44 protein-coding genes and 1 other annotated feature (1 of these 45 running past the window's edge) are annotated in these 57,671 nt (G+C 37.6%); of the genes, 36 read left to right on the top strand and 8 right to left on the bottom strand.

Annotation, left to right across the window (positions count from 1 at the left end; genetic code table 11):
* From RRB46_RS06885 to RRB46_RS06820, 14 genes are all read left to right on the top strand, one after another.
* Positions 1 to 646 carry the 3' end of an ABC transporter permease gene (locus RRB46_RS06885; RefSeq protein ID WP_311537974.1) on the top strand. The gene continues 722 nt to the left of window position 1, outside the view, so the window shows 646 of its 1,368 coding nt (coding positions 723–1,368); the start codon falls outside the window, past its left edge; its stop codon occupies positions 644 to 646.
* Positions 647 to 708: 62 nt separating this feature from the next.
* Positions 709 to 1,944: a peptidase T gene (gene pepT / locus RRB46_RS06880; protein ID WP_311537973.1), complete on the top strand. Its 1,236-nt coding sequence runs from the start codon at positions 709 to 711 to the stop codon at positions 1,942 to 1,944.
* Between the two features lie 150 nt (positions 1,945 to 2,094).
* Complete coding sequence (locus RRB46_RS06875; RefSeq protein WP_311537972.1) at positions 2,095 to 3,474, top strand: sialidase family protein; 1,380 nt, start codon at positions 2,095 to 2,097, stop codon at positions 3,472 to 3,474.
* Between the two features lie 202 nt (positions 3,475 to 3,676).
* Positions 3,677 to 5,356 carry an ABC transporter substrate-binding protein gene (locus RRB46_RS06870; protein WP_311537971.1) on the top strand — a complete coding sequence of 560 codons (1,680 nt, stop codon included), beginning with the start codon at positions 3,677 to 3,679 and terminating at the stop codon, positions 5,354 to 5,356.
* Between the two features lie 68 nt (positions 5,357 to 5,424).
* A complete protein-coding gene (locus RRB46_RS06865) occupies positions 5,425 to 6,390 on the top strand; it encodes an ABC transporter permease (RefSeq protein WP_311537970.1) in 966 nt (321 codons plus the stop codon).
* Positions 6,391 to 6,398: 8 nt separating this feature from the next.
* The gene (locus RRB46_RS06860; protein ID WP_265212228.1) at positions 6,399 to 7,277 is read left to right on the top strand and encodes an ABC transporter permease; all 879 of its coding nucleotides are present in this window, start codon (positions 6,399 to 6,401) and stop codon (positions 7,275 to 7,277) included.
* Between the two features lie 7 nt (positions 7,278 to 7,284).
* Entirely contained in the window at positions 7,285 to 8,301 is a 1,017-nt protein-coding gene (locus RRB46_RS06855) for an ABC transporter ATP-binding protein (protein WP_311537969.1), read from the top strand.
* Positions 8,302 to 8,344: 43 nt separating this feature from the next.
* Entirely contained in the window at positions 8,345 to 9,340 is a 996-nt protein-coding gene (locus RRB46_RS06850; RefSeq protein ID WP_399530058.1) for an ABC transporter ATP-binding protein, read from the top strand.
* 11 nt (positions 9,341 to 9,351) lie between these two features.
* Positions 9,352 to 10,293 (top strand): dihydrodipicolinate synthase family protein, encoded by a 942-nt coding sequence (locus tag RRB46_RS06845; RefSeq protein ID WP_296127822.1) that lies wholly within the window; start codon positions 9,352 to 9,354, stop codon positions 10,291 to 10,293.
* Position 10,294: 1 nt separating this feature from the next.
* Positions 10,295 to 11,170, top strand: coding sequence for an ROK family protein (locus tag RRB46_RS06840; RefSeq protein ID WP_311537967.1), 876 nt, complete (start codon positions 10,295 to 10,297; stop codon positions 11,168 to 11,170).
* On the top strand, positions 11,163 to 11,996 hold the full coding sequence (locus tag RRB46_RS06835; RefSeq protein WP_311537966.1) for a MurR/RpiR family transcriptional regulator: 834 nt from the start codon (positions 11,163 to 11,165) through the stop codon (positions 11,994 to 11,996). Before RRB46_RS06840 ends, RRB46_RS06835 begins: the two co-directional genes overlap by 8 nt.
* On the top strand, positions 11,986 to 12,684 hold the full coding sequence (locus RRB46_RS06830) for an N-acetylmannosamine-6-phosphate 2-epimerase (protein WP_311537965.1): 699 nt from the start codon (positions 11,986 to 11,988) through the stop codon (positions 12,682 to 12,684). The genes RRB46_RS06835 and RRB46_RS06830 overlap by 11 nt, the downstream gene beginning before the upstream one ends.
* 543 nt (positions 12,685 to 13,227) lie before the next feature.
* Positions 13,228 to 28,320 (top strand): SpaA isopeptide-forming pilin-related protein, encoded by a 15,093-nt coding sequence (locus tag RRB46_RS06825; RefSeq protein ID WP_311537964.1) that lies wholly within the window; start codon positions 13,228 to 13,230, stop codon positions 28,318 to 28,320.
* Between the two features lie 749 nt (positions 28,321 to 29,069).
* Positions 29,070 to 29,354, top strand: coding sequence for a GIY-YIG nuclease family protein (locus tag RRB46_RS06820; protein WP_311537963.1), 285 nt, complete (start codon positions 29,070 to 29,072; stop codon positions 29,352 to 29,354).
* 545 nt (positions 29,355 to 29,899) lie between these two features.
* Here the strand turns inward: RRB46_RS06820 and murJ are convergent.
* The 3 genes from murJ to RRB46_RS06805 form a co-directional block, all read right to left on the bottom strand.
* Complete coding sequence (gene murJ, locus RRB46_RS06815) at positions 29,900 to 31,405, bottom strand: murein biosynthesis integral membrane protein MurJ (protein ID WP_311537962.1); 1,506 nt, start codon at positions 31,403 to 31,405, stop codon at positions 29,900 to 29,902.
* A gap of 79 nt (positions 31,406 to 31,484) precedes the next feature.
* Positions 31,485 to 32,219 (bottom strand): amino acid ABC transporter ATP-binding protein, encoded by a 735-nt coding sequence (locus RRB46_RS06810; RefSeq protein WP_311537961.1) that lies wholly within the window; start codon positions 32,217 to 32,219, stop codon positions 31,485 to 31,487.
* Positions 32,197 to 33,771, bottom strand: a complete 1,575-nt coding sequence (locus RRB46_RS06805; RefSeq protein ID WP_311537983.1) for an ABC transporter substrate-binding protein/permease — start codon at positions 33,769 to 33,771, stop codon at positions 32,197 to 32,199. The genes RRB46_RS06810 and RRB46_RS06805 overlap by 23 nt, the downstream gene beginning before the upstream one ends.
* Positions 33,772 to 33,833: 62 nt before the next feature.
* Positions 33,834 to 34,061: a binding site (T-box leader), on the bottom strand.
* Positions 34,062 to 34,303: 242 nt separating this feature from the next.
* Between RRB46_RS06805 and RRB46_RS06800 the strand changes: the two genes are divergently transcribed.
* The 8 genes from RRB46_RS06800 to RRB46_RS06765 all read left to right on the top strand — a co-directional run bounded on the left by RRB46_RS06800 (position 34,304) and on the right by RRB46_RS06765 (position 40,601).
* Positions 34,304 to 35,194, top strand: coding sequence for a helix-turn-helix transcriptional regulator (locus tag RRB46_RS06800; protein ID WP_311537960.1), 891 nt, complete (start codon positions 34,304 to 34,306; stop codon positions 35,192 to 35,194).
* A gap of 146 nt (positions 35,195 to 35,340) precedes the next feature.
* Positions 35,341 to 35,979, top strand: a complete 639-nt coding sequence (locus tag RRB46_RS06795; protein WP_311537959.1) for a hypothetical protein — start codon at positions 35,341 to 35,343, stop codon at positions 35,977 to 35,979.
* A gap of 9 nt (positions 35,980 to 35,988) precedes the next feature.
* Entirely contained in the window at positions 35,989 to 36,186 is a 198-nt protein-coding gene (locus RRB46_RS06790) for a hypothetical protein (protein ID WP_311537958.1), read from the top strand.
* A gap of 244 nt (positions 36,187 to 36,430) precedes the next feature.
* Positions 36,431 to 36,931, top strand: coding sequence for a transcription repressor NadR (locus RRB46_RS06785; protein ID WP_311537957.1), 501 nt, complete (start codon positions 36,431 to 36,433; stop codon positions 36,929 to 36,931).
* A 74-nt stretch (positions 36,932 to 37,005) separates the two neighbouring features.
* A complete protein-coding gene (locus tag RRB46_RS06780; protein WP_311537956.1) occupies positions 37,006 to 38,022 on the top strand; it encodes a PTS sugar transporter subunit IIC in 1,017 nt (338 codons plus the stop codon).
* 127 nt (positions 38,023 to 38,149) lie between these two features.
* Positions 38,150 to 38,938: an Mrp/NBP35 family ATP-binding protein gene (locus RRB46_RS06775; protein WP_311537955.1), complete on the top strand. Its 789-nt coding sequence runs from the start codon at positions 38,150 to 38,152 to the stop codon at positions 38,936 to 38,938.
* A 2-nt stretch (positions 38,939 to 38,940) separates the two neighbouring features.
* A complete protein-coding gene (locus RRB46_RS06770) occupies positions 38,941 to 39,942 on the top strand; it encodes a DUF1002 domain-containing protein (RefSeq protein WP_311537954.1) in 1,002 nt (333 codons plus the stop codon).
* Positions 39,943 to 40,055: 113 nt separating this feature from the next.
* A complete protein-coding gene (locus tag RRB46_RS06765) occupies positions 40,056 to 40,601 on the top strand; it encodes a hypothetical protein (protein ID WP_311537953.1) in 546 nt (181 codons plus the stop codon).
* Between the two features lie 43 nt (positions 40,602 to 40,644).
* Here RRB46_RS06765 and RRB46_RS06760 read toward each other — a convergent pair whose 3' ends face one another.
* Positions 40,645 to 41,811 carry a C40 family peptidase gene (locus tag RRB46_RS06760; protein WP_311537952.1) on the bottom strand — a complete coding sequence of 389 codons (1,167 nt, stop codon included), beginning with the start codon at positions 41,809 to 41,811 and terminating at the stop codon, positions 40,645 to 40,647.
* Between the two features lie 47 nt (positions 41,812 to 41,858).
* On the bottom strand, positions 41,859 to 42,458 hold the full coding sequence (locus tag RRB46_RS06755; protein WP_311537951.1) for a hypothetical protein: 600 nt from the start codon (positions 42,456 to 42,458) through the stop codon (positions 41,859 to 41,861).
* A gap of 149 nt (positions 42,459 to 42,607) precedes the next feature.
* On the opposite strand from RRB46_RS06755, the gene glsA reads away from it, so the two are divergent.
* From glsA to RRB46_RS06740, 3 genes are all read left to right on the top strand, one after another.
* Entirely contained in the window at positions 42,608 to 43,540 is a 933-nt protein-coding gene (gene glsA, locus RRB46_RS06750) for a glutaminase A (protein WP_296129621.1), read from the top strand.
* Positions 43,541 to 43,549: 9 nt separating this feature from the next.
* The gene (locus tag RRB46_RS06745) at positions 43,550 to 43,891 is read left to right on the top strand and encodes a hypothetical protein (protein ID WP_311537950.1); all 342 of its coding nucleotides are present in this window, start codon (positions 43,550 to 43,552) and stop codon (positions 43,889 to 43,891) included.
* Between the two features lie 100 nt (positions 43,892 to 43,991).
* A complete protein-coding gene (locus RRB46_RS06740; protein WP_311537949.1) occupies positions 43,992 to 44,879 on the top strand; it encodes a helix-turn-helix domain-containing protein in 888 nt (295 codons plus the stop codon).
* Here RRB46_RS06740 and RRB46_RS06735 read toward each other — a convergent pair.
* A complete protein-coding gene (locus tag RRB46_RS06735) occupies positions 44,871 to 44,996 on the bottom strand; it encodes a hypothetical protein (RefSeq protein ID WP_311537948.1) in 126 nt (41 codons plus the stop codon). The genes RRB46_RS06740 and RRB46_RS06735 overlap by 9 nt on opposite strands.
* A 402-nt stretch (positions 44,997 to 45,398) precedes the next feature.
* Between RRB46_RS06735 and RRB46_RS06730 the strand changes: the two genes are divergently transcribed.
* Positions 45,399 to 45,689 (top strand): hypothetical protein, encoded by a 291-nt coding sequence (locus RRB46_RS06730; protein ID WP_311537947.1) that lies wholly within the window; start codon positions 45,399 to 45,401, stop codon positions 45,687 to 45,689.
* 134 nt (positions 45,690 to 45,823) lie between these two features.
* Here RRB46_RS06730 and RRB46_RS06725 read toward each other — a convergent pair whose 3' ends face one another.
* Positions 45,824 to 46,978 (bottom strand): MFS transporter, encoded by a 1,155-nt coding sequence (locus RRB46_RS06725; protein ID WP_311537946.1) that lies wholly within the window; start codon positions 46,976 to 46,978, stop codon positions 45,824 to 45,826.
* A gap of 104 nt (positions 46,979 to 47,082) precedes the next feature.
* Entirely contained in the window at positions 47,083 to 47,367 is a 285-nt protein-coding gene (locus RRB46_RS06720; RefSeq protein WP_311537944.1) for a GNAT family N-acetyltransferase, read from the bottom strand.
* 108 nt (positions 47,368 to 47,475) lie between these two features.
* On the opposite strand from RRB46_RS06720, the gene RRB46_RS06715 reads away from it, so the two are divergent.
* The 10 genes from RRB46_RS06715 (at position 47,476) to rpsI (ending at position 57,427) form a co-directional block, all read left to right on the top strand.
* Positions 47,476 to 48,213, top strand: coding sequence for a hypothetical protein (locus RRB46_RS06715; protein WP_311537943.1), 738 nt, complete (start codon positions 47,476 to 47,478; stop codon positions 48,211 to 48,213).
* A 245-nt stretch (positions 48,214 to 48,458) separates the two neighbouring features.
* Positions 48,459 to 49,571, top strand: coding sequence for an ABC transporter ATP-binding protein (locus tag RRB46_RS06710; protein ID WP_311537942.1), 1,113 nt, complete (start codon positions 48,459 to 48,461; stop codon positions 49,569 to 49,571).
* The gene (locus tag RRB46_RS06705) at positions 49,564 to 50,361 is read left to right on the top strand and encodes an ABC transporter permease (RefSeq protein WP_311537941.1); all 798 of its coding nucleotides are present in this window, start codon (positions 49,564 to 49,566) and stop codon (positions 50,359 to 50,361) included. Before RRB46_RS06710 ends, RRB46_RS06705 begins: the two co-directional genes overlap by 8 nt.
* Positions 50,351 to 51,151, top strand: a complete 801-nt coding sequence (locus RRB46_RS06700; RefSeq protein WP_296128636.1) for an ABC transporter permease — start codon at positions 50,351 to 50,353, stop codon at positions 51,149 to 51,151. Before RRB46_RS06705 ends, RRB46_RS06700 begins: the two co-directional genes overlap by 11 nt.
* Positions 51,144 to 52,223 carry a spermidine/putrescine ABC transporter substrate-binding protein gene (locus RRB46_RS06695; RefSeq protein ID WP_311537940.1) on the top strand — a complete coding sequence of 360 codons (1,080 nt, stop codon included), beginning with the start codon at positions 51,144 to 51,146 and terminating at the stop codon, positions 52,221 to 52,223. Before RRB46_RS06700 ends, RRB46_RS06695 begins: the two co-directional genes overlap by 8 nt.
* Before the next feature lie 77 nt (positions 52,224 to 52,300).
* Entirely contained in the window at positions 52,301 to 53,494 is a 1,194-nt protein-coding gene (locus RRB46_RS06690) for an amidohydrolase (RefSeq protein ID WP_311537939.1), read from the top strand.
* A gap of 81 nt (positions 53,495 to 53,575) precedes the next feature.
* Positions 53,576 to 54,949 carry a Trk system potassium transporter TrkA gene (gene trkA, locus RRB46_RS06685; RefSeq protein ID WP_311537938.1) on the top strand — a complete coding sequence of 458 codons (1,374 nt, stop codon included), beginning with the start codon at positions 53,576 to 53,578 and terminating at the stop codon, positions 54,947 to 54,949.
* On the top strand, positions 54,946 to 56,406 hold the full coding sequence (locus RRB46_RS06680; protein ID WP_311537937.1) for a TrkH family potassium uptake protein: 1,461 nt from the start codon (positions 54,946 to 54,948) through the stop codon (positions 56,404 to 56,406). Before trkA ends, RRB46_RS06680 begins: the two co-directional genes overlap by 4 nt.
* Positions 56,407 to 56,583: 177 nt before the next feature.
* On the top strand, positions 56,584 to 57,024 hold the full coding sequence (gene rplM / locus RRB46_RS06675) for a 50S ribosomal protein L13 (RefSeq protein WP_106460836.1): 441 nt from the start codon (positions 56,584 to 56,586) through the stop codon (positions 57,022 to 57,024).
* A 10-nt stretch (positions 57,025 to 57,034) separates the two neighbouring features.
* Positions 57,035 to 57,427, top strand: coding sequence for a 30S ribosomal protein S9 (gene rpsI, locus RRB46_RS06670; RefSeq protein ID WP_106460835.1), 393 nt, complete (start codon positions 57,035 to 57,037; stop codon positions 57,425 to 57,427).
* Positions 57,428 to 57,671 lie beyond the last annotated feature (244 nt).

Genomic DNA, 57,671 nt, shown 5'->3' with positions numbered 1-57,671 from the left:
AAAGCTCAAAAAGGAAGATGCCAAGCTAGAATCCCCACAGATGGGATCATTTGACGAAAAAACCGGTCAAGTCATAATCGACAAGTCAGATAAGGTAACCTATGAAAAGCTAAGGGTAATTGTAGATGATGTAGATAATCTTGAAACAATCGAAAATGACATAAAAAAGGCAGGCTTTAAGACCCAATCAGAGGCAGGCTCTGCAGAAGAGATTAAAAAGCAAACCATGCAAGTCACCTTAATCCTTGGAGGAATCGGGTCTGTGGCCTTTATAGTATCAGCCATAGGCATCATAAATACCATGCTCATGTCAATCTATGAAAGACAAAAAGAAATCGGAGTCATGAAGGTAATCGGAGCATCAATAGCTGATATAAGGTCCATGTTTCTGATAGAATCAGGTTTTATAGGATTTTTTGGAGGAGTAATTGGCCTTATGATATCCTTTGGGGCAGGAGCTGTCATAAATAACCTCACCCAAGGCGGAGGATTTTTTGGAGGCGACGGGGGAGAAATCATCTCCATAAGCCCAGGCCTTGCCCTAGTGGGAGTAGGATTTTCCGCCCTAGTAGGGGTCATGGCAGGTTATATCCCAGCAAGGAGAGCAACAAAGCTATCAGCTATAGAAGCCCTAAGGAGCAATTAATATTTTAATGAAAGATCACAGCTAGGCTGTGGTTTTTTCTGTAGTTAAAGAAAAGAGAAAATATGAATGAAAAGATTATAAAAGATAAATTAGTAGAAAATTTCCTAAAATATCTGGCAATCCCTAGCCAGTCTGATGATAAAAAGAAAGAAGTCCCATCAAGCCCTGGTCAGTGGGAGATGGCCAAGGTCTTAGGAGCTGATTTAGAGGACTTGGGCCTAGTAGATATAAAGATAAATGAATATGGAGTCCTTCAAGCTAGGCTTCCTAAAAGAGGTGGAAAATCTAGAGCTATTGGCTGGGTTGCCCATCTTGATACGGTCGATGTGGGCCTTTCTGATAGGATTCATCCTCAAATCATAAAATCATATGACGGCAAGGATATAAAATTAAATGAAGAAATCACTTTTTCGATCAAAGACAATCCCGAAGTCCTAGCCTATATTGGCGATGACATAATATTTACCGATGGGACTTCAGTCCTAGGGGCAGACAATAAGGCAGCTATAGCCAATATCATGACAGCCCTATGGTTTTTAAAAGAAAATCCAGATATCGACCACGCAGACATTTTCATAGCCTTTATCCCAGATGAGGAAATTGGCCTTAGGGGAGCAAGAAAGATTGACTTTGATGAGTTTAAGGTCGACTATGCCTACACCATAGATTGCTGCGAACTTGGAGAACTTGTCTATGAAACCTTTAATGCAGCAAGCGGTACTTTAAAGGTAAGGGGAGTATCTGCCCATCCTATGTCAGCCAAGGGCAATCTAGTAAACCCAATTATGATAGCCCACGACTTTATAGCCATGCTTGATAGGGCAAAGATGCCAGAAAATACAGAAAATAGGGAAGGCTATATTTGGCTAACAGATATAAAGTCTGATGTCCTAAATCTAAGGCTTGACTTTAATATAAGAAACCACGATAGGGAAAAATTTGAGGCTAGTAAGGAATATCTCTATAAAATAACTGACCTTTTAAAGGAAAGGTACAAGAAAGCTCAGATAGAGATTGAAATATCAGATGTCTATGACAATATAAGAGATTCTATGAATGAGGAAAATAAGGTTGCTGTAGAAAGGCTAGCGGCAATTTTTAAAAAACTAGGGATAGAAGAAAAAATAATCCCAATGCGAGGAGGTACTGACGGGTCCTTCCTATCAAGAAAGGGAATCTTTACCCCAAATTATTTCACAGGAGCCCACAACTTCCACTCAAATAAGGAATTCTTGCCAATAGATAGCTTTTATAAGTCCTTCCTAGTGACCTTAAATTTAATGCAAGATGATTTTTAAAAACAAAAGCCCAAAGCGGGCTTTTTTCTTTGAGATTTTCCTCATAGCCTTTATAGAAAGCAAAAGTATTTTCAAAAACCCTTTAGTCATTGAAAATAAATTGCAAGAGTCTATAATTAAATTAGGAAAATGTTTTACCAAGGAGGTATTATGTATAAAAGCCAGACAATAGATTTATTTTATCCAGGCCTTGAGGAATCGCCATATTATAGGATACCAAGCCTTGCTCTCCTTAAAAATGGTGATCTCTTGGCAGCAGCTGACCAAAGATTAGAAAGTGAAAGCGACTGGGGTGGCCTAATAGAACCGGCTCTAAGGATCAAAAAGAAGGGGGAAGATGATTTTTCAGACCTCTTTAAGGCCTTTATGGAGCCAAGATTTAAAGATGCCAATCCCACCTATACCATAGACACCAACCTCACTCCAGCCTATTATGAACCAGGCAATAAGGTCTACATGGTAATTGATAAGTTTAGGTCAAGCGGCAACTACCTTACATCCAAAAAGGGCACAGGTTATGTAGAATTTGGCGGTGAAAAATATCCGATTTTATTCTATAACAGCGGAAATACCCTCCTTTTTGAAAAGGCCCAGGATAGGTTCTACATAAAAGATGGCAAAGTATATGGGATGGACCATTCTCCAAGCCCATACAGGGTTTGTATGGAAGATTCCTATCCATTTGATAAGCTGGGCAATATTTATGAGGGTGATAAGCTAGTAGGAAATATTTATTCAGAATCATCCTTCCTTAGAGTCCACCAAACATCCTACCTATGGTTTACCTACTCAGAAGATGGGGGCAAGACATGGGCAAGCCCTGTTGATATATCCCACTTTGTGGCAGATGATAGGATGATCTTTATGGGAGTCTGCCCGGGAAGGGGCCTGCAACTGGCAAGCGGCAGGATCCTAATCCCTCTTTATTACACCACAGAAAATAAGGATGATATCTATGACTTAAGGGAGCATGCCTGCCTGATTTATTCAGATGACTTTGGCAAGACCTGGTCAAGGTCAAAGTCTGTAAATGATGGGGAAGGATACTCTGCCCTAGCTGGTAAAACTCTCACAAATACAAGTGAAAGCCAGCTAGTAAGACTAAATGACGGGACCCTAATCCTATTTTCAAGGACAACATCGGATAGGATTCTCTATTCATATTCATACGATGATGGAGAGACTTTTGAAAAAGCCCTTTGCCAGACAGATTTTGATTCAGAATCCTTCTGCATGGTATCAGTCCTAAAATATGACAAGGATGGCAAGGAATATATCCTAGTAGCAAATCCCAAAGGCCCAGGCAGAAATAATGGTTATATCAGGGTCATGGAAGTAGGCGAGGGAAATAAACTAAGGACCATCAGACAAAAGCAAATCACAGACACAAACTTCACCTATTCCTGCCTAGAATATACAGGAAAAGACGATATCTTCGCCCTACTTTTTGAACAAAGACAAAAGGATGGGTCAGAAGAGAAAGAGTTTTTAAAATATATAGAATTTGACTTTGAATATCTGATGAATTAGAAGAATCTTTAGCAAAAAAGATAAAAAATAAGGGTGTGTTTAAAAGTACTTTCAAAATGGATAAAAAATTTGAAAATATTTTTAATATGCCCTATAATATAGATAGTTAGGAAAATGTTTTTTAGGTATATAAGCTTATAACTTCAACTTTACATATATACTTAAAAAACCTTATCACGAAATCGAATTTCAAGGAGGGAACATGAAAAAGAATTACGTTTTAGGCCTAGCCCTATCAGCTATCATGCTACTAACATCTTGTGGTGGCGCAAAGGCACCAGAAAACAAGGAAGCAGGAGATGCTAAGCAAGAAACAAAGGTAGAAGAGACAGCAAAGACAGACGAGTCTAGCGAAAAATCTCTAAGGATGCTATTTGACAAACAAGGTGAAGGAACAAACTTCGATACACCTTGGTGGAACCGTGGAGATATCTATAAGGTTATAACCTTCAGATCTCTATTTAAGGCAAATCCAGAACTAACAGAATTTAAAGAAGATCTGCTAGATTCTTACACAATGGCAGAAGATGGAATGAGCTATGAATTTAACATAAAAGATGGCCTAAAATGGTCAGATGGATCTGACCTAACAGCAGAAGATGTAAAATTCTCAATCGAAGGTGCCCTAAAGGCAGCTAAGGTTAACTCAATTTATAAATCAGCCTTCTCATCAATCAAGGGAGCAGAAGACTACAAAGAAGGCAAGGCAGACGAAGTTGCTGGTCTAAAGGTAGAAGGCAACAAGCTAACAATGGAAATGGACAAATCTGTTGGTAACATGATTCCAATCTTATCACAATTTGCAATCCTTCCAAAGGCAGGCTTTGAAGGCGTTGATATGACAGAATATCACACAGCAGACTTCTGGAAAAACCCAATCACAAATGGTATGTACAAGGTTAAAGAAGTTGCAACAGATTCTTACCTAGCCCTTGAGCCAAACGAAAATTACGAAGGTCAAGCACCAAAAATCAAATCAGTAGTGGTAAATATAGTACCATCTGATGCTAAATTAAATGCAGTATTAGGTGATCAAGCAGACGTATTTAACTCAAAAGTTCCTACAGAAATCCAAGCAGTTTCTGAAAAAGAAAACTGGGAAGGCCAAACTGTAGACACACTTTTCTACTACTACCTAGTATTTAACCAAACAGGCAATGACCAAAGACCAGCTAGCGAATGGATCAAAAATCCTAAGTTTAGACAAGCAATCTATTACGCTATAGATAGAGAAAACCTAACCAAGAGCCTCTTCCCAGGTCTTGCAGAAGTATCAACCTTTGGTGTACCAGCAAAAGATGCTGACAACAAAAACGAAGAAGCTGAAAAATACGCTTACAATCCAGAAAAAGCTAAAGAGCTTCTAAAAGAAATCGGCTACAAAGCAGATCAACCACTAGAATTTAGATACTACATGGCTGACCAATCATCAGTTGACCTATATAACTCTATAGCTCAAAACCTACAAGATGTTGGAATCCCAGTAAACGTACAAAAATTTGCAGGCGATGCTACTCAAGAACTTATGGAACTAAGAAACTACGACATAGCCCTCAAAGGCCTATCAGCATTTGGCTATGAAGAATGGTACGGAGAATATGTTCCAGCTAATAACAACCTAGTAAGAGTATTTGGCGAAGAAGTTGGTAAAAAATACGAAGGTCTATATTCTGACCTCCTTCAAGAAACTGACAAGACAAAGAGAGCAGAAATCCTAAAGGAACTTCAAAAAATCGAATCAGAAGACCTATCAAAAGAATTAGTCTTCATGCTTAAAAATGAAATACTAGTAAATACAGACAATGTAAATACTAACGGAGCTAAGTTTACAAATCCATGGTTTGCAGCAGACATCGGATTTGAAAATTGGGAGCTTAAATAGTTATTCAATTAGGGGCGACAACTGTTGCCCCTTAAATTTTGAAAAATTGCGCTTTAAGGAGAAAATAAATGAAAAATGGCAATATTTTTAAATACATACTAAAGAAATTAATACAAATGATACCAATGCTTGTAGTAATTTCTTTTCTAATATTTGTTGCCCTCCAGGCTATGCCAATAGACCCAATCAACTACCTCTTGCCACCAGGCTCAGCTAGAGATCCACAGATGATAGCAGAGCTAAGAGCAAGATATGGCCTAGATGATCCAATCCTAATCCAATATGGCAGGTGGATCGGCCAGGTAGTTAATGGGGACTTTGGCTATTCTATAATAAATGGACAACCAATAAAAGATATACTAGCCCAAAAACTACCAGCGACAGTAGAGCTTGCCCTAGCAGCCCTAATCATTTCGTCAATCCTAGGTATAGTTTTAGGAATCCTATCAGCAGTCAACCAAAATGGCCCAATTGACTATATAGCAAGGGTTATAGGTGTAATTGGACAATCCATACCAGAATTTTTATTTGGTATAGTTCTCATATCTGTATTTGCCCTTTCCCTTGGATGGTTCCCGGTAGGGGGAAGAAATATATTTGGTATGACAAGCTTTTGGGATAAGAGCAAAAACTTAGTCCTACCAGCCCTAGCCCTATCCATAGCCATGATTGCAACAGTATTAAGGTATACTAGAAACTCCATGCTTGGAGTAATGAACCAAGAATATATCAAAACAGCTAGGAGCAAGGGCATACCTGAATGGAAGGTTTACCTAAAACACGCTTTCAGAAACTCCATGGGACCAATCCTAGTCACAATCATGCTCAGGATTCCAGGCCTTATAGGAGGTTCTGTAGTAATAGAATCAGTATTTAACTGGCCAGGCATAGGCTCAACCCTCATGGGAGCTGTAACAAGCGGTGACTATCCGATAATAATGGTCACAACCCTACTCATAGCCACAGTTATGCTTGTAATCTCCTTCATGGTAGATGTTCTAAGTGCGATTCTTGACCCAAGAATAAGATTGTAGGTGAAATTATGACAGAAATAAATCTAGTAGAGAAAAAAGAAAAAAAGTCATCCTTGGCAAAGAGGTCTTTGCAAAAATTCTTATCAAATAAATTGGCAATAGTAGGGCTTGTGATAGTCTTGTTAATGATCTTATCAGCAATCTTTGCACCCCTACTTGCCAGCCATGACCCAAACCAAATAGATATGGGTAAGCTTAATCAAGCCCCAGGCAATGGCCACCTATTTGGGACAGATTCCACAGGCCGTGACCTATACTCAAGGCTCCTTTATGGTGGCAGGATTTCAATCCTAATCGGTATATCATCAGCCCTCACCACATCCATCATAGGCACAATCTTTGGCCTAATAGCTGGATATTTTGGCGGTCTAATCGATGTCATCCTCATAAGAATATCAGAAGTATTGCAATCATTTCCTATGATAATTCTTGTCATGGTCCTTGTAACTATTCTTGGCCCTTCAGTATCAAATATGATCCTAGTTTTCACCCTCATAGGCTGGATGACAGTCTTTAGGATAGTAAGAAATGAAGTTTTAAGGCTAAGAGAAGAAACCTATGTAGATGTCAACAAGGCCTTTGGTATATCAGACTTTGCTATTATGTTTAGGGATATCTTGCCAAACACCCTAAGCCCAATAATAGTAGCAACAACCATAAACATAGCCTATTTTATACTCCAAGAAACAGGCCTATCCTTCCTAGGACTAGGTGTTCCAACCAATGTACCAACTTGGGGAACAATAATAAATGCGGCCAAGTCAATAACAGTCATCCAAATGTATAAGTGGCAATGGATAATACCAGGCCTCTTTATATCCCTATTTGTAATGAGTATCAACTTTTTGGGCGATGGCCTAAGAGATGCTCTAGACCCAAGAAATTAGGTGAAATATGGACAATATAATCAAATTAAGAAACCTATCCACAGAATTTAAGGTAGGAAAGAGATACAACAGAATAGTAAAAAACGTAAGCCTAGATGTTAAAAAGGGTCAGATCTTATCAATAGTAGGTGAATCTGGCTGCGGCAAATCAGTCACAGTCAACTCCATGGTCAAACTCTTGCCAAAGACAGCAAGGATAAGCTCAGGAAGCTCAGAATTTTTTAAGGAAGATGGCAATACTGTCGACATCCTAAAGGAAAAAGCCTACGGCAAAAAGATGAGACAGCTTAGGGGTAAGGAAATCGGCATGATCTTCCAAGACCCAATGCAATCCCTAAACCCAGTCTACACGGTAGGTGACCAAATCCTAGAAAATATCCTAGAGCATAGGAAGATTTCCAAAAAAGAAGCCAGACAAATCGGCATAGAAATGCTCAAAAAGCTTGGCATACCTGAAGCAGAATCAAGATTTGACAATTACCCTCACCAATTTTCTGGTGGTATGAAACAAAGGGTAATGATTGCCATAGCCATGGTAAATAATCCAAATCTTTTGATAGCTGATGAGCCAACTACAGCCCTTGATGTTACAATCCAAGCCCAAATTATGGATCTTATGAAGGACTTAAGAGATAAGGAAGGCAAGTCAGTTATCCTTATAACCCACAACATGGGCCTTGTGGCAGAAGTTGCCAACCAAGTTGCAGTCATGTATATGGGAAGAGTCATAGAGTATGGGGAAGTGGCAGATGTCTTTAATAGCCCAACCCATCCTTACACCAAGCTTTTATTAAAATCTGTACCAGTACCAGGCATGGATAGGAATAAGAAGCTATCAACAATTCCAGGCGAAACCCCAGACCCAGCCAATTATGTAAAGGGCTGCGAGTTTGCAAATAGGTGTGCCTATGCCACAGAAGAATGCCTAAAAAGAGACATTCCGCTTTTCAGAGTAGAAGGCAACCACACAGCAAGATGTCTCCTATTAGAAGGAGAAAAGGAGGTCGTAGATGAAAGTAGATGAGAAAATTATAGAAAAAAATGACGACCTATTAGTAAGAAACGAGATAAAAGATACAATCGTCTTTGATGTCAAAAACCTAGAGACCCATTTTCCAATCTATGAAGGCACCTTTTTTAAAAAGCAAACAGGAGCTGTAAAAGCGGTTGACGGGGTATCATTTAAAGTCAGACGTGGAGAGACAGTCGGAGTTGTAGGTGAGTCTGGTTGTGGAAAGACAACCCTTGGCAAGTCTATAATGAGACTAGAAAACCCAACTGGGGGAGAAGTTTTATACAATCTTCACGGCAGGATGACAGATGTAACCAAATTTAATAAGGAAGAGCTCTTTGATTTTAGAAAAGAAGTGCAAATGGTCTTCCAAGACCCATATTCAGCCCTAAACCCAATGAAAAAAATCTATGATTCCTTCAAGGCTCCCCTTGTTGCCCACGGGGTCAACCAGAAAAAGGACATAGACATGGTCATAGAAGATAGGCTAAAGAGAGTAAACCTAAGACCTGATTATATGTACCGTTACCCACATGAGTTTTCAGGCGGTCAAAGGCAAAGGCTATGTATAGCCAGGGCCCTCTGCGTGTCCCCAGAAGTAGTAATCCTGGATGAGCCGGTATCAGCCCTAGACGTATCAATCCAGGCCCAGGTAATAAACCTACTCCAAGGCATCCAAAAAGAGCTTGACCTAACCTATATTTTCATAGCCCACGACCTTTCGGTAGTAGAATATATTTCTGATAGGATAATAGTAATGTATCTTGGAAATATCATGGAAATATCTACCAGCGAGAAGATTAACAAAAACCCAGCCCATCCTTATACCCAGGCCCTCCTATCAGCTGTCCCAATACCAGTAGTGGGAGCTGACTCAAAGAGGATTGTCCTAGAAGGGGATGTGCCAAGTCCAATCCATAAGCCAGCTGGCTGCCCATTCCACAATAGGTGCAGCAAGTGCATGGATATTTGTAAGAGTGAAGTCCCAGAAAGAGTCCTAATAGATGAAGACCACGAGGTAGCTTGCCACCTATATAGCAAGAAAAATTAGAGGAGAAAATTATGAGCGAATTTACACTAAAAGACTTTAGGGGAGTAATACCAGCTGCCCTATCAATATTTGATGAAAATGAAAACCTAGACCTAGAAGCTACAAAAGAATTTACAGAATTTCTTTTGAAATTTGACATCGGCGGCCTATATTTAACAGGATCAACTGGAGAAGGCTTCCTCATGAGTGCTGAAGAAAGGGAAAAATCATCTCAAGCTGTAATAGAAGTAGCAAAGGGAAAGGTGCCAGTTGTAGTTCATATAGGTGATATAGGAACTAAAAAATCAATAGACCTAGCAAAAGCAGCAGAAGTTGCAGGAGCAACAGCCATTTCATCAGTTCCACCATTTTATTGGAGATTTAATAGCGAGCAAATCTATAACTATTATAAGGATATAGCAGAAGCTGTTGATATTCCAATGGTAATCTACAATGTCCCACTAGCAGGCATGATGAGTGCAGATATGATAAAAGACCTATCCCAAATAGAAAATATCAAGGGTGTAAAATACACAAATTCAGATATCTATCAAATCCCAGCTATCAAGGAAGCTTGCGGAGAAGACTTCATGGTTTATGGTGGAGCAGATGAGCTAGCAAGCTCAAACCTACTTATAGGTGTAGATGGTATAGTAGGATCATTTTATAACCTAATCCCAGACTTGTTCATCCAAATAAATGAGGCTATAGCTAATAACGAAGTTAAAAAAGCCTACGACCTTCAGAAAAATGCCGTAAGGATAATAAACTACCTAGTAGCAGGCGGCAATATGGTAGCAGGTATCAAGGCAGTCTTAAGAGAAGCAGGTATAAATGCAGGTTATGCTAGAAGGCCATTTATCAATTTCTACGGTGATGACCAGGTAAAACTTGCCAAGGGTCTAGTAGAATTGGCTAACAAATACGAGATGAAAGATATCTATGTAATAGATAAGCTAAGAGAGAAATATTAAGATGCCAGTACTTTGCCTAGACATAGGGGGCACAGAGATCAAGGCCATGCTTAAGGGGGAAGATTTTGAAAAAGACCTTCCAAATTTCCCATCCAAGGCAGGTACAAATGCCCCTGATATCAAAGAAGATGTCCTAAAACTCATTAAAGACCTAAATCCAGAATACAAGGTAGAAGGAGTAGCCATTTCTACAGCAGGCATGGTTGACTACAAGACAGGAATCATAGCAGGCCACGGCCCAACCTTCAAAAATTACAAGGGTTTTGATTGGAAAAAGGAACTAAGAGATGCCCTAAACATCCCAGCTGTAGTAGAAAATGATGTAAAGTCTGCAGCTATGGGCGAACTTTCTTACGGAGCTGGCAAGGGCTATAATTCAGCCTTCGTCCTTACAGTAGGAACAGGCATAGGCGGAGCCCTAATCCTAGATGGGAAAATCCACAGGGGTGCAAGTGGTCATGCAGGAGAAATTGGCTACATGCCATTTGAAACTGACAAGTTCGAAGCCCTAGCCTCAACCAGCGCCCTAGTTAAAAAGGCCCAGACCCTCTACCTAGACAAAGGCCTAAATAATGGCAAGGAAATATTTGCTGCCATTGATAAGGCTGACCCTGATGCAATAAAATTAGTCGATGATATGACAAAAATCCTAGCCAGGGGTATAGCCAATATCATGCTCATAGTAAACCCAGAAGTGATCATAATTGGTGGAGGCATAAGCGAGCAAAAAGAGAAATTCCTCGACCCAATTATTGAAAAGATAAGGACCCTCGTGCCAGAAAATATCTTCGCTTCTACAGAAATAAAGGCCACAGCCCTAGGCAATAAGTCAGGACTTTACGGGGCCTACAGCCTATTTGAAAAATCAAATGAATGAAAATTATGAATCAATACTCCCTCTAATTGAATCAAAGTATGAAGAATTAACTGAAGTAGAAAAGATAATAGCAGAATATTTCCTAGAAACAGAAGACACAGACCTAACGAGCAAGACAGTCTCAAACAAGCTTTTTATCTCTGAGGCAGCCCTAACCCGATTTGCCAAAAAGCTCAACCTTTCTGGCTATAGGGAGTTTGTCTATAAGTACCAGTCATCTAGACAGAGCAATTTTAAGAGGAAAAAAGACATAGGTCTACCTGTATTTGATTCCTATAGGGAAATCCTACTTAAATCCTACAACCTCTACAATTACAAGGACTACGAAAAGCTAGCCGAAGCCATGCTAAAAGTCGGAAGAATCTATATCTACGGAGTAGGATCATCTGGATATCTGGCTACAGAATTTGCCCAAAGGCTCATAAGGCTGGGCCTAGATGCAGAAGCTATCACAGATACCCATATGCTTTTGTTAAACTCAGTAAGGCTAAAGGGAGACTCTCTAGTCATGGGCATCTCCTATTCAGGCAAGTCCATAGAGGTGATAGATGGCCTTAAAAAGGCGGGAGAGAAGGGATGCAAGACAGTGCTTTTTGTAGCAAATGATAGTGAGAAGTGGGACCAATATTTTGATTTTGTAATCCTAGTAGCCCACAAGCAAAACCTAGAATATTCAAACATCATCTCACCCCAATTTCCTACCATGATCATGCTAGATATCCTCTTTAAAAAACTCTACGAAAGACGTCTCACCTCAGGAGAGGTCTATATGCAATCAGTTAATGAAATGTTAAAACTAATAAAGGAGAAGGACGATGGAAATTAATGATAGATTAAAAAATGGTCTAATAGTATCCTGCCAGGCCCTAGAAGATGAACCCCTCCACTCTTCATTTATAATGGGCAGGATGGCCCTAGCTGCCAAAATGGCAGGAGCAAGCGGCATAAGGGCCAATACAGTAGAAGACATAGCAGAAATCAGAAAAAATGTCGACCTACCAATAATCGGTATAATCAAAAAAGACTATGACAATAGCGAAATCTATATCACACCAACCATGGATGAGATAGATAAGCTAGTAGCAGCGGATGTTGAAATCATAGCCACAGATGCAAGCAATGCCAAAAGGCCAAACCACGATGGCCTAGATGCTTTTTATAAGGAAATCAGAGCCAAATATCCAAACATAAGGCTAATGGCAGACTGCTCAACAATCGAAGAAGCAATCCATGCCGATAAGCTTGGCTTTGACTATATAGGCACAACTATGGTAGGCTATACCCCACAATCAAAGGGCCACAAGATAGAAGCAGATGACTTTAAGATCCTAAGGGAAATCATCAAGGCCTGTGACCATCCGGTAATAGCAGAAGGCAATATAGATACACCAGAAAAGGCCAAGAGAGTCCTAGAACTGGGCGCCCTCACAGTAGTAGTAGGCGGAGCTATCACTAGGCCACAAAATATAGCCAAGAAATTTGTCGACTGCATCGACACCCTAAAGGATAAATAAGATTTAAAAACGGTTTTCAAAAATGAAAGCCGTTTTTAAATTGTAAAATTTTGATAAAATATATTTATGTTTATTGGTTATTTGTAAAATTATAATAAAATCTATTTTGTTTTGGGCCTTAGTTATGATAAAATATAAGTGAAGAAATATTTAAAAAAATCATAAAGACAAGGATTTAAGCTCTAATTCTTCAAAAATTTTGGAGAAAATAGATGGATTTATGCCTAGGGATGTTCGTAAATCTGGTATTTGCGAGGGTCCCTAGCTTTGTCTTGCAAAAAACACTTAGGCAAAGGCTAATAAAAAAGCTATAAAATTTACTAGGATACCAAGCTAATGAGTCAGGCGGAAAATGTTGAAATAAACGCTTTTTGCTTGAATTTGCGACCCGAAAATTATATAATAAGTGTAAGAAAATATGATTTGAAATATAAATTTTTATATATAGAGGCAAAAGGAGTATTTTTGTGAAAAAGCTCAAAGAGAAATTTATTAGAAATTATTATTATAGACCAGAAGTCTTATCAAGGAAGGGAGGGTTTTATGAAAGGTAAACTTAGCATATTTGCTAGAAAAACCTTCGCCCTAGTCATAGCCATGTCCATGTCATTTCCGACAGGGGTCATAGCAGCAGGCGAAGAAACGAAGACCTATGACCAGGCCACATCCATAATGGGCCTGAATGAAAAACCAAAAGAAGACAGTCACCAAACAAGACAAGCTGATAACACAGACAAGCTAGAAACTGATGCCTACATAATGGAAGCAAGGGCAAGCTTAGATCAGGACCTAGAAAAGATATCCTACCAGGTCGCAATCTCAAACAAGCACAAAGAGACAAGTGATAAGGACCTAAGCCTAAAATTCACCCCAAATCCAAACTCAAACATCACAGACATCAAAATCAAATCGGCCAAGGCCAAGATAGAAAATAAGCTAGCTGATATTGACATCAAAGAAAGTCTAAACAAGACAGAAATCCCAAGCCTACTTGCAGAAACTAAGTCCTATGATGAAATAATCATGGAAGTGGAAGCAAATGTTAGAAAGGCAAAAGATGCCAGGACCTATGAGACCTTAATCGGCCTAGACGATGGAGAAAACAAGCTAGACTTAAACTACAGGCTCATCACAAACAAAGAGACTGTAAGGGAAGAAAATCAAGAAAAAGAAATCATAAGCCTAGATTTAAACAAAGACCCTAGCCAAAACCTCAGGGGAGAAATCAAATCTGGCGAATTCTTAAGCTTCTTGCAAAGCACAGATGCCCTAGTATGGACAGACTACCTAGTAAATACCAAGGCTGAATCTGAAAATATGACCTATGACCTAAAGCTAGATGACAAGCAAGATACTAAGGATAGCAAAATCACCCTAGACTACTTTGAAAACACCAAAGAAGGATTCATCTTAAAAAAGGAATTCTCACAGGCAATAGACTTTGCAGATAAGATAGAATTTGAAATCCCAGCAGGCTACATAGCCAAGCTAAGCCTAACAACAAGGGTAGATAAGAAAAATACAAAAACAAAATCCTATAGGCTAAATAATAGGGAAGTTAAAAACCCTATATATATAGAAGGAAATAAAGAATCTTCTGAAAGTGATGACGAAGAAGGTGGGGAAGATGACCACCACGCCGAAATCAAGCCTGAGGAAAATAAGCAAACTGAGGATAAGCTAAATAAAGAAGAACAAAAGCCAATAGAAAAAGAAAAACCAGCTGATAAGCCAACAGAGATAAAAGAAGAGCCAGCTGATAAGCCAGCAGAGAAAAAAGCAGAGAGCAAAGAAGAAAAACAAACAGACACACAAATAACAGCCAAAGACTCAACTGGCAAAGACATCCCAGTAATAGAAAAAGAAAGCAAAGAAGAAAATAAAGAACAAAAAGAAGAAGGCAAAGAAGAAGAAAAAGAAGAAATTTCAGCCCTAGCCCTAAATAAGGACAGCCTAATCACAAGATTGGCAGGAGAGGGCAAGTTAAGTGCAGACCTAGAAAAGGCCATAGAAGACTTAGCAGAAGATTTAGATGCCTACAACCAAGGCAAAATCTCAGATAGGGAGCTAAAAGACTTCACCAAGGCCCTAGGACATAGATATAATATCGAAAAATCTGACCTAAGGACCTACCTAGAGTCAATCCTATCTGGACTAAATAAAGAGAAAAATAAGGCAGCTAACCTAAACTACGATGAAATAATCGCCTATGCCTACCCAGAAAAGAAAGACAATACCCAGGCAGATGAAAATAAAAAGACTGAAGAAAAAGCAGAAGAAAAAACTGAAGAAAAAACAGAAGCAAAACTAGAAGAGAAAAAAGATCAAACAAAAACAGAGCCAAAAGCAAATCCTACAGAAGATAAAACTTCAGTCAAAAAAGAAGATACAAAGCCAGCAGAGGCTAGCAAAGCAGTAGAGGCCTACAAAGAAGACCTAGCCAAGCTAAAAGAAGCTGCAAAAAAAGAAGAAAAGAAGGGCGGCCTAATCGAAGGCATCAAGGGCCTATTCGGCCAAAGCGACCTAGCCAAGGCAGATAAGGAATTAAAGGCGGCACTCGCCAATGACAAAAACGGCATAGAAGAAATCCAAAATCTCCTAAATAGCTTTGAGAAAAAATACAAACTCTCAAAAGCCGACCAAGCAAGATTAATGGAAAATAACAACGCCGCCATAGAAGCCCTAGTAGAAAAAGATAGAAACAATAACTTCAGACCACATATCTTTAAAGATACAGACTCACCTAAACTTAACCTAGATGGCAAAAAATTCCATATTCTAACTAGATTTGATACATCAAATGCGACTGGACCAATCCAACCCGGACAATTCTTTAATATTATCTTAGACAAGGCGCTTACAGTAAAACCGGGAACTAAGCTTGAGCCTATCAAGTATAAGGGAGAGGTTATAGCAGAGCCAAAATACAACTCTAAAGACAATATCATTGAATACAAGATAGTTAAGGAAATTAAAGAAAATACCCAATTCCCACTAAATATACCTGTAGACTACAATCCAGCTAATGTAGAACTTGATAAAGATGGGACCTTTACAGTTATAAACAAGGTATCAGGTCTGGGACTAATTGATCCACCAAAAGACCTTCTTCCACAAAAGGTAGATGTAAATGGTAACCCAGCAGGATCAATCATAGAGCCAGGCAGGAAAGATGTAACCCAAATCATCGAAGCTGCTGACTCAAACTACAAGATGGACATGGATGCATTTGCAAACCCAGTTATCAAAGATGGAGAGCTTCAAGGTTACAACTGGACTGTAAAAATATCATCAGATACTGACCTAAGTGAATTAGGCTTTAATGCAAACTTCACAGCAGTAAAGGGATCTGGTCTTGGAGAAATCTCAAGCAGAGATTCTAAAGTAACTTTAACAGATAACCCAATTAAGGGTAAATTTGGTATCCACGATTCCAAACACCATGCTCCAGAAAAAGGAGCTAGAGAAATAACCTACAATCTCTACACACCAGTCCAAGGTATGCAAGAAAAGTACATGATGGATATATCTGTCGTTCTTACCAAGAAGAAAGACAAAGCCGGCAATATGAAAGTAGGTGCAAAAAGATTTGTAGTAGATGGTTGGCCACATGACAAGGTCAAAGAAGCCACACCAACAAGAGCAGGCATCAACAACAGAACAACAATACTCGGAAAGTTCGCCTCAGAAACTAGTGCAGAATGGACAGTAACAGATGGGGTATCAACTGGTGATGAAGGTACAGACGAAAATCCTACAAAACTTCCTTGGGAAACAAGAAAATTAAGTGGAAATCAAACTATAACTTCTGTAAAAAGAGCTGTTTACCATATTGGTACAGATGGAAAGATGGCCGTTGATCAGGAAGAGAAAGAATTAAATAAAAAAGAAATACCAGGAGCAGGAACAAACCCAAGTACTAATCAGGCAGTTGGTAATATAGCAGTCTATGAGATAAAAACATCTATTAACCAGCCAGAAGACAAAAACCCACAAACCCTAGCTGGAGTAGCAATCTCCAAATACCAAGATGTAAATGTAGAACAAAACTGGAACCTAGGCAAAGATCTAACAATGCCAGCCATGACTCTAAAGGCAGTAGATTCTAAGAACGAAGATGATGTTCTAGGTCAAACTACAACTACTGAGTCAAAGGCAAACCCAGACCCAGCTAGTAGACGAGTAACCATACCAAATGTAAAAGTATGGAATATTCAAGGTGAGGGTAAGTTTTCTAAAAATGACCTAAAAATCAAACAAGACTTCCCTACAACGAACACTGATGCTAGTGGCAACCCAATAAATTATTATGAAAATAATAATTTTTATGACTTTAACAAAAAGGGATACTACATCCACAACAAGGCAACAGTCCAAAAATTACCAAAATTTGCAAACTTCACCCTTATTAAAAAAGATGAAGAAGGAGGTCCTCTACAAGGAGCATCCTTTAAGCTTCTAGGTCAGGGTGAGGCACAAGTTGTTACAGATAAGGAAGGTAAGGCACAATTTTCAAACATAGCCCCTGGAACCTACACCCTTATGGAAACCAAGGCTCCAAAAGGCTACAAGCTAAACCAAGAAAGAACTACTGTAAGCGTAGATGATGATGGAAGAATATCTACAAGTGGTTCTAGTGCAAAATTATCAGTAGGAACCAATCCTACAGTAACAGTAGCAGATCCAAACTACCCTGACTACATGAATGCCATGCAATATGCTACAAAAGATGAAAAGGGCAATGTCACAACCTATATCTTCCTAAAAGCTAATGAAGCAAGATCTGGTGGATCTACAAATAAGGACACCAGAATCAGCCTAAGGGTAAATGGTGGACAAATAGAAAACCCAGATGACGTACAGGTCTATGACGTAAACCCTGACTATTATAGGGATTCTGTAAGAAAAGCCATGACTCAACAGACGGTTAATCAAGACCTTATAAATCTGCTTGGACCAAGTGTCCTAAACGCCCCTAATAACAATAGAGTAATCAGGGGCACCCCAAATCATCCAGATCCTTATACAAAACAACCTGGTTATGAAATAACCTTACCTAAGGAAAGATTTGCGAGAGATTGGGGATTCCTGGTTGTAGCAAAATCAAAACCTTTAAATGGCGGCACAAATACCCTAAGCTATGACTGGTTCACTAGTGAAAATACAGGAGGTGAAGCCAAACTTCAAAACCAAACTGTTAACCCAACATCAATAGCAGAGGCTTCAAAGGGGACAACTATAACAGTAACAAACGAAGCCTTTGAAACTCGTCCAGTAGAAATAAGAAAAATTGACAAAAACGAAAAACCTGTAGTCGGAGCAACCTTTGAAATAAGAGATGAAAACGACGAGGTGATTTCTACAGTAACGTCACAGCCAGCTGATGAGAAAGGCCAAAATGCTGGTCTTGCATCCTTCGGAAAACTTCCAGAAGGAAAATATACCATAGAAGAAATCGCAGCCCCAGAAGGCTATGTTAAATCAGATGTAATATTCGAGGTGACAGTAGATGATTCTAAGCAAGTAACCTACAAGCCTAAATTTAAAGATGGGCAAGGATCACCTGTAAATGGTGAGGACTACTTGATAACAGACGAAGAGCAAGCCCAAGAAGAAGCTACTGCTAAGATCAAAAATGTAAGTCAATCTTTAGTAATAAACGAAGGTGACTCAGGAGATATAGGTGTTAGACCACAAGTATGGGAAGCCTATAGGCTTGAATCATTGAAGTACAACGCTACTATAGACCTTGACCAATCTTCACCAGGCCAAAGATTTTCTATCCAATTTGATAGAAACCTAGACTTCACCCAATACTTTGGAGAATTTCCAAAGCTAAATATTGGTGGAGTAGATGTAGCAGATCCATACTTTGACTACACAACCAACAAATTGACTTATGTATTTAACGACAATTCAATAGGTGGAAATACACAGGCAAAAATAGAACTTAAGGGTATTATCCCATCCAAATACTTTGCCCAAAATGACGGGACTTATAATTTTACAGTTACAGTCGCACCGGGCCAAAAAGGAATTACTGGTCAACAAACCATTAATACTGATGTAGTAGCAGACTACGAGCAATACGACTACGATGGTAAAAACGTCCAAGTACCACAATCATACTACTTTAGAGATGTATACAAGGGCGAAGATGGCAAATGGTATGTAGCAGTACTCGCCTACTACAATCCGGTTCATGTTAGAACAACAGGCCAAAAAGAGCTTAAGTTCAACTGGTTATCAACCAACTACCAGGGAGCAACTAAAAACTTCTTTACTTGGGAGGGTAATGGTAACAAACCAGCTTTCTCCCTAAGAGATGTTAAGATTTATCGTACTTCACCAAATATGGGCTTGATACATGCAGGAAATTTTGATAAAAAAGTCAACTACAATATGCCCCTATCCTACGGTGTAAGGCCAAGCCAAGACCCTGCTAAGTACAACTTGGTATATTCAAAGGCAATTGACCCAAGATATCCTGTAAATAATGATAGACAAGGATCAATTACCCTTAACTACGACCCAGGTCAAATTCAAGACTTTGGTGTCATCACAAAAAATGCACCACTAAAAATTAAGATGCCAGCAATTGACAATAGGAGTAAGGACGGATATATCATAGAGCAGACCTTCAAGATTGATGACTTATATAGCTTCAACAACCTATGGAGAGTCTTCTGTATGACAAACAATGATTTTAAATCATCCTTCATCACCAGAGCCAACTACAACAAGGCAACAGGTGACCAGGCAGGCGGCGAGCTACCTAAATTCTTCAGCCAAAAGGTAGCCCTATTAAATAAAAAATATGTACCAGGCTCATTTAAGATCAAAAAACTTGATGAATCTGATAGGAGCAAAACTCTACAAGGAGCATCCTTTAGCCTAACAGATAAGGATAATAATGTTATTTATAGGACATCAGGTCAAGATGGTATAGCCCAATTTTCTAACCTAAAACCAGGTATCTATACTCTTAAGGAAGAAAAGGCTCCAGATGAGCATATTAAGTCAGACAAGACATGGAGAGTAAACGTCGGTATAGATGGTGTTGTAACTATAATTGAAATAGGTCTTGGAGCAACAGGGGAATCCCTAGTTGGAAAAGATACTATAGAACTTCCAGTTACAAACAAACCAGTCGCTACAGAATTTAAAGTTTATAAGAAAGACAATGAAAATGTCCCACTCCAAGGAGCTAAGTTTAAGATTACTACAACTGACGGAAAACAGGTTATTACCACAGGCGAATCTGATAAAAATGGTATAGTTTCATTTGATAAAAAGCTTGAAAACGGAACTTATCTATTAGAAGAAGAAGCTGCCCCAGCTGGTTTCAAAAAACTTGACAAGAAATGGGTAATAGAAATCTCTAACAATAAGGCTAGAGTCTATAACTATATAAAGGGTCCAGAAACAGGAACTGACCCTAAGGTAAACAAGTCCATCCTGGGAGTAGAAGGAACCAAGTGGGTAAATGTATCAAAAAGACCTACTGATGGCTGGAACCTAGGAGATAACAGACAGTCAGGTTACTACAACAACTATCCTATTCCATTCAAACTAGGTACAAGAATTGTAGGTAAAAATACCAAGGACCCTAACAATAAATATGTAATCCAAAGATATGTAATAAACCCAGAAGCTGATTCTCTAACCCTTAACAATGCATCAATCCACAGAGAAAAACCATGGTTTACCAACATGGATTGGTATGCTGGAAATGGGTCTTACAAGATTTTTGAACTTGATAAGGCAGTAGATGGAAATGTAGAAGATATCAGACTTGAAAACTACAGTTTGACAGATATCACAAGTCAAATTAAGACAGAGAGAAAACTCATATCAGGTGATAACAGACTATACCTAGACTTCAAAGACAGACAAATTACAAAACCTATAGTAATAGATGTCAAAATACCTTACACATCAGAAGACGGTGGAGTAGGTACAGGTATGGACCTTCAAACAAACAAGGGTCTATTCTGGAAGTCTGACTACTATAGAAGAGCCGACCGCATCGTGGAAGGAGACCCTGTAGTAACCAAAGGTGAAGGGGGAAATATCAAGGGAGCCTATATATCAGAAGGATCACTTGATGTTAACAACGAAAAAATCGTCCAAGAATTCTCCTTCAAAAAGGTAGACGACGGTGGCAACCAAACAGATGCTATATCAGGTGCAACCTTTAGCCTAAAGGGACCTAAGAAGTCTGACCAAGATCCAGGCAAGGAAGTTTGGAAGAAATCTGGCAAAGACGGTATGGTCAAATTCGACAACCTTACCCCAGGTATCTACCACCTAACAGAGTCTGGAGCCCCACAAGGTTACGAGAAATCCAACACCGATTGGACAGTAACAGTAACCAAAGATGGAAAAATCTATATCAAGGATAATCACCCAGGTTCTACAGTCCCAGACCAAGGAGCAACTTGGCAAAAGGTAAAAGCTGGTACAAGTGGAACTAAAAAAGGATGGTCAAAATTTGGAGACAATATTCCTTATACCAATAGACTTGATACAAGGATTACAGAAGTAAATAAGAAGGAAAATAAGTTTAGGCAAGTTTATATAATAAATAAAGGTCCTGAAAAACTTCTTAACCCTTACTTTGAAATCCACTCTCAAGAGGAAAATAGACCACTAAACTTATCTAACACAGAAATAATATCCTTAGTTAAAGTTGGAAGTGCATCAACACCTGAAAACTTGATAAATCAAGGTGAAAAAGTCGACTACGACACACAAGTCTATGTTAAAAAAAATAATCAAGAGAGAATCAAGATTACGCCTAAAGGACTTCCTGATTATGCAGAACAAACTCTAGCTCTTACAATAGAGTCAAGTCTTGGAAATTCTGGTAATATAGGTACAGGAATAGATTTTGTAAACTATAATGGTTCTAATCAATACTGGATGACTGAATTCTATGAAGACTTTAGTAAGATTCAATTAGAAGAAGCCACATCTAGGTCTGCTAATAAAAACACCAGAACCTATGTAGGCGATAGGGATGCTTCAGGAAGAGATACAGTAATGTATGCAAATCCTACATCAAAACCAGTCCTATATTCAAACTCTGGACTAATGGAAAGATTCCTTGGCCATAGCCTACTAAACTCACCAACCCCACCAACAGACCTAAACTCCACTATGAACTTTAGGGCAAGAAGTATAAACACCTTCGCAGATGGCCTTGGAATAGGTGATGAAATAGTAGGACCAGCTTTAAGAGCAGATGGCTGGGAAAAAGTAGATCCTAACAGATCTAGAAATAAAACTACAAGCTCTACTGGTTCTAATAACAAGACAAAGATAACTGAGATAAACAAGTCAGAAGGTAAATATAGACAGATTTTCTTAGTAAATGCGTCAGGTGAAGCTTCTTCAACTACTTCGAAGTTTGATTTCCACGCAGAGCCACTTAAGAGAAGTATTTATGCAAAACAATATTATAGTAATCCACCTAATATTAAAGTTTTAAGCATAAGGCCAGTAGAAAGCACATCTACCATAGACAATATTAAATATATTGGAACAGAAACCCTGGGCATTAAAGATGAAGGAATGACTGATGCTGGACAATATAAAAGATATAACTTCAGACTAGCTAAGAATGAAAGAAGACCTTTTGTAATAGAAGTAGAATACGACTATCCTAAGTCTGGCGAAATAGGATTAGGTCTGGATTACTTTACCAATGCTAGATTTGAAAGCACGAAAACTTGGGCAGCTGAAAAATATGGCAGTGTAAATGATATCAATTACAAAACAGTAGGTCCAAAGACAGAAGTTAAGGAAGAAGAAGTAAGAACAACCCTTCCAATTCCTAAAGATCCAGAACGTAGACCAAACGCCAATATGAAAAAAGGCGAAGAAAAAGAAGTTTTTGCGGGTCAAGAAGGTTATCAAATTGATATCTACAAGGTAACTTATATTGATGGAGTAAAACAACCAAATCCAGAATATGTAAGAACCAAAGAAAAAGTTGATCCTAAACCAAGAGTTATAGAATATGGTACAAAGGATACGACTTCTCAAACTTATTCAGTTTGGACAAATAGTACAAAATTAAGTGCTAGTCCAAATGAAAATGTATCAGCAGGTACACCAGTTACAGTTAAAGTAACCCCAGGGCCTAATGAAGAGTTAGATACCTTAACCTATAGTGATGGTAAAAAGACTGTAGACATAGATAAAGACACAAAAACATTTACAATGCCAGCATCAAATGTAACAGTAAATGCTACATTTAAGGCAAAACAAAAATACTGGATTGGTATCAATGGAGACACAAGATGGGATGTCACATTAGACCCTCCATATCAAGCTAGTAAACAAGCTAGCAAAGGAGACATAGTTACATTTACTGCTACACCTACACCAGGAAACAAAATAACGGAAGTAACTGTGAAAAAATCTCAAGGTGGAGACGTTCTATCTGGGGTTGAGTATGACCCTGTAACTGGTAAGGGTTCATTCATAATGCCAGATTATTCAGTTACTATAGCTGGTACAATTGTAACAATACCTCAAGGAGAAAGAACAGCGTCTGAAGACAGAACTGAAATTCTTAAAAAAGAAACTAAGGTTACAATCGATCCAAATCTTGCACCAGGCGAAAGAAAAGTAGACAAGCCAGGTTCTGATGGAGAGGTAAAAATAAGGTATACTGCAACTTATAATATTAAAAAAGCTGGTCTACAAGAAGCAACAGCTCCAGCAGACTGGCCACAAGATGTTGTTCTGGCTCTTCAAAATAAAAAGGAAAGTAACGAAATAATTACTGCCTATAACAAGGTAGAATTATCAAGAACTGAACCAGTTGCAGAAGAAGTTCGTGTAGGAAAATCTGATGACCCAATTGATAAGTTTGTCCCAACAGAAGAAGATAAGCTAATCAAAAATGGAGAAACTCAAGAACTTGTTAAGATTACCAATAAAAAAGCTGGTATTACTCTTAAGATTCTAAAGAGATTTCCAGGTGGTGAAATTCTTCCAGGTGCTAAATTCACACTTCATAAGATGACTGATAGTACCTATTCAAAAGAAGATACAGGATTTGGAGAACTAACAGCAAGTTCTAAAGAAAACGGTGATGTAATATTCACGGATCAAGGTGGAAATGAAGTTAAACTTCAAAAAGGTTACTACGTTCTAAGAGAAATAAAAGCTCCAACAGGTTATAAGAAAAGTACAGCTGATTGGAAGATTGAGGTCAAGGATAATGGCGGTAGGATGTATGCCGAATACCAAGGACCAGAAGCAAGTCCATCAAGCTTTATAAATGATAATACGAAGTCAAATGCAGGATATTCAGCTGATAATGCTGGTATCAAGTATAAGTCAAGGCTCACCTATATAGATCCAGAATCTAAGACCTATATCCAAAGAATCTATATAGATACAAGAGCCTACTCTGGAACGACTCCTCTAAACCTTCAAATCACACCGAAGTATAAGAGAGAAGAGATTGATACTCCAGGAGCTCCACCAAAAACTATTAAAGATGGTGTAAAGACTGCTTACTTCACAGCTTATAAATTATCAAATCCAGAAGATTTCAGTAATATGAATGACCCTAAACTTGATAAGATTATAAGAACTTACGACCTTGCAAATGATAATATGTCTATGATAAAGACAGCTAGGTGGAGACCATTTGACTGGGGCTTTGACGAAGATCAACTAAACCTAGACAAGGGTGTCTATATAGTAGACGTAGAAGGCTTCTATGATGATGTTATAATCACAGGCAAGTCTGACAAGGATGATAAGTATGATATCCCACAAAAAGACTTAGGTAAGATTGACCTTCACGTAGACTTCTACAGTGGAGAAAGACAATTTAAGCAATTAGTATTTGATAAAGAGCAAAATAAATTTGTTTATAAAGCCTTTAAGGGTGCATCCTACCAAGGCGGTGCCGAAGCTCTTAGACAAAGGTATGAAGATAAACTCGTCGCAGCTGGTTACTCAAAAGAAAATGCTAAGAAAATAGCAGATGAGTGGGCAGGCAAAAAAGATGAGGGAGCAAAATATGCTAATTTCGTTGGCAAAGAAGTTGAATTAAAAGGTAATAAGTACAAGACTGGTTATATAGATCCAGCAATCGGAAATCCAACTGTCCATGCCGACACATCTGTCAATCTTAACCCACTTTATAACTCAAAGAGCCACCAAGAAATACCAAGGGAAGGTCTTGAGTTTATAAATGAAGAAGAAACCTTCAATATTACCTTCTCAAAACACGGACGTAAGGATTCAAAAGACGACGTAAACAGCGAAAAGGTAACAAAGAACAGGCTAGAAGGTGCAGTCTTCAGACTAGAGGTACGTGGTCCAGGTGGTCAATATGAACCAATGCCAGGTACAACTGTAGCATCAGCCTTCAACGGTTACTTCGGATTTAGGGGACTAAAACCAGGCCGTTATAGACTAATGGAAGTAAAGGCTCCAGAAGGCTACAAGCCAATCAAAGACCCTGTACTTCACTTCACAGTTGCCTATGAAAAACCAAAAACGAATGTACAAACTGGTGAAATTACACCAGGAAGAGGTGTTGTAACCCTCGAGTATAACGAAGGTAATGGTATCTTTGAATACGCACCAGATAAAAAAGGTCCTGATGGAAAACCAATCACACCAGAAGATGGTAAGCTAGTTGACTATGTAACAAGTGCTACTGCCAAGAACATGGGTAAGATTATCAACGAAGTTCCAGGAAAAGGTAAGGTAACCCTTACTAAGTACGATGACGATAAACACCTACTTCCAGGCGCAGAGTTTAAGCTAACTAGAATTAGTAGACATATAACAGATGAAGATCAAAATAAAAATGACGGAGTTTATACAAAAACTGTAGGTCAAGATGGAAAAATCGTCTTTGACGAACTTCCAATCGGCCAATACGAACTAGAAGAGACCAAGGCTCCAAAAGGCTACCAAAACAAGGGTAAAAAATGGAGATTCACAGTCGGTGGTGTTGGACTAGACCCATACATCAATGACAGTGATGTCGGAGATAGAGATATTTCTAAGAGTATAGAAATGACATCAAAAATGTCAGTTCTAAGACCTGATGGAAATGATGGAACAGAAAATGAAGGAAATTCAAAGATTCACCCACACAAGGGTCATGCATTATCCTTCGATAATACTTTCAAGATAAAGGATGACACAGCAATAAAAGCTGGCGACTACTTTACAATTAAGTTAACAGACAACATCGACCTTGAAGGAATAATGAAAGAAAAATCTCAAAACCTAGACTTATTCGCAGATGGAGTCGGTACAATAGCCAAGGCTAAGTATGATAAGGAAGCGGGAACCCTAACCTATGTCTTCACATCATACGCCGACCAATACAACAAGACTGATTTTGCTAATACCATCACAGCCCATATCAACCTTTATAAGGTCAAAAATTCGACTAAAAACGTACAAGTTGGAATGGGAATAAGATCATATGATACAGAAAATAAAAATTATATTTCTGATATTAAATATAATAATATTGATGTAGACTATGACCTTAATATGGCAGAAATCTATGGCCTAAATATGACATCAAAGATAGTAAGCTTTGATAGGGAAAGCGGAGAATTTGTTCAATACTTCTATATCAATAGGGATATGAAAAGTTCATCTGACCCTGTAACATTTAGGTACAAGCCAAGTGAAGATGTCAAAAACCTAAGGGTAGATGTTATAAACCTAAAACAAAATGGTTATAACTATTATAATTACAACACTTTTAAGAGAGATACAATTCAAGATTTTGTAAATCAAGACATGCCAAAATCATTTGGTGTGGATGAATCAAGTAATAACCTCAACTGGCACAGCTGGTATGGTTATTACCAACCAAAGGCTGATGAAAATGTAGATATAACCCTAGGACCATATAGCGAGTATGACTCCTTTATCTTAAAGGTAACAGGCCAGGTAGATAAGAAGGATATCGCATCTTACGATACCTACGCAAAACTATTTAATAAAGTTTACACTTACGATTATTATGGCAATGTTAAAAATGTATATGAACAACCATATGTAGAAAGAACAAATGGAGTTCGTATCTTTGAAAACAAGACCTCAGCAAGTGCTAAGCTTGAAATAGATGCAATCAACCCTAAGAATGAAATAAACTTCAAGAAGATAGACCAAGATGGTAAGATTCTACAAGGAGCTAAGTTCAAACTCGAAAGGTATTACGAAAACACCCAAGATGGTAAAAACTGGGTAGTGGTCCAAGGTTCAGAAAAAACTTCTGACAAGGACGGCCTAGTTAAGTATGAAAAACTAGAAGCTGGTAAATATGCCCTAATAGAAACCGAAGCCCCAGAAGGATACGGAAAGATAGAAGGCCATATAGTAGAATTTACCGTTGGTGAAGATGGAGTAATTACAAGACAAGTTGTCAAGGAAAAACCAGTAGAAAAGCCACAATCATTAATAGCATCGATAGGAGCTATGCTAAGCTCGACAGGAGATGCGAATACTGAAACAGTAACAGAACCTGTAAGTGTAGAACCAATTGATGTTGTAAACTACAAGGAAATCGAGTTTGAAAAAGTCGATGCCAATGATAATTCTAAGAAGCTTGAGGGTGCTGAATTTGAAGTTCATTACAAAGAAAAGGATACTGATAAAGATTACTCACCTCTTAAAGTTAAGAAGACTGTAAAAGGCGAGGAACAAGAAGTTATCATGACAGTCAAATCTGGCAAAGATGGTAAGTTCAGACTTCCTATCTCCAAAGACGGCTACTACGCCCTTGTAGAAACCAAGGCGCCAGGTGGTTATACCAAGGTACCAGGCAAGATTAGAGAATTTAAGCTAGAAAATGGCAAGGTCCAAACTTATGAAAAAGACCCAATAAAGGCAAGTCATAAGTCAAGTGATAAGGGACAAATCTCAAGCGAGATTATTTCCTATGACAAGGATAAGAAGACATTCAGACAAAGGATAATTATTAACCCTAACCACAAAGAAATTACTATTCCATCTTATCAGTCATATATCCGTATCAAGGAAAATGACTGGAAGATTACACCTAAGTATGGTGCAACACATAAAGATGGTATTGGTGGATTAGTCAATGTAGCTATTCTTAAAAAGAATCCGGACGCTAATAAAGGCGAAAAGAAATCTATAGCTGAATTAGAAACAAAAGACTACAGGGAAGTTGACGCTGTTAGCTTTACAACTGCCGGTAATATCACAGGTTCAAGATATGGACTAAAGGATATGCTTGGTGAAACATCTACTACAGATGAGCCTCTTACAACAACAGATGCAATTGTAATGGAATTTTCTGGTAAGTTAGATGATAACAACAATACAGGTGCAGCAGACCAGCTATTTGAATTAATCTTTGATTCAGCAGTAGAGGATAATGTTAATGATAAGCTAAATGTCAAGGCTCTAGCAGAAAATAAACCAATCTATGCAGACCATGATACAAAAGCTCCAATCCAGGTAGAAAATAAAAAGGCAGAATACCCATTCACAAAGAGTGTGGGAACAGCAATATTTACAGCTATAGGATTGTTCTTCATGGTACTAGCCGGATATTACTACTCTAGGAAGAAAAACAAAAGATTAGAAATTGGAAACAATTGATAGTCTGAAATAAAAAAATATTTTTACTGACTCCAGTCTGGTTAAGGCCAGATGGGGTCATTTTTTTGTTGGGCTGATTAATTGGAAGATTTAAATTTATCTGGCCAGTATTTATAGGATTCCCCTCACTAGGCTCGTCTGAATGATGGGACTCTCCCACCCCGAACGAACTTTGTGAGGAGGGGTCTCATAGTTCTTTATAAATAGGGATGAGTACCTACATCGGGCCATGTAAGTACTTAATTTCAATAGACCAATCACCGATGTACTCACAGACCCCTCAATATAAAGAACCATGAGATTTCTCGCAAAGCTCGAAATGAGAGGGGTACTTTCGCCATATGTGATTTTAATTCCTTAAGTGTAATACAACACTCACAAAACTATTAGGAATTTAACAAACCACGGACCCAATACCCCTATGAATCAAACGAACTCCCACCCCGACAGAGCAACAGCGACGAGGGGTCTCATGGTTCATTATAAATAGCGATTAGTATCTACATCGGGCCATGTCCGTACTTAGTTTCTATAGACCAATCACCGATGTATTCACAGAACCCTAAATATACGAAACCATGAGATTTCTCGCAAAGCTCGAAATGGGAGCTGGTGCTGGTCACTTATTTTTTCTTGAAATAGAAACGGAATATTGTATTTATAATAATTTTAGGAATCATCAAAATTTGAAAATAAACTTCCCCTTATCATATAAATATAATATAATAAAAGAAAAGGAGTTTAATATCATGTACTACGTCTATATCCTAATAAACAAAGACAATTACAGAACCTATGTCGGTCATACCCACGACCTAGCAAAAAGAGTCTGGGAACATAAAAATCACGTGGATCCAAATTCATATACAGCAAAATATAATATTACAAAATTAGTATATTACGAATACGGAGAAGACTTCTATGCCACTAGGTCCAGGGAAGATCAGATAAAGGACTATAGGCGTGAGAAGAAATTTGCCCTTATAGAATCCCAGAACCCTTATTTTAGGGAATTATATTATGATTTGTTTTGAGTCTTAAAAGGGGAGGAGTCGCATGGATTTGCCAGTGCGTCGGGCCATGTAAGTACTTCATTAAGTATAAACAGATCACCTATGTAAGTACAGAGCCCTAGATAAAAAGAACCATGAGATTTCTCACATACGTTCGAAATGGGAGGGGTGCTGGCGCCACAGGTGATTTTAATTCCTTAAGTATAATACTACCCTCACAAAACTCTTAAGAATTTAACCTACCACGGACCCAATACCCCTACGGAAAATACACCACCCACCTCGACAAAGCGTAGCGCCGAGAGGTCTCATGGTTTATTTTATAGAGGGATTAGTATCTACATCGGGCCATGTAAGTACTTCATTTCTATAGACCAATCATCGATGTAAGCACAGAACCTATGATAAAAAGAACCAAGAGATTTCTCACATACGTTCGAAATGGGAGTTGATGCCTATTACTCAATCTTTCCCAGGAGATATATGAATACATTCAATTAAATAGGAATTATATTGCAAAAAAACCGCCAGGATCATTTCACGCTTCCTGGCGGCTTTTAAATTTCTTATTTATTTTTCTTTACTTTTTTCAAAAATTTTTCCTTTATCTCATCGGCCCCATCGATTTTTAGGGCGAGTATTAAGGCTAGGTAAATAGCTCCTGCTAGGGCTATAGTAACCATGAGCCAGAGATTGCCTGGTCTTAGCTTGTAGAAGTAATTAGCAAATATTCCGAGAGCCCCTCCTGCGATAGATATCTTGCCTATATTTTTCATTATATATTTCATATCAAGCTTGCCAAAGTATTTGACATACATGATACTAGCAAGTCCTACTAGGACGAATTGGCTGAAGGTTGTGGCCATTGCTAGTCCCATAAGACCATATCTCATTCCTAGGACATAATCTAGGATTACATTGCAGATTAGCTGGCAGAAGGAGATTATGGTTGGGATTTTGGTGTTTTGCATGGAGAAAAATGATAGGTACAAGAGGTCTGCTATGGCTGGTCCTATCAGATAAATCGTATAGGCAAAGAGGACATCGGCTGTTCTTATCATATCCTCATAGGAGAAGGCCCCCCTCATGTAGACGAAGGAGATTATTGGCCTAGATAAGACCATAAGGCCCACTAGGGATGGGATGAAAAGGATCATAATTTTGACCATGGTCTTTGATGTTATATCTTTCATGCCCTCTAGGTCCTTATTTGCAGCTAGCCTTCCTACTATAGGATAGGCCGTGATTTGGAAGGGTACGATGAAGGTCGATGAGACTATCCTTAGGATTTTTAAGGCGTAGTTTATAACTGACACGCCTCCGTCATTGGCTACGATTGATGCAAAGGACTGGTCTACTATGGTTGATATGTAGACAGCTGCCATGGAAAAAATCGTAGGTATGGATAGGACTATGAGCCTTTTTACATCTTCTGATATTTCAAATTTGACCCTGGTTCTTTTAAAGCCTACCGCCCTTATCCTTGCTGGAAAGATTATAAATTGGAGGAAGTAGGCTAAAAATATGCCCACTGCCATTATATAAATATTTCCCTTTGATAGAGCCACTGTGATGGCTAGGATCACATTGAGGATGAGGAGGGGAAGGGCTGGGGTTATGAAGTCTCCCTTGACTTGCAAGTATGAGGAGAAGATTGCAGCATATATATTTGGGTACATGGTAAGTATTACTGCCCTCATAAAAAGGCTTGCTATCTTTAATTTGTCTCCATCATAGCCTATGGCAAAGAGCTTTACTACATATGGTGCAAAGACTAGGCCAAGGATTGTGATGACTGTGCACAAAAATAGGGAGAAATTTAAAAGGTCATTGGTAAATTCATCTCCAGCTGCCTCTCCTCTTTCCTTGCTGACCCTAGAAAAGGTCGGGATATAGGTTTTGGATAGGGCGTAGGTTATGACTGAAAATATGAGGGTGGCGGCCGTTGTAGATGTGTTGAAGGCATCTGTTATGGCGCTTGTCCCATAAAAGAAGGAGAAGATCATTTCCCTGACGAAGGAAAATAGCTTGCCCACTAGGTTTAGGACCATTAAGATTAGCGTATTATTCATATTTCCCCCTTCTTTTTTTAGCAAAAGATAGATAAGCAAATCCCTGCTTATCTATCAATCTTTGTCTTATTTTTTTCATCTAATTATCTAAGAATCTCTTCAAGAATTCCTTTGTCCTTTCGTTTTTAGGATTTTCGAAGATTTCTTTTGCACTTGCTTCTTCTAGGATGATTCCCTTATCCATAAAGAGAACCCTGTCTGATACATCTCTTGCAAAATCCATCTCGTGAGTTACTACTACCATAGTCATACCACTTTTTGCAAGACTTGTCATTACATCTAATACTTCTCCTACAGTTTCTGGGTCAAGAGCACTGGTTGGCTCATCGAAAAGTAGGATTTCTGGGCTCATACAGAGGGCACGGGCTATGGCCACTCTTTGCTGCTGACCACCTGATATCTGGCTTGGTTTGGCATTTATATACTTATCCATGCCGACAGATGCTAGGTATTTCATGGCTGTTGCCTTTGCTTGGTCTTTGTCGATTTTTAGGACCTTTTCCTGGCCAATCATGCAATTTTCAAGGATGTTTTTGTTGGCAAAGAGGTTGAAATTTTGAAATACCATGCCCACCTGGCTCCTGTACTTTCTCCTGTCAAAGGAGTGGTCGAGGATGTTAGAACCTTCATAGATGATTTCACCGCTTGTAGGCTCTTCTAGGAGGTTTAAGCACCTTAGGAGGGTAGACTTACCAGATCCTGATGAGCCGATTATTGTTACAACCTCGCCCTTGTTGACTTCTAGGTTGATATCCTTTAGGACTAGGTTGTCACCAAATTTTTTCTCTAAATTATTTACTTGAATTATTGACATTTGTTGCTCCTGTTGATGATTCTAGGATAAAGTCCCTATCGTTAAATCTTCTTTCTATTAATAGAAGAATTCTTGTAATTGTAAAGGTTAGAACTAGGTAAATTACCGCTGTTATGAGATAGGTTGGGAAGTATTGGTAGGTTGATCCTGCTACTGACTTAGACATAAAGAATAATTCTGTCACTGAGATTACGTTTAGGACTGAAGTATCCTTGATGTTTATAACAAACTCATTACCAAGTGATGGCAAGATTGTCTTGATTGTCTGTGGCAAGATTATATGGATCATAGCCTGAGAATTGCTCATGCCTATTGCCTTGCAGGCTTCAAATTGGCCAGCATTTACCGCATTGATTCCACCACGGACTACCTCTGATAGGTAGGCACCTGTGTTGATTGACACTATGAGGATGGCTGCAAACATGGTTGATAGGTCTATATCAAAATATTGTTTTAGACCGTAGAAGATGATTACAGATTGGACCATCATTGGTGTGCCCCTAAAGACTTCTACATAGATTGAAAGTAGGGCATTGATGAATTTGTGGAAATAAAAGCCGATTGGATTGGTCTTTTTATTTACATCTATCCTTCTTATGACAGCCACTACTAGGCCTATGATAAAGCCAAGTATTGTTGAAATTATAGCGATTAATAGGGTATTTACAACACCTTTTAGGAAGAGGTCCTTATATTGGCCCCAAATATCCTTCACTTCCTCAAAGAAGGTCTTGTGGACTTCTTCTGCTGTGGTAATTTTTACCATTTCGGTCATGATTTCATCTTGGACCTTGTCTATGTCTAGATCTTTGAGGTAGGCATTGACTTCTTCTGTCATTGGAGAGCCTTTGGCAAGGCCTACTGCAATTGTTGAGTCATCATCTGATGTCTTGAAGTTTTTATCATCATCAAATTTGATATAGGTTAGCTTTGGATTGGATGAAATAGCTGATTGGGCACCGGCTTCTTCTGACACATAGCCATCGAGTGTGCCGGCATTGGTTGCAGCTATCATTGTAGGGAAGGAATCCATTGGTTCTTGCTTGTCTACTCCCTCCATTTGGTCGACCACATCGGCATGGAAGGTACCAAGCTGGCCTGTAATCTTAGCTCCCTTAAAGTCATTTATAGACTTAGCATCCTTGTATTTTGAATCTTTTGGCACTACGACTACCATCTTTGCCCTATAATAAGGGAGGGAGAAGTCGATTTGCTTGCGTCTTTCATCTGTTGGGCTCATACCAGCAAGAATTGCGTCAATTTTGCCGCTGGTTAGGGCAGGGATTAGGCCGTCCCATTCGATTTTGTAAATCTCAAGCTTCTTGCCTAAGTGTTCTGCAATTTTTTCTGCAAATCTCACATCGTAGCCGTTTGCGTATTCTCCAGGCGAATTTGCTACCGGATAGCCACCATTTTCGTCATTAGTTTCTGAAAAGTTGTATGGGGCATAGTTTACCTCCATGCCAACTCTTAGCACATCTTCGCTTGCCTTAGCATTTCCTACAGGTATAAGTAGGATGGCTGCTAGCAAGGATAAGAAAAATCTCTTCATAATAAATCCTTTCATAATAATTTTTTGTACCATCAAAAAAGCCCCTATTATCCATCTTGGATAATAAGGGCGAAAATCGCGTTACCACCTTAATTTATGTATTTTTCACAAAACACACCTCTGAAAGTACAAACATACTCCTTTGCTATAACGTGCAAAACTCGTTCTTGGATCACAATCCCCAAGAAGACTCCAAGTTTTTATTCATAAAAGCATCCGATACCCCTTCCCACCATACGGGGCTCTCTTAAATCTTCCTCTCTTACTACTCGTCTTTTCAAAGTCTTTAATTTATATTACAAGCAAAAGAATAAAAGTCAAGTATAACATGGTAAAATTTCTTGGTGATAAGCTGGCTTTGATAGCAAAAGAAGACTAAAAATCTATACTATAGAAAGTGAAATAATTAACAATAGACAGCACAAGAATAAATACTTTACAAGGCAGGTAAAGACAAGCTTGTTAAGTTTAGGACTGATTATTTGCAGTAGGATGAGTGGATTTATGATACAATATATAAAAGGAGATTTTCATGGATAGACAAAAATTTGGGAGACTTATAAAAGACATAAGAAAAACAAAAGGATTAAGCCAAGAGGATGTAGACTGGCTATCTAATATAAGCAAAAAAACCCTATCAAGGCTTGAAAGAGGCGACTTCAAGGAGGCATCAATTAGCTCACTTATTGAGCTTTCAAAACTCTATGGGGAAGACATCCTAAGCATTTATATTAAAAGTGCTTACCATCCCTTTTTTTTACACCAAGAGATTCTATCAAGTCTAGATATGACGTGTAAGTTTATGGATGATAAGGACCTAGGTCTTCTTAGTAAGAAACTAGATATTGTAGAGGAATCTAGAGAATTTAAAAATAAGGAAGAAGAAATTAAATTTCTAAGGCTATTTATTGATAGACTTATAAATCCGTCTATGAGTAAAAATATTTTTAAAGATAGGTATGAAGATATATCCTTAAAAAGGACTAATAATATTTTATCAAATAGTAATTCAATGGTGGAGGATAGGATAATAATGGCCATCCTAAATGATTTTGGAGAATATAGAGGAGAGCAAGATAAAAGAGTATTTACGTCTATTATTAAGAGTGATAAAAGACCTATATTAAAATCTTTGGCCTTTTATTCTAAAACAATAGAAGATATAAAAGTTGGTTGTATTAGGGAGTCTGATATTAAAAAAATAAAACAAGTGATAAACACTATTAAATTAGATAAAGAGTTTAATATTAATGAAAATCTAGCTTTGTTTTATTACTTATTAGCCGTGGCAGAAAAAAGAATTAATGATTTAAATTACAAAAATTCCATAAAGAAATCAATCCTGTTGGCAGAATTTGTTAGTAGAAAGCAGATATATAAAAAAATTAATGGGTACAATATGAAATATATGCTTGATAAGTAACAGTATATTATATCACATATTAAGATAAATTACAAGGACACAAGTGCTATTTTAAAAATCTCTTTTCTTTTATTATAATAGACCTATAAATCGATTTATAAGTAAATGATTATAATCTGTAAATGATATGAGAAAGGATTTTAAATATGAAGAAAACGCTATCAATTCTTATCTTTGCGGTGATTTTTACAATTCAATCAATATTTTCACTACCTGTTGTTCAAGCAGCAGAAGATTTTGATGAAAACTATGGGAAAAGTGTGGAGTATGCAAAAATAGATGATGTTAATTATAGATTTAGTATAGATTCCAGTGTATCTTATAAAAAAATAGTAGTTGAGGATAGCCATGGCAATGTAGATACAATTTATAATGATTATACAGAAGGTAATATATATTTAAATCTTAATAAAATAGGTGATAGTGAGCGAATAGGATTAAATCCTAATGGGGATGAACATGATGATCTAATTACTCTTCTTGGTCTAAACAAATGGACTCGTATATCCTCATCTAGTCATTATGTAAGCTGGAAAAAAGGGACAACAGTCGCTGTTGTAGCCGCAGCTATAGCCTCTTTAACATCTGGGCTCGGGCCAGTGGGTGTCATAGCATCTATTGGTTTGTCATCCATATCAGCTTTGGCAGCATCTGCTATTGGAGGTAGATTATATGTTAGTTTGTATAATATGCGTGACAATTTAGGTAAAATGTATTATAGGTACGAATGGAGTTTTAAGGCGAGTACTGGAGAGTATTTTGGGCCCTACTATTATCTCGCCTAGGAGGTATGTATGAAGCAGATAAAAAATTTATCAAGATTTATTACTATAGTAAATATCATTATGGTCATAGCTTTAGTATTTATAATAAAGCCTTATGATCTGGGAATTGAAAATGCTAAGGATATATTTATAAAAATTCTATTGTTAATATTAATTTCATTTATTGTTATTCAATTTTTTATATATAGGCAAAAAAATAGTCTATAAGCTAAAGCCATCCCCTACAAAAAGGGGATGAGTTTTTAGTATCTTTCATAAGCTTTTAGTCAAATTCAAGCAGGTCTACTGACCTTTCATTATAAATCAACTTTTAATTAGAAAGAGAAAAAGAATATCTAAATTCCATTTTTAAGATCCCTGGTTTTCTATTTAGCATAAATTTTAAAAAAAAATCAATAAAATATAAGGAGCATATTTTTCTGTTGATATTTACATATGGTAAAGTAATTATATGAGTGTAGATGAGAGAAGATTAGAAATTATAAAAATTTTACAAAATAATAAAAAACCAATAAGTGGCAAGATTTTAGCTGATAGATTTGCTGTATCGAGGCAAATTATAGTTAAGGATATATCTATCTTAAAAGCAAGTGGTTTTGAAATAGATTCAACGAATAGGGGTTATAAATTAATTACAAGAGATAAAATCGAGTGGATAGTAAAGGTTAAGCATAAGAAGGAAGATATAAAGGATGAATTAAACACAGTTGTAGATTGTGGGGCTAATATTAAGGATGTTTTCATTAAACACGATCTTTATGGGATGATTAAAAAAGACCTATCGATAAAATCAAGAAATGGAGTAAGTCTTTTTATTAAGAACATGGACGATGCGCTTCCTCTTCTAGATCTAACAGAAGAGGTCCACTATCATACTATCGAAGCTTGCTCTATGGAAATTATTGACAAAGTACTTGTTAAACTTAAGGATAAAGGATATTTGATAGAATAATTTCCTGGTGTATATACAGATGAGATTTTTTGTGATATTATAAGTAATGAAAATATTATTTATAGAGGTATATCATGAAAGAATTTTTAAGAAAAAAGGGCATAAGTCTTAGCCCAAAAGTTTACTTTATCGATGCCCTGGGGGCCATGGCCTTTGGTCTGTTTGCTTCCCTTCTTATAGGGACTATTATCAACTCCCTTGGCAAGATTTTTGAGATTGCCTACTTTACTGAGAGAATTTGGCCATTGGCAAGCTCTGGAGCAGGAGCAGCGATCGCCACAGCCATAGCCTACAGCCTGGGTGCGCCAAAGCTTGTCTTATTTGCCAACACCATTGTCGGCATGGGAGCCTACGAGCTAGGTGGGCCTGTTGGGGTCTTTGTGGCATCAGTTATCGCTGTGGAGTCGGGTAAGCTCGTATCAAAGATGACCAAGCTTGATATAATCGTGACTCCCTTCGTGACGATTTTTGTAGGCCTTATAGTAGGTGATGCCATAGGACCTGGTGTGGCTAAGTTTATGGCCATGATTGGCGATTTTATTGTAAAAGCTACAGAACTTCAGCCATTTTTTATGGGAATTATTATTTCTGTCCTTATTGGCGTGGCCCTAACACTTCCAATATCTTCTGCTGCTATTTGCATGATGCTTTCCCTATCAGGCCTTGCCGCAGGAGCTGCTACTGTAGGCTGCTGCTGCCAGATGATTGGCTTTGCAGTTATTTCCTATAAGGATAATGGACTTGAGGGCCTTTTTGCTCAAGGGCTAGGTACTTCTATGTTTCAAGTCCCAAACACTATCAAAAACCCATGGATTTGGCTGCCACCAACCCTAGCTTCAGCTATCTTGGGCCCTGTGTCTACCCTTATCTTTAAGATGGAAAATACTCCACTTGGGGCAGGCATGGGCACAAGCGGCCTGGTTGGCCAAATAGGTACCTTCCAAGCCATGGGAGAGGCAAGTTTTTCTACTATCCTTACTAAGGTCCTTATCATCCAAATTATCCTACCAGCCATCTTGTCGCTCATATTTTATAAGATTTGCAAGAATAAAAAGCTTATCAAAGATGGGGATATGAAAATTGAATTTTAAGCACAAGCTCGGGTTATGAGACTCGGGCTTTTTCAATCCTTACAAAAATTTTAATGGAAATTAAGGCCGAATATAATATAATTACTTGTGAAGCTAATAGCTTTTTGCGTTTAAGAAAGGAAATTTTATGACAAATAGAAAAATGAACTTTGATAAGTTTAAAATACAAACTCAGCCAGCTACTGAGATTAAAAAGATAATAGCTGTTATGAGTGGTAAGGGAGGAGTAGGTAAATCATCTATTTCTAGCCAAATAGCCACACTTTTACAAAACAAGGGCCACAAGGTGGGTATCCTTGATGCCGATATCACAGGCCCATCCATAGCAGAGGCCTTTGGCATAAATGAGCCAGCTAGAGGGACTAAGGAAGGAATTATGAACCCTGCCAAGGCAGATAATGGGATTAAGCTTATTTCTACCAACATGATTTTGCCAAACAAGACAGACCCTGTTGTATGGCGTTCTTCAATCCTTACCAATGTTTTGAAACAATTTTATACAGATGTAAATTGGGGAGAGATTGACTATCTTATAGTAGACATGCCACCAGGAACAGGCGATGTTCCACTTACAGTCTTCCAATCCTTGCCAATAGATGGGGTAGTAGCTGTGGCAACTCCTCAGGGCCTTGTGGAAATGGTTGTTGAAAAATCAATCAAGATGGCAAAGATGATGGGCAAAAATATCCTAGGTATCGTAGAAAATATGTCCTATTTCAAGTGCCCTGATTGCGGTAGCCAACATGCCATCTTTGGCAAGTCTAATATAGAAGAAGTTGCCAAAAAATATGACATAGACACCCTAGTCAAGCTACCAATTGACCCATCAATTGCAGAAAAAATCGACCAAGGTATGGCAACAGAGATTGAAAATACCCTTCTTAACCCAATTATAGGAAAAATTGAGGCCCTTTAGTCATGAAAAAGAAAATACTAAGCCTAGTGGCAGCTTGCTCTATATTTCTAACAAGCACTGCCTTTGCGACAAGCTTTAACAAGTCAAACGACGACATCATCTACGGTGTGGCCTTAAATGACCAACAAAGAAAAATCGTAGACAATGCCATCGGTATAAATACAGAAGACTACAATGTTGGAACTGTAAATGGGGCTGACCTAAAAAAATACCTAGGCTATGGGACAGCTGATTCAAACATGATTTCATCAGTGACAGTCAAAAGACTTCCAAAGGGATCTGGTATTAGGGTAAATATCAAGACACCTGGCAATATTTCTCAAATCACAGAGGCCCAATACACCAATGCTGCCATCACAGCAGGCATAACAGATGCAGAAATAAATGTGGCAAGCCCAAAGCCAGTCACAGGTGAATCCGCCCTAGTAGGAGTCTATAAGTCAGAAGAATATCACGGCCAGAGTATTGATGTGGAAAGAACAAAGACAGCCCAAGAAGAGCTAGCAACTGTAATAGAAGTGGCCAAGGAAAATGAGGGAAAGGATGGCTTTGACTCCAAGGACCTCGATAAGGCAGTAATTGAAGTAAAACAAAGACTAGCCGACTATAAGGAAAAAAACGGCGAAACAGCTTCAAATGATCAGATTGCAATCTTTATCAAGGATGCCCTAAATAATGTAAATATGGGAGACATCCTATCAAATAATAATATCAATCTTTTGGTAAATTACTTTAATAACTACCAAGCTACTTCTGCCATAGATTCTAAGGAAGTAAGGGACAATCTCCTAAAACTAGGAAATGACCTAGGAGCCAAGGCAAGCAAATTCTACGCAGACAACAAAGACACCATAGATAAATTTGCCAAGGACAATAAAGAAAATATAGAAAAAATCGCCAAAGACGCTAAAGACTCCGGCCTACTTGATAAGATAATAGCCTTTATCAGGGACATTATAAATTCAATTATGGGCGGGGACTCAAATCAAAATCAAGATAATTAAAATTTACAATCTCCCGGTTAAAAGCTGGGAGATTTTTTAATGACTTAAAAAAACATTTTCCTATTTTAATTTACTGTGGTATAATGGTATTAAATAAAATATAAGGAGATCCTATGAAAAAACAAAAATTATTCGCCGCAGCCCTAAGCCTAAGCTTCGCTCTTGGAGCAATTTCTCCAGTCTTTGCTGATTCAGATGAACTTTGGACAATAGATGAGTTAGTAGAAGAAAATAATAGAAGAGCTGAAGAAATGAGGAAACTCATAGAAGAAGATGATTATGAAAATTCTAATAAGCCAAGCGAAAAATCAAACCCTCCTAAAAAAGAAGATCAAGCATCTAGTGGACAAGTAGTAGATGATGGTCCATGTAGTGAAAAAGGCGGACCTTCAATTGAAAAGGGTGGCTCTGGGGAAGTTGAAGAAGTACCAAAATCAGATGTAAACAATAATGTTACTAAAAAAGCAGAGACTAATGAGTCAATTAAAGAATTAAAAGAGGCAAGAGATACAGCTAGGCAACTGGTTGCAACAGGTAAATTATTGATTAAATACTATCCTAATACTATCAAAAAAGTAAGACCACAATTAGAAAAACTAATAAGACAAGCAGAGGCCCTATTGTACGAGGCTGATAGATTATTAGCCGAATATTATTAAACTAAAAAACAGACTTTTGTTAATTCAAAAGTCTGTTTTTTCATTATTCTACTATCCTTCTGATAGAGATTGGATTTCTTATTGGGCTTATGATTATGCCGTATTTTGGGCTTGATGCATGGACCATGTTGCCGTAGCCGTCTGCGACTCCTACGTGGGTTATGTTATTTAGGCTTGTTCCAAAGAAGACTAAATCTCCTGCCTTTTCCTGGCCAAATGGTATTTCTACACCATATCTTTGCTGGCTTTGGGCAAAGTGTGGTAGGCCTACTCCTATAGTCTCATAGATTTTTTGGGTGAAACCTGAGCAGTCTATACCATTGTAGAGATCAGTTCCGCCAAATACATAAGGGTTGCCTAAGAATTTGACTCCGTATGAATATAGATCGATTCCTGTCTGGCTTCCTTGCATGTGGACTGTGATTTGTGGGAGGTTTTCTGTAGCCTGGTAGCTTTCATTATTTGCTAGGCTATAAACAGGTCCCTGGCTAAAGATTGGGGCTTCGGTGTAGGTTTTGGAGTGGTTGAGCTTGTAATAATAATTGTAAAGCTCATCAATTATTTCCTGGCTCCTAAAGGATAGGGCTAGGTCTTTAAAGTGCATGTAGCCGATTTTTTCACCAGCATTTGCCTCTCCATCACCGACTGTAACTGTCTGTGGGCTAGAGTCCCTGCCAATTGTCTCTACGGGCACATCTAGGCCGTTGTCTGGCTCTGTGAGCATCCTATAAAGCAGGTCCTTGTCATTTTTCTTATCTACATTTAGAAATTCATTGTCAAAACGGCCTTGCTCATAGGATACCTTGACAAAGTCTCCTATGTTTACAAATTCAAGGATTGTCACCTTGCTTCCTGCCTTTAGGGTATAGGTGGTGAGATTTTCTGAATCATCCTTAGGATCTTTTTTTATCTCAGCATCACTTATTAGGGAGGTATGGTTTAGCTTATAGAAGCTATTTTTGTTTACAAAACCAGTCTTGCCTTTATATTCAATTTTATAGTAATTATCATCCTCGCTAAGCATATTGTGGATATCTGTAGCTTCGATTGTATCTGTCACATTTAGCTTGCCATCTATTTCTTCATAGAAGGATGCAGATGAGCCTACTTCCTTATTAAGCATGACACTATCTGCATAGGCCGGCCTTACAAAGGCGATTGAAGCTAGGATTCCTAGGCCTAGGAGAGTAAACTTCTTATTTTTAATCATTTTTACTCCAGTCTAATCTTACTATAATTTTATATAATATTTAAGAATTAGTCAAGTTTATAGGAGTTAAAAAGCTCGTAAGCAAAGTCTACTAGGTTTTTGGAATAATCATTTCTAAGATAGGCTGGATCTAGGTGGTTAATCCTAACCCTGTCTAGACCATCAGAATCTTTAAAAAACTTGGCAAGTCTCATAGCCCTGTCAAAGTCATCGTCTTCATTTATGAAGCTTTCAATTACTTCATCCATTATCTTATCATCCTTGGCATGGGCTGCGATTACAGCTTGGAGGATTCTCTCATCCTTTGGGTCTGCATAGGAATATTTCATAGAATCCCTGGCTGCCCTCATCCCATGTTCAGTGTCCCAACCATCGTTGACCCTTCTTGTATCGTGAAGGCTGGCTGCATTTCTTAAAACATCCATATCAGCATTATCAAGACCATAGTGAAAGCCCAAAATATGGACAAAGAGTATTACCCTTTCGATATGGTCTCTGCCGTGGATGTGGGATTTAAAAAGTATATCGTAATTTAACCTATCATAGCTATCTTTAAGCATGTCAAAATAAGAAGAATTTATGAAATCATCATAGAAATCATAGTTTCTAATCCATTCTTCATTTTCTAATATATCTATAATTCGCATAAGAGGCTCCTTTATTTTATATTCTGTTATATCTTTATACCCAATTTTGACTAATTTTAAGGCGAAATATGGGTGGATTTTATAAAAAGTGTGAAAGGGGTATAAATATAAGAGTAAGGAAAATTACAATAAGATTTGTAGGAGGTCTTATGTTTTTTGATAGAAATGAAATAGATGTAAGAATCAGAAGAGCAATCATAAAAAGCGAGAGATTTATAGGCCAGGGAGAGGTTGCAACATACATACCAGAGCTAGCAAATGTTGACCCTGATAGCTTTGCTCTAGCCATTACATCCATAACAGGAGATACCTTCCTTTATGGAGATGTCGATAAGATATTTTCTCTCCAATCCATATCCAAAATCCTGGACCTCTTGGTAGCCCTTCATGACAATAAATTAGAAGATGTCTATAATAAGGTAGGCAGTGAGCCAACCAGGTATGAATTTAATTCCCTAGTGCCAATTACAGATAAGCCAGCAAACCCCTTCATAAATGCAGGGGCCATCACAACCACCTCCATGATTATGGGAAATAATATAGATGAGAGATTTAAAAGATTGATGGACTTTTATAATATGATAGCAGGCTCAGAAACATCGGTATTTTTAAAGGATGTTTACGAATCAGAAATGGAAACATCTGACAGGAACAAGGCCATAAGCTACTACCTAAAGAGTAAGGGAATCTTTGATGCCGACCCAAGTGAGGTTCTAGACCTTTATATCAGGTCTTGCTCCATAGGGACAGATATAGAAAGCCTGTCTCACTTTGGGGCAGTCCTTGCCAATAGGGGCTACGGAATAGACAAAATCCAAGACCTAATACCAGAATCAATAGTATCAATCATTGTAAGCCAAATGGCATCCTGCGGTATGTATGAGAATTCTGGATCCTACCTGATGAATGTAGGCATCCCATCAAAATCAGGTGTAAGCGGGGCAATCCTTGGCATAGTCCCAGGAGTCTGCGGCATAGCAGTCTACTCGCCAAGACTAGATAAGACAGGCAACTCAGTAAGGGGTAAGGAATTATTAAAAATCTTATCCTACGAACTAAACTTAAATATATTTGTAAAATAGGAGGAAAAAATGCCAACACTTTCACTAGTACTTTATCTAATAGGCCTCATAGCCCTATATTTTGTAAAAATTCCAGCTTATGTATTAATAATACTTGCCATAGCAGTCTTTGGCCTAACCCTAGTAAAGCCAGAAAGAAAGGCCAAGGGCAAGGCCCTAGATTTAAAATTAACCCTAATAGGAGCAGCAATCTACGGGCTGACAATATTAATCTTATACTTCATAAGAACTAAGCTAAATATAGTAGATCCAAACGCCGACATAAGTAGCCTAATAAAAATAATCTTCAACGGTATAGGTATCTATTCTATAGTAAATTTCTTAGAAGCTAGAAATCTTTTTGAAAAATAGAATAATTTAGATAATAAAAATTAAGAATCTCGGGAATAAGCCCGGGATTTTTTCCTTTAAAATTAAAATCTAAAGTATAATTATATCCAAGGAGCAAGTTATGACTAAAAACCAAGACTTTGGAAAGCTTTTAAAAGATATCAGGATAGGAAAAAGATTAAGACAAGAGGATGTAGAATATCTGACTGGCATAAGCGTAAGAAGCCTATCTAGACTTGAAAATGGCAATATAAAGAGCCTAGGAGCAGATTCCCTTATCCTACTTTCACAAGCTTATGAAGAAGATTTACTTGATATATATTATAAAAATATTTTTGAAACAGACTATCTTTATGAAGAAATATTAAATAAATTGGGAGTAGCAAGCATCTTTATCGAAAAAAATGAAGCAGAAATCCTATCAAAGAAACTTTCTATAGTTGAAAATGATAATAAGTTAATGATGGGAAAAGAAAAAAATATAAAACTTTTAAGACTATTTATGGATAGAATACTGAATAAGGAAGTTGATAAATTCGATTTTAAAGAAAGATATGAAGATATTATATCAACAATATACAATAAATCTAATATCATTGATAGGAAGTATTCCACCATAGAAATGAGGATATTAGTAAATATATGTAATGATTTTAGAGAATATAAATCATTTAGTAATTATGAAATTTTAGAAAAAATATCTAAAGATTGCAATAATCATACTGTTAAAATGTTGATTTTTAATTCTATTATAAATAGACTTTATGTTGATTTCAGAAGCAAAGAAGCTCTAAGTTTAATTAATATAGCTATCAATGAAGCATCATTAAAAAAAGATGTAGAAGCTTTATCTTTATTTTATTATGATAAATTTATATGTGAATATGATTTAGGATATAACACCTATGAAGAATCAATAAATTTGGCTAAATGGAGTGCCAAATTATCCGGCTTTGAGAGGTTAAATGAGATGATTGAATTTAAAAGTTATAATTTAATGCTAGATTAGCTTATCAATTGAATAAACTTCTATAATATCATATTCTCTGTCACCAGATAGGTTGCTTGGTAAAATCAATACAATTAATAATAGTGTAATATATAAAGCTTTGAAAAATTTGTTCATAATAAATCCTTTCTTAAAATCTAAACTAATTATATAATATTCAAAAAATTTGTACAGGACACATGTATCCTGTACAAATTTACAGCTATACTTTATAGTATAGATATAGATCGATTTATTACTTACTTTGTTTTGAAAGGATATAGAGTCCGTATAATTGTGAAAAAAGAAAATGTCATTTGATACCCAAAATATTACAATACGTCTTCTAAATTGTATATTAGAATGAAATAGTAAATATTGTGCTAGTAAATTTTACATAATATTATGGAATTGATTGATGTGACAGAATATTGAAATAATGACAATTGTGTGATAATATATTAACCTAATAGTTTGTCAATATTGTGTAATGGAATATAAAAAATCAAATAAAAATTTATAAAAGAAAAGGAGATTTATATGAAAAAGCCGAAAAATATATCAATATCACAACTTTATATCTACAACTTAATATTATTTATTGGTTTTGCCATCTCAATAAATATACTACAGGCCTCTTTAAATATTTGGTATATTCTTGCGATATCGTTGGTAATATCTGCTATTGATACTATAATCTTTTATAAAAAGGGTAATAATAGCTTTAAACCAATAACATATGAAGATGGCTTGGAAACTGTTATTTTATCTGTAGGTATAACTTTAGTATTAGGCGGTATTATTTTGTTCATTCTTTATATAATAAAATAATATTACAAAACTAATCTATACTTTTAAAAGATTCAGAAGTTTATAAAAAATTATACGAAGAATATCTTAAAAAATTCGAAAAATAGTATAGATAAAGAAAAAATCTCGGAAAATTTAAATTCCGAGATTTTTAATTATACTCTCTTAAAAGACCTGACACTTAGGTATTCGTAGAAAAATATTGCAAATAAGATTATATAAAATCCGATGAAGGATAGGAAGGGGCTGGTGGGGCTTTTTAGGGAAAATATCTTTGTGATTAGGTTTAGGTAGAGGCTTGATAAAAATCCTCCTAGGTTCACCCCTACAAAGATGAAGTTATTTATAAGTCTTGCCGATGAGCCTCTTACAAATCTTGATACTTCTGCTAGGATGTAGGGGGTGCAGAGGCTTTGGCAGAAGGCTAAGAGGGCCATGCCTGCTAGGTAGACTATGAGATTTTCTCCAAAAGAGCCTAGGCTTATGTTAGTTATGATATAGATTACTAGGCCTAGAAGCAAGGTTTTAGACCTGAGTTTTCTATTTATATAACCAAAGAGAAAGCCTGAGATCATGCCTGCTATGGGTAAGATTAGCATATACATATTAAGGTTTGCATCAGGACTTAGGCTTAGGCTTGCTACCTTGGCAAATCTGATTGATACTGCTGTTGTATTCATTATCATGATGCCTGCAAAGATTATATAAAAAATCATCTGGGCATTGATAGTAAGCTTGTCATTTGAGTCTTCTAGGTCTACTTCCTCAACTGTTTGAGAGAAAAATCCTAGGACAAGAAAGGCCAAGCTGTAGGTTAAAAAGGCATAGGTCCAAGACTTAGCTCCCCAGATTCCTGCTATAAAGACTAGGATCATCTGGCCTAGGTATTCAAAGGAGTTTCTGATGCCGTGGAGGTTTGCTGCTTCATCTCCTTCGTAGAAGGCATTGATGAGGTTAGGTGAGTGGCCATTATAAAAACCTACTCCCACTCCAAGGATTAGCCTTGAGGCAAAGACTCCGGCGTAGGATTTAAAAAATAGGGGAATTAGGCCGGATATACCCACAAAGAAAAGACCTATTTGGACGGCTTTTTTCATACCTATTTTTCTTGTTATTTTTTCATTTAATAAGATTAGTATTATTGTAGAAAAGGATGCTAGAGTTACTAGAAACTCTGCAGATGTAAGGGGGATGGCTAGGTCATCAGATAATTTGATGAGCGAGCCGCTTATTACGCTATTTACAGATATAAAAAGGGCTAATGATAAAATCCCAGCCTTCCTAAAAATATCTTTTCTATTTGTATTCATCATTCACCTCAAAGATAAGAAATCACCTTAATCATACCAAGTATTTCTAAAAAGGTAAAGGCTAATGCATTAGCTAAAAAAAGAGGGCAAGGGCCCTCAAATTTTTATCTAGCATCCACATCCTTATAGGACTCATCTTTGTCAAATTTCTTTGCCACATAAGGACAGCTTGGAATTATTTTTAAATTTTCATCTCTAGCATAAGTTACTACAAGGTCTACTAATTTCCCGGCAAGGCCACGACCGCCATAGGCTGGATCCACTTCGGTGTGGTAGATATCAAGCTTATCAGCTTCTATCTTGTAATCGCATTTGCCAATTAGCTTATCTCCATCATAGACTTCTGATCTGTTATCTTTTTTGTTTATTATATATTTTATCTTATCCATATTATCACCTCGCTTTACTTATACCCAAGAGTCAGTAAATTATGGTAAAATATTGTTAAAAGTGGTAAATTATTAGTAAGCAGATTTATTTTGCAGATTGGAGATTTTATGAAGAGAGAATATAAATTTTCGTCTATATTTTTAGTTAGACTAATATCGATCCTTGCTTTGGGCCCAATTGCGGCTATTTTTGGCGCCATCTTTGCTGATAAACCAGTTTTAGCCTTATTAATGAATATAATCATGTCTATTTTTGGTTTTGCCTTTAGCTTTGCCATAGCAGGTGGCCTTCTTAGAAATAGGATGGGCAAGGTGGGTGATTATCTAAATCAGATAAATTACATAAATTTCAGGGTGATTACTGTTGCCTTTATTATTTCATTGGTAACTAGTATTTTGAATTATTTGATTCAATATACTGGTGGGACTCTGATAGGACAAGCCTTGGTGAATCCATCAAATCATGCAGTATTTACCATAGGGGCCTTTTTATTGCCATTTGTTGTTATAGTAATTATTGCAATTTTAGGGTTTTTGACAATATATTCAAACCTATATCTAGCAGATAATTACAATCTAGATGAGTCAGTTTTTACATCGATTAAAAATATTTTACTCATAGGCAAGAGATTAATTCTAAAGAGCCTTAAGATTTATGGCCTTTATATAATCCTACCTTCAGCCATATTTATTGGCTTTATTTTCCTATCCATGGGCATAATGGAGGCAGTTATACTTTCTGCTATTGGATTACTTATTTATGTAATGTGGATTATCTATGCTATTGTTAAAACTGATATAGGGCTAGCAGATGCCTATTTGGATTACAAAGAAGAAATTAATTAAATTTTAGGGGCTGTTGCAGAATGAATAAATCGTCCCAAATCACTAGAGAAACCTTGTAGAAAATTTTGCCTCTACGAGCCGGCAGGCTAGGACAAAAATTTCCCACAAGAGTCTCAATGAGCCGACAGGCTTTTCTCTAGTGATGGGACGATGGTTATTCATAATTTTGCAACAACCCCTTTTTATATTCCAAATTCAGACCTATTTGTGGTATACTTTTTATAAAGGAAATTGTGAGGTGAATGATGGAAAATAATTTTGATAAATACTCTGTCGTTTTGGATGGGGTCAGTAAGTTTTATAATGATGAAGAGATTTTAAAGTCTGTCGACCTTGAACTTGAAAAGGGTAAGTTTTATACCCTGCTTGGCCCATCGGGTTGTGGCAAGACTACTATTTTAAATTTGATTGCAGGCTTTATTGAGCCTAATTCGGGCAAGGTTTATATCAATGGCCAGGATGTGGGCGATGTGCCTGCAAGCAAGAGGACTGTTAATACAGTTTTTCAAAATTATTCACTCTTTCCTCATATGAATGTTTTTGACAATGTGGCCTTTGGCCTTGAGATCAAAAAGACTGACAAGAATGTGATAAAACAAGAGGTAAAAAAGGCCCTGGAGATGGTTGAGCTTGCCGGTTTTGAAAAGCGTGAGGTAAGCCAGATGTCTGGTGGCCAAAAGCAGAGGGTGGCTATTGCCCGTGCCCTTGTCAATAAGCCTGATGTGCTCTTATTAGATGAGCCCCTATCAGCTCTTGATATGAAGCTTAGAAAGTCTATGCAGGTCCTCCTTCGTGATATTCAGTGGGAGCTGGGTATTACCTTTGTTTTTGTAACCCACGACCAGGAAGAGGCCCTAGCTATGAGCGATTGGATTTTTGTAATGGATAAGGGCAAAATTGTCCAACAAGGCCCACCTACAGATATATATGATGAGCCAATCAACCGCTATGTAGCTCAATTTATCGGCGAATCAAACATCCTTAAGGCTAAGATGATCGATGACTACAAGGTAGAATTTGCTGGCAAGGTTTTTGATTGCTCTGATGCTGGTATTCCTAAAGGAGAGGCTGTTGAAGTAGTTATTAGACCTGAAGATGTTAGGGTGGTTGACATAAGTGAAGCTGATATAAGGGTAAATATTGACAATATCCTCTTTAGGGGTGTTTTTAATGAGCTTATCTGTTTTGATAAGGATGAGTTTAGGTGGAAAATCCACTCAACCAAGGTCTTTGAAGAGGGCGATGATATTGGTCTTGCAATTGATCCTGAAAATATCCACGTTATGCGTTATAACGAGAGCGAGGATGACTTTGATAAGAGGATGGAAGAATTTTCGATTGGAGATGTAGATGGCTAAAAAATACCAAAAGCTAAGCTTTATCTACTATTTGTGGATTATAATTTTTATCATTGCGCCAATCCTACTGCTTTTTTACCAATCATTTTTTGATATATATGGCAATTTTACCTTTGATAACTATATAGCTTATTTTTCTAATAAAAATTATATAATAATGACCCTAAATTCTTTTTTGACGGCCTTTTTGATAACAGCCTTCACACTTTTGTGGGCCTATCCTTTTTCATATTTTTTATCAAAGGCCAAGCACAAGGATTTAATCCTGCTTTTGGTAATCCTTCCAACCTGGATTAACCTAGTCTTAAAGGCCTATGCCTTTATTGGTCTTTTTAACAAAAATGGGGCTATAGCTGGATTTTTGGGGCTTGCAAGCGAGGGGATTTTATTTTCAAATCCTGCCTTTATCTTGGTAGCATCATACGTGGAGCTTCCTTTTATGATTCTGCCAATCTTTAGGTCAATTGACTCTATTCCAAAAGAATATGTCATTGCTAGCGAAGATTTGGGGGCTAGCAAGTTTCAAACCTTTAGGAGGATAATTTTGCCCCTATCAATGGATGGGGTTTTATCAGGAGTACAAGCGGTTTTCATCCCATCCCTATCCCTATTTTTGATAACAAGGATAATTGGAGGAAATAAGATTATAACCCTAGGTACAGCTGTCGAACAACACTACCTAGTCACCCAAAACTGGGGAATGGGCTCTACCATTGGCCTGGTCTTGATTGTGATGATGTTTTTGGTAATTAGTTTTCTAAATAAGAAGGGGGGAGATTATGAAAAATAAGAAGTTTTCACTGGCAAATATTTATTTGATATTTATTTTCATAATAATGTATCTGCCCCTAGCCTATTTGATTTTTTATTCCTTCAATAGTGGGGGAAATATGAATAGCTTTGAGGGCTTTACAATGGAGCATTACCTGGCGGTTTTTGAAGATAAGAGACTTATAAATATTGTCCTAAATACCATAATCCTTGCTCTCTTATCATCTGTGATTGCAACTGTCATTGGGACCTTGGGAGCTATTTCTATTTATTATATGAGAAGTAAAAAGCTTAAGCAGAAGGTTTTGGGCCTTAATTCAGTACTCATGGTTTTTCCAGATGTAATGATGGGGGCAAGCTTCCTAATCCTTTTTAGCTTTCTTTTAAAAATCCCTATGGGTTTTTATTCGGTGCTTTTATCCCACATTGCCTTTTCTATCCCAATCGTAGTCCTTATGGTTTTGCCAAGGCTTTATAACCTAAATGCCGACATGATGAGGGCTGCAGAGGACTTGGGGGCTAATGATATGATTATCTTAAATAAGATAATCTTGCCAAATATAGCAAGTGGTGTATTTGCGGGATTTTTTATGGCCCTTACCTATTCGCTTGATGATTTTGCAGTAACATTCTTTGTGACAGGATCTGGCTTTACGACTCTTTCTGTAGAGATTTATTCTAGGGTAAGGACTGGGATTTCCCTTGAGATCAATGCCCTATCAGCCCTTATCTTTGTCATATCACTTTTAATGGTCATAGGCTACTATGTAATACAAAGTAGAGAAAGAAAGGCGGGTGCTTATGAATAAGGTATATAGATTTATCCTGGCGGTCCTTGCCATGTGCCTGGCCTTATTTATTGGACAAAAAAGGCTGAATGCCAATAGCCATGGGTCAGATTCTAAAAATATATATTTTTACAACTGGGGTGATTATGTAGACCCACAAGTCCTAAGGGATTTTGAAGAAGAAACTGGTTACCGCATAATCTATGAAACTTTTGACTCAAATGAGGCTATGATGGCGAAAATCGAGCAGGGCAAGACATCTTATGACCTAGCCTTTCCATCTGAATACACTGTAGAGATGATGAAGGCCAAGGGTCTTTTAAAAAAGCTTGACCATAGCAAAATTAAGGGTCTTGATAATATTGATGAGAGATTTCTAAATTTAGACTATGACCCAAATAATGAGTATTCAATACCATATTTTTGGGGATTTTTTGGCATAGTTTATAATAATAAAAAATACCAGGCAGAAGATGTCGACTCTTGGGCCAAGCTATTTGACCCTAAGTTTGAAGGAGAAATTTTATCCTTTGATGGAGCTAGGGAGACTCTTGGAATTGGCCTTTGGAAAGATGGTCTTTCAGCCAATACCACTGATGAAACAGTCTTAAGAAAAACCAAGAATGAATTAGTAGATTTTATGGCCAATGTCAAGGCTATCCTTGCTGATGAGATAAGGATGTACTTGGCCCTAGAAGAGGCAGATATAGGGATTACCTTCTCTGGTGAGGCTGCTATGGCCCAAGATTCTAACGAAAATCTGTCTTATATAATACCAAAGGAAGGGTCTAATATTTGGTTTGATACGGTTGTTATACCAAAGACTAGCAAAAATACTGAAGGAGCCTATGCCTTGATTTCCTATCTTTTAAGGCCGGATGTTGCGGCAAGAAATGCTGAATATGTTTCTTATGCTACACCAAATAAAAAAGCCTTAGACTTACTTGATCCTGAATTAAGGGCAAACACAACTCTCTATCCAAGCGATGAAGACATAGAAAAGCTTGAAATCTTTAAGGACCTAGGCAAGGAGATGACCATCCTTTATAACGACCTTTACCTAGATCTAAAAATAGCGCCACAAGCAGATTAGAAACTCCCCTTGAGGGAGTTTTGCTATTTATAAGTAGCTTTTGGGTATAATGTTATAGAAATAAGAAAGGATTTGAAATGACAAATATAATTAGAGATGAAATCTTAACTAATGAAGAAAAAATGATTGAAGATAGAAGATATATGCACGCTCATCCTGAATTATCAATGAAAGAGACAGAGACAACTAAGTTTATAAGAAAAGAACTTGAGGCCCTTGGCTTTGACCCTGTGCCAATCGAGCCTACAGGCCTTATAGTTGAAATAAATTCAGAAAGTACAGGCAAGACAGTTCTCCTAAGGGCTGATATAGATGCCCTTCCAATAGAAGAAACCAATGACTTTGTCTATAAGAGTAAAAACCCAGGTGTAAGTCATGCCTGTGGCCACGATATCCACGCAGCCATGCTTTTAAATGCTGTAAAGGCCCTAGTCAAGGTGAAAGATGACCTAAAGGGCAGGGTAAGGATAATTTTCCAACCAGGCGAAGAAACAGGCGAAGGCGGCAGAGCTGTAGTAAGCCAAGGCTTTACAAAAGATGTAGATAGCGCTTTTGCAATCCACATCCATACAGGCTGGGACTTGGGCAAGGCAGCAACAGGCTATGGAGAAGTTATGGCCAATAATACCTTCTTTAAGGTAGAATTTAAGGGCAAATCTGCCCATTCATCAACCCCACACCAAGGCAATGACGCCATGATGATGCTAGCTAATTTTATAAATGCAGCCTATGGAATCTCCGCCAGAAAGATAGACAATGTCTTTGACCCAGTCGTCCTAAATCTAGGAGTGGTTGAGGGAGGATCTGCTGCAAATGCAGTGCCTGCTGATATAAGGCTAGAGGGTTCCTTTAGGTCATTTTCTAACAAGGCAGTAGACTTTATGGTTAAGGAATTAGAAAAGGCGGCAAGGCTTTCTGCAGAGCTTTATGATGGAAGTGCAGTCTTTGACTACAATATGGGAGCAGGAGCTGTCATAAATGAAGAAAAATCTACTGACCTATCTGTAAAGATTGCAAAAGATATTTTCGGAGATGACAATGTCTCAACCGACCTAAAGTTATCAGGTAGCGAAGACTTTGGTTTTTACCTATCAGGCTATAAGGATGTGCCAGGAGTTGATGGGACTTATATGTTTATAGGGGGAAGGGATCCAGAAAATCCAGCCACCCACCCACAAAACCACGCCCAAGATTTTAACCCAGATGAAAGGGCCATGAAATATGGGGCAGAGCTTCTTGCAAGATATGCCTATGAATATTTAAATAAATAATAGATTTTATATATTAGAAATGTTAAAATAATAAGTATAATAGATGAATGTGATTTATTTTGCGATTTCTAAGGAGAAATGATGAAGATTGTAATATTAGGAGCCGGCAAAGTCGGCTCTTTTGTAACCAGTGACCTTTCAAATGAAGGTCATGATATAGTAGTAATAGATAATGATAAGGCTGTCCTGGATGACCTTTTGGCAACAAATGATGTTATGGGACTTTTGGGAGATGGTAGGGATGTTGATATACTAATTGAGGCAGGAGCTGAGGACTGCGATCTTTTTATAGCTGTAAGCCAATCTGATGATGTAAATTTAATAGCATCAACTCTTGCCAAGAAATTAGGCGCCAAAAATATAATAATTAGGTTAAGAGAAACCCATTATGTCAAGCATAAAAAAATGATTGCTCAGGTGACAGATGCCAAGTCAATCATAAATCCTGAATACATAGCAGCTAAGGATATACAAAGAACCCTTAAATATTCCCACGCCCTAAACGTTGAAGGCTTCTTTAAAGACAGGGCCTTAATGATGGAGCTAGTTATAGATGAGGGTTCAGACCTTGATGGGAGAAAAATATCAGACCTTATCTCCTATTCAGAAAATTACCATACCCTGATAGGAATAATAAATTCAGACGGGGATGTAAGAATACCTCACGGTGATGATATCCTTAAGGCCAATGACAAGATTTATGTAATCGGCGAGAAGCAGGCAGTCGATAGCTTTTATAGGCACGAGCAAAAGGGGGCCTATGACATAAATAATGTAATGGTAATAGGCGCTGGAAATGTTTCAAAATATTTGGTAGGCCTTTTGCTCCAGAGGGGCTTTAAGGTAACTGTAGTTGAAATTGACAGGAAAAAGGCAGAAGAGATTAGCCAGATGCACTCAGGGGCTGTGGTAATAAATGCCGACGGGTCATCACCAGAGCTTCTTGAAGAGCTAAGGATAAATGACTACGATGCCCTAATTGCCCTAACAGGTATAGATGAGGAAAATATCCTAATTTCACTTCTAGCCCAAAGATATGGACTTGATAAGGTAATAGCTAAAGTCAATAGGACCAAACTTTTAAAGATGACAGGTATCCTTGATATAGACACCACCTTTGCTCCAAAGATGGCTGCAAGTGATGTTATAAATAGGTTTGTAAGAAGTAAGGGCAATGCCAGGGGTCAATCAATTTCTTCCCTTTACAGGCTAGAAGATGAGAAGGTTGAGGTTATAGAATTTAAGGCCATTGAGCATTCCAAAATCCTTGATGTAAGCCTTAAGGATTTAAAAATCCGAGATGACAGCCTAGTTCTTGCTATAGAGCATAGGGAAAGGGATGGGGAAATAGAAGTACCTAATGGTTCTTCTAAGATAAGCCTGGGAGATTCAGTCCTTGTGGCAACAACCAGCCATGATTTCAAGGTCTTAGATGATATATTGGAGGAGAAATGAATCTTAAGATAATTAACCACCTCCTAGGCAGGCTCCTCCAGGTTTTGGCTCTTTTGATGGCCGTTCCTTTGCTAGTAGCCTTTATCTACAATGAGAGCCTAAGAGATAAGCTTAATTTCATAATACCGATAATATTTTCCTTAATAACAGGATCTATCCTTGTAAAATTAGGAGATGACAAGGGCCATATCTACACAAGAGAGGCTATGTTTATAACAGCCTTTTGCTGGATAATATTTTCAGTAATCGGGTCCATACCTCTTTATCTCACACCTACAAATTACCATTCGATAATAGATGCCATCTTTGAGATGGCAAGTGGTTTTACAACCTGCGGGGCATCGGTAGCCCTAGATGTGGAAAGACTGCCTCATTCTATAATATTTTGGCGAAGCCTATCCCACCTTATCGGTGGTATGGGAATACTTGTCTTTACCCTTGCGATTTTACCAAAGACAAATACCGAGTCAGCATCTCTTCTAAGACAAGAAATGCCAGGCCCATCCTTCGGTAAGATTACACCTAAGCTCAGCCAAACAGCCAGGGTCCTCTATATAATTTACTTGGCCATGACTGGTGTTACGGTAATATTTTTGCTCTTTGGTGGTATGAATTTATTTGATTCTTTAATCTATGCTATGGGAGCTGCTGGAACCGGTGGCTTTGGCAATAAGGGCCTATCAATAGGTTACTATGATTCAAGATATGTAGAAATTGTCCTAACCATTGCTATGATTTTGTTTGGGGTGAATTTCAACTTATATTATTTCGCCTTGATAAGGTCAGCAAGAGATAGTTTTAAATCAGAAGAGCTTTACTGGTATTTGGGAATAATTGCAGTGGCTTCAGGACTTATATTTATAAATATAAAAGACCTTTATGGTGACCCGGTATATTCTGGGATTCAATCTATATTTACCGTATCGTCAATAATCACAACAACAGGTTATGTGTCGGTAGACTATGGAGCCTGGCCATTTTTCTCAAGAAACTTGATAGTCTTATTAATGCTAATAGGAGCATCTGCTGGGTCAACTGCAGGTGGCTTTAAGGTATCAAGACTTGTGATCCTTGTAAAATCATCCATCAACCAAGTAAGAAAGGTAATAAACCCTAGGAGGGTCATAGTAAATAAGATGGATGGCAAGAAAATTGACGAAGACCTAGAGGAATCTATAAATAAATACCTGGTTATCTATATACTTTTATTTGTCCTATTTATGTTTATAGTAAGTATAGAAATAGAAGATTTTGAGGCATCCTTTGCGGCAGTAGCCACAACCTTTAACAACGTAGGCCCAGGTCTAAGGGATTTTGGTCCTATCACATCCTTTGCGGCATTGAGTGATTTATCAAAGATAACCCTAACCCTTGCCATGCTATTTGGTAGACTTGAAATTTATCCGATGCTGATAATATTTTCACCTTTTACCTATAAAAACATCAGAAATAAGTAAAAGATGTTGACAAAATAGCAAGAAAAGAGTATTATATATCAGTCGACTCAGACCTCTTTGAAGTTCGAGTAAGTCGCTTATCCTGGAAGCGATAGACAAATGCCAGGACGAGTACAGCCGCTAGCTATTTGGGCGGTGTCTAAATGCAAGTAGCCGAAAAATACACAGGAGGAATGAATGAAATATCAAAAGACATGGACTGCAAGCCCATCAAACATCGAAAGAAAATGGTATGTTGTTGATGCTGAAGGCATGGTGCTAGGTAGATTAGCTAGCCAAGTTGCAGCAATACTAAGAGGAAAGAACAAACCAACCTTTACTCCACACTTTGATACTGGAGATTACGTAATCGTAATAAACGCAGACAAGGTAGTTCTTACAGGAAACAAAGAAGATCAAAAAGAATACAAGAGATATTCTGGATATTCATCAGGTCTTAAAATTACAAAATTCAAAGACATGAAGAATACTTACCCAGAAAGAATTGTAGAACACGCAATCGTAGGCATGCTTCCACACAACAAACTTGGTCGTGCAATGGCTAAGAAACTAAGAGTATATGCAGGAAGCGAACATGGTCACGAAGCACAATTCCCAGAAACTTTGGATCTAAAGTAAGGAGTAAAATATGGCAGAAAATATAATTCAATCAACAGGTAGAAGAAAAACCTCTGTTGCAAGAGTAACAATGGTACCAGGTTCTGGTAACATCCTAGTAAACGGCAGAGACTTAGACGAATATTTCAACTTTGAATCTCTAAGAATTATAGCAAGATCTCCACTTGCATTAACAGAAAATCTTACAAGCTATGATATAAGAGTTAATGTAAATGGTGGTGGCTACAATGGTCAAGCAGGAGCTATAAGACATGCTATAGCAAGAGCACTTCTTGAAGCAAACCCTGACTATAGAATAGCCCTAAAAAGAGCAGGCTTCTTAACACGTGATTCACGTAAGAAAGAAAGAAAGAAAGCCGGTCTTAAAAAGGCAAGAAAATCTTCACAATTCTCAAAGAGATAAGAATTTTTATATACAAGCTCAAGAAAAATTTCTTGGGCTTTTTATTGTTCACTTAAGTGAGTTGAGCGAACGAAAGAGAGCGAAACAAAAAACCACCTGCTATGCAGGTGGAGGGACTTCGCTTTAGCTTCAAGCACCAAGAAAACCTCCTTAAAGTATAATTGTGATAGTCATATGCACAATTAAATAAGACCAGCTATCAAATGTCAAGAGAAAATAATTAATCTTGTAATTTATGGCACGT

It is taken from the genome of uncultured Anaerococcus sp. (genome assembly GCF_963512375.1).
Taxonomy (GTDB): domain Bacteria; phylum Bacillota; class Clostridia; order Tissierellales; family Peptoniphilaceae; genus Anaerococcus.
This window is presented reverse-complemented; position numbering and strand designations above follow the sequence as displayed.

Excerpts from the sequence above, each read along its gene's own strand:
- RRB46_RS06755 (WP_311537951.1), bottom strand. The coding sequence starts at position 42,458 with ATGCGAATTATAGATATATTAGAAAATGAAGAATGGATTAGAAACTAT.
- RRB46_RS06840 (WP_311537967.1), top strand. The coding sequence starts at position 10,295 with ATGCCAGTACTTTGCCTAGACATAGGGGGCACAGAGATCAAGGCCATG.
- RRB46_RS06875 (WP_311537972.1), top strand. The coding sequence starts at position 2,095 with ATGTATAAAAGCCAGACAATAGATTTATTTTATCCAGGCCTTGAGGAA.
- RRB46_RS06720 (WP_311537944.1), bottom strand. The coding sequence starts at position 47,367 with ATGGATAAGATAAAATATATAATAAACAAAAAAGATAACAGATCAGAA.
- RRB46_RS06745 (WP_311537950.1), top strand. The coding sequence starts at position 43,550 with ATGCCAACACTTTCACTAGTACTTTATCTAATAGGCCTCATAGCCCTA.
- RRB46_RS06710 (WP_311537942.1), top strand. The coding sequence starts at position 48,459 with ATGGAAAATAATTTTGATAAATACTCTGTCGTTTTGGATGGGGTCAGT.
- rpsI (WP_106460835.1), top strand. The coding sequence starts at position 57,035 with ATGGCAGAAAATATAATTCAATCAACAGGTAGAAGAAAAACCTCTGTT.
- RRB46_RS06865 (WP_311537970.1), top strand. The coding sequence starts at position 5,425 with ATGAAAAATGGCAATATTTTTAAATACATACTAAAGAAATTAATACAA.
- RRB46_RS06735 (WP_311537948.1), bottom strand. The coding sequence starts at position 44,996 with ATGAACAAATTTTTCAAAGCTTTATATATTACACTATTATTAATTGTA.
- RRB46_RS06835 (WP_311537966.1), top strand. The coding sequence starts at position 11,163 with ATGAATGAAAATTATGAATCAATACTCCCTCTAATTGAATCAAAGTAT.
- RRB46_RS06725 (WP_311537946.1), bottom strand. The coding sequence starts at position 46,978 with ATGAATACAAATAGAAAAGATATTTTTAGGAAGGCTGGGATTTTATCA.
- RRB46_RS06715 (WP_311537943.1), top strand. The coding sequence starts at position 47,476 with ATGAAGAGAGAATATAAATTTTCGTCTATATTTTTAGTTAGACTAATA.
- RRB46_RS06760 (WP_311537952.1), bottom strand. The coding sequence starts at position 41,811 with ATGATTAAAAATAAGAAGTTTACTCTCCTAGGCCTAGGAATCCTAGCT.
- RRB46_RS06785 (WP_311537957.1), top strand. The coding sequence starts at position 36,431 with ATGAGTGTAGATGAGAGAAGATTAGAAATTATAAAAATTTTACAAAAT.
- pepT (WP_311537973.1), top strand. The coding sequence starts at position 709 with ATGAATGAAAAGATTATAAAAGATAAATTAGTAGAAAATTTCCTAAAA.
- RRB46_RS06730 (WP_311537947.1), top strand. The coding sequence starts at position 45,399 with ATGAAAAAGCCGAAAAATATATCAATATCACAACTTTATATCTACAAC.
- RRB46_RS06790 (WP_311537958.1), top strand. The coding sequence starts at position 35,989 with ATGAAGCAGATAAAAAATTTATCAAGATTTATTACTATAGTAAATATC.
- RRB46_RS06770 (WP_311537954.1), top strand. The coding sequence starts at position 38,941 with ATGAAAAAGAAAATACTAAGCCTAGTGGCAGCTTGCTCTATATTTCTA.
- RRB46_RS06765 (WP_311537953.1), top strand. The coding sequence starts at position 40,056 with ATGAAAAAACAAAAATTATTCGCCGCAGCCCTAAGCCTAAGCTTCGCT.
- RRB46_RS06855 (WP_311537969.1), top strand. The coding sequence starts at position 7,285 with ATGGACAATATAATCAAATTAAGAAACCTATCCACAGAATTTAAGGTA.
- RRB46_RS06705 (WP_311537941.1), top strand. The coding sequence starts at position 49,564 with ATGGCTAAAAAATACCAAAAGCTAAGCTTTATCTACTATTTGTGGATT.
- glsA (WP_296129621.1), top strand. The coding sequence starts at position 42,608 with ATGTTTTTTGATAGAAATGAAATAGATGTAAGAATCAGAAGAGCAATC.
- RRB46_RS06690 (WP_311537939.1), top strand. The coding sequence starts at position 52,301 with ATGACAAATATAATTAGAGATGAAATCTTAACTAATGAAGAAAAAATG.
- RRB46_RS06740 (WP_311537949.1), top strand. The coding sequence starts at position 43,992 with ATGACTAAAAACCAAGACTTTGGAAAGCTTTTAAAAGATATCAGGATA.
- RRB46_RS06860 (WP_265212228.1), top strand. The coding sequence starts at position 6,399 with ATGACAGAAATAAATCTAGTAGAGAAAAAAGAAAAAAAGTCATCCTTG.
- trkA (WP_311537938.1), top strand. The coding sequence starts at position 53,576 with ATGAAGATTGTAATATTAGGAGCCGGCAAAGTCGGCTCTTTTGTAACC.
- RRB46_RS06775 (WP_311537955.1), top strand. The coding sequence starts at position 38,150 with ATGACAAATAGAAAAATGAACTTTGATAAGTTTAAAATACAAACTCAG.
- rplM (WP_106460836.1), top strand. The coding sequence starts at position 56,584 with ATGAAATATCAAAAGACATGGACTGCAAGCCCATCAAACATCGAAAGA.
- RRB46_RS06800 (WP_311537960.1), top strand. The coding sequence starts at position 34,304 with ATGGATAGACAAAAATTTGGGAGACTTATAAAAGACATAAGAAAAACA.
- RRB46_RS06825 (WP_311537964.1), top strand. The coding sequence starts at position 13,228 with ATGAAAGGTAAACTTAGCATATTTGCTAGAAAAACCTTCGCCCTAGTC.
- RRB46_RS06830 (WP_311537965.1), top strand. The coding sequence starts at position 11,986 with ATGGAAATTAATGATAGATTAAAAAATGGTCTAATAGTATCCTGCCAG.
- RRB46_RS06805 (WP_311537983.1), bottom strand. The coding sequence starts at position 33,771 with ATGAAGAGATTTTTCTTATCCTTGCTAGCAGCCATCCTACTTATACCT.
- RRB46_RS06795 (WP_311537959.1), top strand. The coding sequence starts at position 35,341 with ATGAAGAAAACGCTATCAATTCTTATCTTTGCGGTGATTTTTACAATT.
- RRB46_RS06700 (WP_296128636.1), top strand. The coding sequence starts at position 50,351 with ATGAAAAATAAGAAGTTTTCACTGGCAAATATTTATTTGATATTTATT.
- RRB46_RS06780 (WP_311537956.1), top strand. The coding sequence starts at position 37,006 with ATGAAAGAATTTTTAAGAAAAAAGGGCATAAGTCTTAGCCCAAAAGTT.
- RRB46_RS06810 (WP_311537961.1), bottom strand. The coding sequence starts at position 32,219 with ATGTCAATAATTCAAGTAAATAATTTAGAGAAAAAATTTGGTGACAAC.
- RRB46_RS06680 (WP_311537937.1), top strand. The coding sequence starts at position 54,946 with ATGAATCTTAAGATAATTAACCACCTCCTAGGCAGGCTCCTCCAGGTT.
- RRB46_RS06695 (WP_311537940.1), top strand. The coding sequence starts at position 51,144 with ATGAATAAGGTATATAGATTTATCCTGGCGGTCCTTGCCATGTGCCTG.
- RRB46_RS06820 (WP_311537963.1), top strand. The coding sequence starts at position 29,070 with ATGTACTACGTCTATATCCTAATAAACAAAGACAATTACAGAACCTAT.
- RRB46_RS06845 (WP_296127822.1), top strand. The coding sequence starts at position 9,352 with ATGAGCGAATTTACACTAAAAGACTTTAGGGGAGTAATACCAGCTGCC.
- murJ (WP_311537962.1), bottom strand. The coding sequence starts at position 31,405 with ATGAATAATACGCTAATCTTAATGGTCCTAAACCTAGTGGGCAAGCTA.
- RRB46_RS06870 (WP_311537971.1), top strand. The coding sequence starts at position 3,677 with ATGAAAAAGAATTACGTTTTAGGCCTAGCCCTATCAGCTATCATGCTA.